Annotated in this window: 57 protein-coding genes and 1 pseudogene (1 of these 58 only partly in view); 14 read left to right on the top strand and 44 right to left on the bottom strand. The window is 68.1% G+C overall.

Features of this window, described 5'->3' with window-relative positions:
- The 6 genes from CFB18_RS13080 to CFB18_RS13105 all read left to right on the top strand — a co-directional run.
- Positions 1–529, top strand: a 529-nt coding sequence (locus CFB18_RS13080; RefSeq protein WP_200808223.1) for a HEAT repeat domain-containing protein, incomplete at its 5' end; no start/stop codon positions are given.
- A gap of 124 nt (positions 530–653) precedes the next feature.
- A complete protein-coding gene (locus tag CFB18_RS13085; protein ID WP_088572246.1) occupies positions 654–1,214 on the top strand; it encodes a transposase in 561 nt (186 codons plus the stop codon).
- A 273-nt stretch (positions 1,215–1,487) separates the two neighbouring features.
- Entirely contained in the window at positions 1,488–2,372 is an 885-nt protein-coding gene (gene panB / locus CFB18_RS13090; RefSeq protein WP_088572247.1) for a 3-methyl-2-oxobutanoate hydroxymethyltransferase, read from the top strand.
- Entirely contained in the window at positions 2,372–3,337 is a 966-nt protein-coding gene (locus tag CFB18_RS13095) for a ketopantoate reductase family protein (protein ID WP_159461758.1), read from the top strand. Before panB ends, CFB18_RS13095 begins: the two co-directional genes overlap by 1 nt.
- Positions 3,338–3,383: 46 nt before the next feature.
- Positions 3,384–4,217: a pantoate--beta-alanine ligase gene (panC, locus tag CFB18_RS13100; protein ID WP_088572249.1), complete on the top strand. Its 834-nt coding sequence runs from the start codon at positions 3,384–3,386 to the stop codon at positions 4,215–4,217.
- Positions 4,218–4,438: 221 nt separating this feature from the next.
- Positions 4,439–5,209, top strand: a complete 771-nt coding sequence (locus CFB18_RS13105; protein ID WP_088572250.1) for a type III pantothenate kinase — start codon at positions 4,439–4,441, stop codon at positions 5,207–5,209.
- A 13-nt stretch (positions 5,210–5,222) separates the two neighbouring features.
- Here CFB18_RS13105 and CFB18_RS13110 read toward each other — a convergent pair whose 3' ends face one another.
- The 20 genes and pseudogenes from CFB18_RS13110 to ftsY all read right to left on the bottom strand — a co-directional run bounded on the left by CFB18_RS13110 (position 5,223) and on the right by ftsY (position 22,725).
- On the bottom strand, positions 5,223–5,699 hold the full coding sequence (locus CFB18_RS13110) for a hypothetical protein (RefSeq protein WP_088572251.1): 477 nt from the start codon (positions 5,697–5,699) through the stop codon (positions 5,223–5,225).
- Between the two features lie 77 nt (positions 5,700–5,776).
- Positions 5,777–6,874 carry a hypothetical protein gene (locus CFB18_RS13115; protein ID WP_088572252.1) on the bottom strand — a complete coding sequence of 366 codons (1,098 nt, stop codon included), beginning with the start codon at positions 6,872–6,874 and terminating at the stop codon, positions 5,777–5,779.
- Complete coding sequence (locus tag CFB18_RS13120) at positions 6,871–8,640, bottom strand: glutamate mutase L (RefSeq protein ID WP_088572253.1); 1,770 nt, start codon at positions 8,638–8,640, stop codon at positions 6,871–6,873. The genes CFB18_RS13115 and CFB18_RS13120 overlap by 4 nt, the downstream gene beginning before the upstream one ends.
- A 37-nt stretch (positions 8,641–8,677) precedes the next feature.
- Entirely contained in the window at positions 8,678–9,301 is a 624-nt protein-coding gene (locus CFB18_RS13125) for a hypothetical protein (RefSeq protein WP_088572254.1), read from the bottom strand.
- Positions 9,298–11,328, bottom strand: coding sequence for a zinc ribbon domain-containing protein (locus tag CFB18_RS16350; protein ID WP_088572255.1), 2,031 nt, complete (start codon positions 11,326–11,328; stop codon positions 9,298–9,300). Before CFB18_RS16350 ends, CFB18_RS13125 begins: the two co-directional genes overlap by 4 nt.
- A 15-nt stretch (positions 11,329–11,343) precedes the next feature.
- Positions 11,344–11,967 (bottom strand): hypothetical protein, encoded by a 624-nt coding sequence (locus CFB18_RS13135; protein WP_088572256.1) that lies wholly within the window; start codon positions 11,965–11,967, stop codon positions 11,344–11,346.
- A 12-nt stretch (positions 11,968–11,979) separates the two neighbouring features.
- Positions 11,980–12,693: a DUF6754 domain-containing protein gene (locus CFB18_RS13140; protein ID WP_088572257.1), complete on the bottom strand. Its 714-nt coding sequence runs from the start codon at positions 12,691–12,693 to the stop codon at positions 11,980–11,982.
- Entirely contained in the window at positions 12,690–12,896 is a 207-nt protein-coding gene (locus CFB18_RS13145; protein ID WP_088572258.1) for a hypothetical protein, read from the bottom strand. Before CFB18_RS13145 ends, CFB18_RS13140 begins: the two co-directional genes overlap by 4 nt.
- A gap of 117 nt (positions 12,897–13,013) precedes the next feature.
- Positions 13,014–13,964, bottom strand: coding sequence for an AAA family ATPase (locus CFB18_RS13150; RefSeq protein WP_088572259.1), 951 nt, complete (start codon positions 13,962–13,964; stop codon positions 13,014–13,016).
- Positions 13,965–14,058: 94 nt separating this feature from the next.
- Entirely contained in the window at positions 14,059–14,820 is a 762-nt protein-coding gene (locus CFB18_RS13155; protein ID WP_088572260.1) for a hypothetical protein, read from the bottom strand.
- On the bottom strand, positions 14,817–15,605 hold the full coding sequence (locus tag CFB18_RS13160) for a nucleotidyltransferase family protein (protein ID WP_088572261.1): 789 nt from the start codon (positions 15,603–15,605) through the stop codon (positions 14,817–14,819). The genes CFB18_RS13155 and CFB18_RS13160 overlap by 4 nt, the downstream gene beginning before the upstream one ends.
- An 89-nt stretch (positions 15,606–15,694) precedes the next feature.
- Positions 15,695–16,873 carry a class I SAM-dependent rRNA methyltransferase gene (locus CFB18_RS13165; protein WP_088572262.1) on the bottom strand — a complete coding sequence of 393 codons (1,179 nt, stop codon included), beginning with the start codon at positions 16,871–16,873 and terminating at the stop codon, positions 15,695–15,697.
- Positions 16,870–17,838: a DNA polymerase III subunit delta gene (holA, locus tag CFB18_RS13170; RefSeq protein WP_088572263.1), complete on the bottom strand. Its 969-nt coding sequence runs from the start codon at positions 17,836–17,838 to the stop codon at positions 16,870–16,872. The genes CFB18_RS13165 and holA overlap by 4 nt, the downstream gene beginning before the upstream one ends.
- A gap of 60 nt (positions 17,839–17,898) precedes the next feature.
- A complete protein-coding gene (locus CFB18_RS13175; RefSeq protein ID WP_088572264.1) occupies positions 17,899–18,402 on the bottom strand; it encodes a DUF6391 domain-containing protein in 504 nt (167 codons plus the stop codon).
- A gap of 58 nt (positions 18,403–18,460) precedes the next feature.
- Positions 18,461–18,583 carry a sortase family protein gene (locus CFB18_RS16355; RefSeq protein ID WP_268808082.1) on the bottom strand — a complete coding sequence of 41 codons (123 nt, stop codon included), beginning with the start codon at positions 18,581–18,583 and terminating at the stop codon, positions 18,461–18,463.
- Positions 18,584–18,636: 53 nt separating this feature from the next.
- Positions 18,637–19,101: pseudogene (locus CFB18_RS16625) on the bottom strand (sortase); the annotation flags it as partial.
- Positions 19,065–19,715 (bottom strand): MerR family transcriptional regulator, encoded by a 651-nt coding sequence (locus tag CFB18_RS13185; protein ID WP_159461759.1) that lies wholly within the window; start codon positions 19,713–19,715, stop codon positions 19,065–19,067. The pseudogene CFB18_RS16625 and the gene CFB18_RS13185, both read right to left, overlap by 37 nt.
- Before the next feature lie 43 nt (positions 19,716–19,758).
- Positions 19,759–20,869 (bottom strand): peptide chain release factor 2 gene (gene prfB, locus CFB18_RS13190; protein ID WP_143597621.1). Its coding sequence is split into 2 segments (ribosomal slippage): positions 19,759–20,799 and positions 20,801–20,869, totalling 1,110 coding nucleotides; the frame shifts between segments, so codons are not numbered across the junction.
- Positions 20,870–20,942: 73 nt separating this feature from the next.
- Entirely contained in the window at positions 20,943–21,818 is an 876-nt protein-coding gene (hepT, locus tag CFB18_RS13195; RefSeq protein WP_088572268.1) for a type VII toxin-antitoxin system HepT family RNase toxin, read from the bottom strand.
- Entirely contained in the window at positions 21,796–22,725 is a 930-nt protein-coding gene (ftsY, locus tag CFB18_RS13200) for a signal recognition particle-docking protein FtsY (RefSeq protein WP_088572269.1), read from the bottom strand. Before ftsY ends, hepT begins: the two co-directional genes overlap by 23 nt.
- A gap of 197 nt (positions 22,726–22,922) precedes the next feature.
- On the opposite strand from ftsY, the gene CFB18_RS13205 reads away from it, so the two are divergent.
- Positions 22,923–23,579, top strand: a complete 657-nt coding sequence (locus CFB18_RS13205) for a LysM peptidoglycan-binding domain-containing protein (RefSeq protein ID WP_159461760.1) — start codon at positions 22,923–22,925, stop codon at positions 23,577–23,579.
- Between the two features lie 27 nt (positions 23,580–23,606).
- Here the strand turns inward: CFB18_RS13205 and CFB18_RS13210 are convergent, their stop codons facing one another.
- The 13 genes from CFB18_RS13210 to CFB18_RS13270 all read right to left on the bottom strand — a co-directional run bounded on the left by CFB18_RS13210 (position 23,607) and on the right by CFB18_RS13270 (position 37,461).
- Positions 23,607–24,629, bottom strand: coding sequence for an ABC transporter ATP-binding protein (locus CFB18_RS13210; RefSeq protein WP_088572271.1), 1,023 nt, complete (start codon positions 24,627–24,629; stop codon positions 23,607–23,609).
- Positions 24,630–24,681: 52 nt separating this feature from the next.
- On the bottom strand, positions 24,682–25,689 hold the full coding sequence (locus CFB18_RS13215) for an ABC transporter ATP-binding protein (RefSeq protein ID WP_088572294.1): 1,008 nt from the start codon (positions 25,687–25,689) through the stop codon (positions 24,682–24,684).
- 103 nt (positions 25,690–25,792) lie between these two features.
- Positions 25,793–26,713: an ABC transporter permease gene (locus CFB18_RS13220; protein WP_088572272.1), complete on the bottom strand. Its 921-nt coding sequence runs from the start codon at positions 26,711–26,713 to the stop codon at positions 25,793–25,795.
- A gap of 9 nt (positions 26,714–26,722) precedes the next feature.
- On the bottom strand, positions 26,723–27,841 hold the full coding sequence (locus CFB18_RS13225) for an ABC transporter permease (RefSeq protein ID WP_088572273.1): 1,119 nt from the start codon (positions 27,839–27,841) through the stop codon (positions 26,723–26,725).
- A gap of 200 nt (positions 27,842–28,041) precedes the next feature.
- The gene (locus tag CFB18_RS13230) at positions 28,042–28,890 is read right to left on the bottom strand and encodes an amino acid ABC transporter permease (RefSeq protein ID WP_088572295.1); all 849 of its coding nucleotides are present in this window, start codon (positions 28,888–28,890) and stop codon (positions 28,042–28,044) included.
- A 180-nt stretch (positions 28,891–29,070) separates the two neighbouring features.
- The gene (locus CFB18_RS13235; RefSeq protein ID WP_088572274.1) at positions 29,071–29,874 is read right to left on the bottom strand and encodes a basic amino acid ABC transporter substrate-binding protein; all 804 of its coding nucleotides are present in this window, start codon (positions 29,872–29,874) and stop codon (positions 29,071–29,073) included.
- A gap of 66 nt (positions 29,875–29,940) precedes the next feature.
- Complete coding sequence (locus CFB18_RS13240; RefSeq protein WP_088572275.1) at positions 29,941–30,654, bottom strand: ABC transporter ATP-binding protein; 714 nt, start codon at positions 30,652–30,654, stop codon at positions 29,941–29,943.
- Between the two features lie 49 nt (positions 30,655–30,703).
- Positions 30,704–31,492, bottom strand: coding sequence for an ABC transporter ATP-binding protein (locus CFB18_RS13245; protein ID WP_088572276.1), 789 nt, complete (start codon positions 31,490–31,492; stop codon positions 30,704–30,706).
- A gap of 79 nt (positions 31,493–31,571) precedes the next feature.
- Positions 31,572–32,888: a branched-chain amino acid ABC transporter permease gene (locus tag CFB18_RS13250; RefSeq protein WP_407084017.1), complete on the bottom strand. Its 1,317-nt coding sequence runs from the start codon at positions 32,886–32,888 to the stop codon at positions 31,572–31,574.
- 132 nt (positions 32,889–33,020) lie between these two features.
- Entirely contained in the window at positions 33,021–34,019 is a 999-nt protein-coding gene (locus CFB18_RS13255; RefSeq protein ID WP_407084018.1) for a branched-chain amino acid ABC transporter permease, read from the bottom strand.
- 249 nt (positions 34,020–34,268) lie between these two features.
- Positions 34,269–35,567, bottom strand: coding sequence for a branched-chain amino acid ABC transporter substrate-binding protein (locus CFB18_RS13260; RefSeq protein WP_088572279.1), 1,299 nt, complete (start codon positions 35,565–35,567; stop codon positions 34,269–34,271).
- Positions 35,568–35,874: 307 nt separating this feature from the next.
- Positions 35,875–36,408 carry a DnaJ family domain-containing protein gene (locus CFB18_RS13265; RefSeq protein WP_088572280.1) on the bottom strand — a complete coding sequence of 178 codons (534 nt, stop codon included), beginning with the start codon at positions 36,406–36,408 and terminating at the stop codon, positions 35,875–35,877.
- A gap of 30 nt (positions 36,409–36,438) precedes the next feature.
- Positions 36,439–37,461 carry an NAD(P)/FAD-dependent oxidoreductase gene (locus tag CFB18_RS13270; RefSeq protein ID WP_088572281.1) on the bottom strand — a complete coding sequence of 341 codons (1,023 nt, stop codon included), beginning with the start codon at positions 37,459–37,461 and terminating at the stop codon, positions 36,439–36,441.
- Between the two features lie 207 nt (positions 37,462–37,668).
- Between CFB18_RS13270 and CFB18_RS13275 the strand changes: the two genes are divergently transcribed.
- From CFB18_RS13275 to CFB18_RS13300, 6 genes are all read left to right on the top strand, one after another.
- Positions 37,669–40,440 carry a glycoside hydrolase family 18 protein gene (locus CFB18_RS13275; RefSeq protein ID WP_088572282.1) on the top strand — a complete coding sequence of 924 codons (2,772 nt, stop codon included), beginning with the start codon at positions 37,669–37,671 and terminating at the stop codon, positions 40,438–40,440.
- 118 nt (positions 40,441–40,558) lie between these two features.
- On the top strand, positions 40,559–41,797 hold the full coding sequence (locus CFB18_RS13280; protein ID WP_088572283.1) for a beta-galactosidase: 1,239 nt from the start codon (positions 40,559–40,561) through the stop codon (positions 41,795–41,797).
- Positions 41,798–42,229: 432 nt separating this feature from the next.
- Complete coding sequence (locus CFB18_RS13285) at positions 42,230–42,742, top strand: cobalamin adenosyltransferase family protein (protein WP_159461761.1); 513 nt, start codon at positions 42,230–42,232, stop codon at positions 42,740–42,742.
- Between the two features lie 253 nt (positions 42,743–42,995).
- Entirely contained in the window at positions 42,996–43,682 is a 687-nt protein-coding gene (npdG, locus tag CFB18_RS13290) for an NADPH-dependent F420 reductase (protein WP_088572296.1), read from the top strand.
- Positions 43,683–43,705: 23 nt separating this feature from the next.
- A complete protein-coding gene (cofE, locus tag CFB18_RS13295) occupies positions 43,706–44,464 on the top strand; it encodes a coenzyme F420-0:L-glutamate ligase (protein ID WP_200808224.1) in 759 nt (252 codons plus the stop codon).
- Between the two features lie 13 nt (positions 44,465–44,477).
- The gene (locus tag CFB18_RS13300; RefSeq protein ID WP_088572285.1) at positions 44,478–45,617 is read left to right on the top strand and encodes a CaiB/BaiF CoA transferase family protein; all 1,140 of its coding nucleotides are present in this window, start codon (positions 44,478–44,480) and stop codon (positions 45,615–45,617) included.
- Here the strand turns inward: CFB18_RS13300 and CFB18_RS13305 are convergent.
- The 11 genes from CFB18_RS13305 to CFB18_RS13355 form a co-directional block, all read right to left on the bottom strand.
- Complete coding sequence (locus tag CFB18_RS13305) at positions 45,614–46,471, bottom strand: response regulator (RefSeq protein WP_088572286.1); 858 nt, start codon at positions 46,469–46,471, stop codon at positions 45,614–45,616. The genes CFB18_RS13300 and CFB18_RS13305 overlap by 4 nt on opposite strands.
- 43 nt (positions 46,472–46,514) lie before the next feature.
- Positions 46,515–47,144, bottom strand: coding sequence for a 4-vinyl reductase (locus CFB18_RS13310; protein ID WP_200808225.1), 630 nt, complete (start codon positions 47,142–47,144; stop codon positions 46,515–46,517).
- A 36-nt stretch (positions 47,145–47,180) separates the two neighbouring features.
- On the bottom strand, positions 47,181–47,558 hold the full coding sequence (locus tag CFB18_RS13315) for a roadblock/LC7 domain-containing protein (RefSeq protein WP_088572287.1): 378 nt from the start codon (positions 47,556–47,558) through the stop codon (positions 47,181–47,183).
- Positions 47,559–47,662: 104 nt separating this feature from the next.
- Positions 47,663–48,487, bottom strand: a complete 825-nt coding sequence (locus CFB18_RS13320) for an undecaprenyl-diphosphate phosphatase (protein WP_088572288.1) — start codon at positions 48,485–48,487, stop codon at positions 47,663–47,665.
- The gene (locus CFB18_RS13325; protein WP_088572289.1) at positions 48,484–49,650 is read right to left on the bottom strand and encodes a glycosyltransferase family 4 protein; all 1,167 of its coding nucleotides are present in this window, start codon (positions 49,648–49,650) and stop codon (positions 48,484–48,486) included. Before CFB18_RS13325 ends, CFB18_RS13320 begins: the two co-directional genes overlap by 4 nt.
- Positions 49,647–50,279, bottom strand: a complete 633-nt coding sequence (udk, locus tag CFB18_RS13330; protein ID WP_088572299.1) for a uridine kinase — start codon at positions 50,277–50,279, stop codon at positions 49,647–49,649. The genes CFB18_RS13325 and udk overlap by 4 nt, the downstream gene beginning before the upstream one ends.
- A 137-nt stretch (positions 50,280–50,416) precedes the next feature.
- Complete coding sequence (locus CFB18_RS13335) at positions 50,417–51,112, bottom strand: nuclease-related domain-containing protein (RefSeq protein ID WP_088572290.1); 696 nt, start codon at positions 51,110–51,112, stop codon at positions 50,417–50,419.
- An 18-nt stretch (positions 51,113–51,130) separates the two neighbouring features.
- On the bottom strand, positions 51,131–51,460 hold the full coding sequence (locus CFB18_RS13340; RefSeq protein WP_200808226.1) for a hypothetical protein: 330 nt from the start codon (positions 51,458–51,460) through the stop codon (positions 51,131–51,133).
- 91 nt (positions 51,461–51,551) lie between these two features.
- Positions 51,552–52,853: a beta-ketoacyl-ACP synthase II gene (gene fabF / locus CFB18_RS13345; RefSeq protein WP_088572291.1), complete on the bottom strand. Its 1,302-nt coding sequence runs from the start codon at positions 52,851–52,853 to the stop codon at positions 51,552–51,554.
- Between the two features lie 16 nt (positions 52,854–52,869).
- Positions 52,870–53,508, bottom strand: a complete 639-nt coding sequence (locus CFB18_RS13350; RefSeq protein ID WP_088572292.1) for a hypothetical protein — start codon at positions 53,506–53,508, stop codon at positions 52,870–52,872.
- Positions 53,509–53,692: 184 nt separating this feature from the next.
- Positions 53,693–53,935 carry a hypothetical protein gene (locus tag CFB18_RS13355; RefSeq protein ID WP_088572293.1) on the bottom strand — a complete coding sequence of 81 codons (243 nt, stop codon included), beginning with the start codon at positions 53,933–53,935 and terminating at the stop codon, positions 53,693–53,695.
- Positions 53,936–54,265: 330 nt separating this feature from the next.
- On the opposite strand from CFB18_RS13355, the gene CFB18_RS13360 reads away from it, so the two are divergent.
- The coding region annotated (locus tag CFB18_RS13360; RefSeq protein WP_159461762.1) for a tetratricopeptide repeat protein crosses the window boundary (this coding region is incomplete at its 3' end): on the top strand, positions 54,266–55,719 show 1,454 of its 2,425 nt. Its footprint extends 971 nt past the window's final position.

A 55,719-nucleotide genomic window follows, 5' to 3' on the forward strand; every position in this document is an offset into this window, starting at 1 on the left:
GGCGCTGGGGAAGATCGGCGACCCCCAGGCCCTCCCCGCCCTCACCCAGGCCCTCCAGGATAAGAATGCGGACGTGCGCTGGGCGGCAGCCGAGGCGTTGTTGAAACTCCTGCCCGCCGCTCCGCCTCAGGACGAGGAGGAGCGCCGTGCCTGGCGAAAGCGACTGGCTTCCATCCGGCGAGCGGCACGGCAGGCCCGCGCATTCGATCTGCTTGCCGCTGTCCTGGAGCGGCAGGCGGCCTGGGCGGCGGCCCTTTCGCCCTGGCAGGACCCCTTGCAACCCCCGCCCGTCCCGGCCTGGCAGGCCTGGGCCCAACGGGTCGGCCGGGGCGCGCTGGCCCTGCTGCTGACGAGCCTGGCGTGGCTGGAGATGGCGGCGCTGACCGGAATGGGAGAACGGCTGGGGGAGGCCGTCCTCCGCTTCATGCAAAGGCAGCCCCTCTGGGCGGCGGCGTTGCTGATCCTCGTTCTGCGCGCGGTAAGGGCGCTGTTGGGCTGGATGGGGGAGGCCTTGTGGAAAAAGAGGTAGGGGCGAAAAATTGGGTTGTGCCCCTTGATCATTGGGCACAACATAGGGTAGGGGCGCAGCGGTGCTGCGCCCCTACATTTTCGTTCGATGCGCAAACGCATCCAAAAGATGACGGAGGTTCCCGATGCCTTACGATCCGCAACGCCATCACCGGCGGTCCATCCGCCTGCCGGGATACGATTACACCCAACCCGGCGCTTATTTCATTACCATCGTCACCTACAACCGGATGCCGCTGTTCGGCGAGATCGTGGATGGAGAGATGCGGTTGAACGAATGCGGAGAGATCGTGCGCGCCGAATGGCTCCAAACCGCCATCGTGCGCCCCTATGTGGTGTTGCACCCTGACGAATTTGTTGTGATGCCCAACCACGTGCATGGGATCATCTGGATCATTGATACGAATGTAGGGGCGACCCGCCGGGTCGCCCCTACAATAACCACTAACCCCCCGCGCGGGCCCGATGCCGGTTCCATCGGCGCCATCATCGGCCAATTCAAATCCATCACTGCCAAACGCATCAACAGCCTGCGGGGCACCCCTGGCGCGCCCGTCTGGCAGCGCAATGATTACGAACACATCATCCGCACTGATAAGGCCCTGGCCCGCATCTGCGCCTACATCCGATCCAACCCCCAGCGTTGGCCCGACGACCCGGAAAACCCGTTCCGGAACCCCTTGTAGGGGCGACCCGGCGGGTCGCCCCTACCCGGATCACCCGGATGCGACAACCCCGAATCGTTGAATCCGTGTTATACTGAAAGCGCCACCGACCCGGATGGGCGGTGAGCCGAAAGGAGATCGACCCCGGATGGATCGCCTGCGACCGCCTGGATTGCCGGCGGGCAACCGGGACGGCGGGGAAGGGAAAGTCCTGTCCCCGATGGCCCCTGTGTCCCCCCACGGCTTCGGGCCGGTCGCCCCTTATTTCCTCACGCGCATCTCCGGGAGGGGACCATGGAGCGCAAAAAGGTCACGGTCCACACGCTGCAGGCCCGCAAGGCCGCCCGCCAGCCGATCACCATGATCACCGCCTACGACTACCCCACCGCCCTGGCGGTGGACCGCGCGGGCGTCGACGTCATCCTCGTCGGCGACTCCCTGGGCATGGTGGTCCTGGGCTACCCCAACACGCTCCCCGTCACGATGGAGGAGATGCTCCACCACGCCAAAGCGGTCGCCCGCGCCCACCCCTCCGCCCTGCTCGTGGGCGACCTCCCCTTCATGGCCTACCAGGCCGACATCGCCGAGGCCGTCCGCAACGCCGGGCGCTTCCTCAAAGAAGCGGGGATGGACGCCGTGAAGCTGGAAGGCGGGCGGGAGATGGCCCCCACGGTGGAGGCCATCGTCCGCGCTGGGATCCCGGTGATGGGCCACATCGGCTTCACCCCCCAGTCCCTCCACCGGCTGGGCGGCTACCGCGTCCAGGGCCGCACGGCCGTCGACGCCCGACGCCTGCTGGAGGACGCCCTGGCCCTGGAGGCCGCCGGATGCTTCGCCATCGTCCTGGAGATGGTGCCCGAGCCGGTGGCCGCCGCCATCACCGAACGCCTGCGCATCCCCACCATCGGCATCGGGGCCGGAGCGGCATGCGATGGCCAGGTGCTGGTCCTGCACGATCTCATCGGGCTCTTCGATCGCTTCACCCCGCGCTTCGCCAAGAAATACGCGGACCTGCACCAGGAGATCGTGCGGGCCGTCCAGGCCTACTGCGAGGACGTGCGGAGCCGGCGGTTCCCGGGCCCGGAGCACACGTTCTCCATGGACCCCGAGGAGCTGGCCGCCTTCCAGGCCATGCTGGAAGCGCTCCCCGCCCCTGCGCCCGTGGCGGAGGCCCGATGATGCGGATCGCGTTGCTGGGCACCGGCGCCCTGGGGACCCTCTTCGGGGTCCGTCTCGCCCGGGTGGCGGAGGTCTGGATGCTGGGCACATGGCGGGAGGCCTTGGAGGCCGCGCGCCATCACGGCCTGCGCCTGATCACCCCCCAGGGGGAGGAAACAGCCTTCGTCACGGTGGCCGAGGATCCGGCGGAGGTCCCTCCGTGCGACGCCGCCCTGATCCTGGTCAAGGCCTACCAGACGGAGCGGGCCGCGCGGTGGGCCCTGCAGGTCCTGAAGCCCGCCGGGATCGCCCTGACCCTCCAGAACGGCTTAGGGCCGTATGAGACGCTCCAGACGGTCCTCGGGCCGGAGCGGGCGTGGCAGGGGGTGACGATGATGGGGGCCACGCTGGAGGCCCCGGGCCGCGCCCGGCTGGGGGGCGAGGGCCCCATCTGGCTCGGCGCCCCTTCCTCGTCCCGGGCGCCGCTGGAGCCCCTCCTCGCGCGCCTGCGGCAAGCCGGGTTCGCCGTGGAGATCCGGGAGGACCTGCGCGGGGTGATCTGGGGGAAGCTGGTGGCCAACACCGCCATCAACCCGGTGACCGCCCTCTTCGATGTCCCGAACGGAGCGTTGCTGGAGCGGCCGACCCTCGGGCGCCTCGCCGGCGCGGTGGCCCGGGAGACGGCCTCCGTGGCCCGGGCCCAGGGGATCCGGCTGCCCTTCGAGGACCCGGCCGCCTTCGTGGCCGAGGTCTGCCGGCGGACGGCGGCCAACTCCTCATCGATGCGGCAGGACCTCCAGCGGGGCCGCCCGACGGAGATCGACGCCCTGAACGGGGCGGTGGCGGCCATCGGACGGGAGCGGGGGATCCCCGTCCCGCTGAACGAAGCCCTCTGGCGGGCCGTGAAAGCCCTGGAGCGGAAACGCGTTCGCGCTCCGGTCTCCCCGCCCCCGAAGGTCCGGGCGGGGGAGATCGTCCCGGGATGAAGAGCGGAATCTGTTTGCGCGCAGATCGCTTGGGGAGGTGATGCGCATGCGCGTGGTTCATACCATTGCGGAAGCCCGCGCCGTCCGCCGGGCGCTCCCTGGCACGTGGGGCTTCGTGCCCACGATGGGCTACCTCCACGAGGGACATCTCTCCCTCGTCCGGCGCGCCCGGGCGGAGAACGACCGCGTCGCCGTGAGCATTTTCGTCAACCCGACCCAGTTCGGTCCCCACGAGGATTACGCCCGCTACCCCCGCGATCTGGAGCGGGACCTCCGGCTTCTGGAGCCCCTGGGGGTGGATCTGGTGTTCGTCCCCTCCGTGGAGGAGATGTATCCCCCGGGCTTCCAGACCTGGGTGATCGTGGAGGAGGTGAGCCGTCCGCTGGAGGGCGCCTCCCGGCCGGGGCACTTCCGGGGTGTGGCCACGGTGGTGGCCAAGCTGTTCAACATCCTCCAGCCGGACCGAGCTTACTTCGGCCAGAAGGACGCCCAGCAGACGGTGGTGATCCGGCGCATGGTGCAGGACCTGAACATCCCGGTGGAGATCGTGATCTGCCCGACGGTGCGGGAGCCGGACGGGCTGGCCATGAGCAGCCGCAACACCTACCTGAACCCGGAGGAGCGGCGGGCGGCTACGGTGCTGTTCCGGGCGCTGCAGGCCGCGAAGGCCCGTTATGAGGCGGGGGAACGGGATGCCGAAGGCCTGCGGGAGGCCATGCGGGAGGTGATCCGGGCGGAGCCCCTCGCCCGCATCGATTACGTCAGCGTGGCGGATCCAGAGACCCTGCAGGAGCTGGAGCGGGTGGAAGGCCCCGCCCTGCTCTCCCTGGCGGTCTACATCGGGACCACCCGGCTGATCGACAACATCATGCTCCCGTAGCCCGGATCCCACTGACCTATGCCCGTAAGAGCGGCTTCAGCCGCGACCCGGCGGGATCGAGAAGACGGGGGCTCGAAATTGGAGGGATGGCTTCCGCTGCCACCCCTTGCGGATCGAAGAGGGAGGTTCGGGGCTAAAGCCCCTCCTACAAAAAACCGATGCGCGGACCACAAAGCCGTTGCCCAGAGGATCCCGCCTGCAGGTATTCAAGGAGTTCCGCAATGTTGCTCTGCCTGGATATCGGTAACACCAACATCAAGGCGGGGGTGTTTGAGGGGGAATCCCTGATCGCCCACTGGCGGTTCTCCACCCAGCGCCACCGCCTGGCCGATGAATACGCCGCCCTCTTCATGCAGCTCTTCGATCTTCATCAAATCCGCCCCCGGGAGATCCGGGGCTGCGCCATCGCCTGCGTGGTCCCGCCCCTGCGCGCGGTGTTCGAGGAGATGGTCCGACACTACCTGGGCCTCGAGCCCCTGATGGTCGGCCCGGGGATCCGCACGGGGATCCGGCTGGCGGTGGAGAACCCGCGGGAGGTAGGGGCGGATCGCGTGGCGAACGCGGTGGCCACCTACCGGCTGTATGGCGGGCCGGCCATCGCCATCGCCTTCGGGACCGCGACAGTGTTCGATGTGATCTCTCGCGACGGGGAATACCTGGGCGGCGCCATCGCCCCAGGGATCCTGGTGGCCGCGGAGGCCCTGGTCACCGCCGCGGCCCAGCTGTATCAGGTGGAGCTGACCCGGCCGCCCCGGGTCATCGGCCGGAACACCATCCAGGCGATGCAATCCGGCCTGATCCTGGGCTTCGCCAGCATGGTCGAGGGGATGATCCAGCGGATCCAGGCGGAGCTGGAGGAGCCGGCCCGAGTGATCGCCACCGGCGGCCTGGCGGACACCATCGCCCACGAGGTCCGCGCCATCCAGGTGGTCGACCCCCACCTCACCCTGCACGGCCTCCGGTTCCTGTTCGAGCTCAACCGCCGGCGGTGAGAACGGCTCCGGTTCAGGAAGCGCCGGGGCGCATCCGCAGGCGCCGGGCCAGGAAGGCCAGCAAGAGCACGCCCATCGCCCCCAGCCCCCAGGCCAGGCCGCTCCCGCCACCGGTCTGAGGCAGCCCGGCCGGCCGCGGGGTGGGTGTGGGGCGGGCCGGGGTTGCCGTCGGCTCCGGAATAGGGGTAGCCGTAGGCTGCCCGGCGAGCTCTACCGTCGGCGTGGGGACCGGGGTGGGGGTCGCCGGCCGGGTCGGGCTGGGGGTCGGGGTGTAGGTCGGCGGCAGCGGACTGGGCGAGGGGATCGGCGTGAAGGTGGGCGCCCCCGCCGGAGCCGCCGGCCCACCCCGAGCCGGGCCGCTCAGGGCCAGATACAGCCCGATGGCAAAGAGCAGGACGACGAACAGCCCCCCCAGGACCAGCAGGGCCAGGATGAACGTTCTGTTCTGCCCCTCCTCCGGGGGCAGCCCCTCCAGATCTACGTCAGCCATCGGAGACGCCTCCTGAACCGGAGGTGGTTGCAGAAAGACCCTTCAGGGCGCGGCGGGCCGGTCCATAACCGCACCTCCTATGAGCGCAGGACCTCCACATTATAAACCGGGACCCGGACGGGACGTTCCTCCCCGTCCAGCCGGATCTCTGCGCACCACATCCGCAGGCCGCTCTCCAGAACCTGCGGGTCCGGGAGGACGCGAAGGACGGTTCCCGTGCGCCCCCGATGCGGCTCCCGCAACAGACGGACATGCAAGCCGGGCTGGAGGACGACCTCCCCCGTCGGCTCCGGCGGCGGGGGGTTCTCCGTCGGGACCGGGATCACGATCTCCGGGCGGCCCGGCGTGCCATCCGGATCCGCGGGAGGATGCAGGATGAAGGCCTCGCGGCCCTGATAAAGGGAGAAGATCCGGAAGATCCCCGGATGCATCGGGAGGCGGCCGAACCCTTCCGTCAGGATCACCGGGAAGGAGAGCTCCCGCAGTCGGGGCAACAGAGAGACCTCCACGCTCCCGGCGATCATCCCTCGCACCTGAAGCCGCTCCGCCTGCTCCAGGGCGCTCGGCTCGATCCACCCACCCCCCACCACGATAGTGCCCTGGACCATGGGATCCAGGACGCGCGCCCGCAACGGCTCCGCCCCGCTGGTGACCACCCGGAGAACTCCGCTGAAATCCGAGCCGCTGGACCAGAAGGCCTGGATCAGGGCGCCCGTGGCTTCGAGGATCGCCCCATATTGAGGGATCACCTCCACAACCACGCCGGGGAACCCGGCCCGGACCTCCAGCGTGCGCGCCCCGGTCCGGATTATCACCCGGCCCCCGCCGGCCGCCACCACCTCCCCGTCCACCGGCGAACGCACCCGCAGGGTGCGCAGTCCCAGGAGGGTCCGTCGGGCAGCCAGCACCTCCTGAGCGCGCACCGATGTGCCGGGCTTGCGCCGCAGATAGGCGAGGGCCCGCTCCGGGGGGACCCGCAGGGGACGGGCGAGATCCACGATCACCACGCCCATCGGCTGCTCGGCGGTGGCAAGCACAGTCGTAGCCTCCACCGTCTCTCCCCGACGCACCCGCACCTTCCCCGGGAGGGGCAGGCGGCGCTCCCGGCGAATGGTCGCCAGGGCCGTAAACGTCACGGACCCGGGATAGAAGCGAGGCGATTCCATCGAGATCACAGGGCACCTCCCAGGGCGCCGACGTCCCAGAGCCAGCGCTGGTTCTGCTCCCGACGGGTTTCCGGATCCTCGGCCAGCCGGAGCGGCCGCCCCCGCCCGTCGACGATCAGGCCCAGCATCCCTCCCGGGATCCGGATCCGCCGGGGCGCCCGCCGGGGTCCCCATCCCAGATCCACCGGGCGTCGCATCCGGAAGCGTCGTAACTCGGTCTCGCCGGCCTCGGGGATGGGCACCACCTCCAGGCGTCCGCCCCGGGCCTCGATCTCATACACCGATTCCGAGCCGTCCGGCCCTCGATGGTGGACCTCGAAGGTGAAGAGCAGCTCATCCGGGGCCACCGGGCTTTCCAGCGCAGGGGCCAGGACCGTGGCCAGGAGGATCCAGGGCCGGCCGGTGATGGCCTCCACCGCGGATCCGGGGTCCAGGGCCGCCAGGGCCCCCAGGCCGGGGAGCAGGCCTACCGGATCCCAGAGCAGGGTGGTGAGCCCGGTCGGCTGGAGGGCGTCGAGAGCGGCCAGCGCCAGGGCCCCGGGTCGGGTATGGGCGGCGAAGGCGCCGCCGCTGAGCAGGATCGGTTCGAAGAAACGGATGGTCCGACCGAGCTCGGGCCAGAGGACGTGGAGGCGTTCCCACGCCTCCGACAGGGCCTCCCGAACGAAGGCCAGCTCGATCCACATCTCCTCCGGGGTTTGAGGGACCGAGAGCGGGTGCAGGGCCTTCGTCCACACCAGCGTCTCCAGGGCTTCCGGAGGGATCTCCTGGGGCAACCACCGGGCAATGCGTTCGTAACCCCGTCGCTGATACAGCGACAGGATCCCCGGGCCGATCCCGCTGTCCGGCTGCACGACCTGAGCCAGCATGCCGCCATAGGCGGCTGCGAGCACCACGTGGCGCCCCCCCACATCGACCACCAGGGCCCCGCGCTCCGGGGTCTCCAGGCTGAGATAGCGGGCCACATGGCTGAGGGCTCGGGCGGTCGGGAGGATCTCGCCACGGGCCCATCCCTGCAACGCCGACAGGCCCGGCAGGCGTATGGCCGCCTGCTCCACGTAGCGTCGATCCAGCTCCTCCACCACCGGGCCGATGCGCTCCACCCCCGGGCGCGGGCGGACGTTCTCCAGCACCCGCAGCGGGATTTGCCGCCCGGCCATGGCCACCGCCTCCTCGCGCAACAACGCGTTCCCGGCGAAAAGGAGCAGCGGGCGCTCCTCCTCCGGGCGCAGCTGGGCCGCCAGGACGGCCGCTTCCAGCAGCGCCTCCACTGGCCGGGTGCCCCCGCCATCCACGCCGCCGGCGATCACCACCACATGGGGCTCCGCCGCGACCAGGGCATACAGCCATTCCTCTTCGGTCCGCCGGGATCCATCGGGCGAGATCACCGAGAGGGCCTCAAGGACCCGCGCGCAGGTCCCCGCCGCCGCGCGATGGAGGCTGGCGAGGCTCCACTCGGGAGCGATGCCCCCCAACACCACTCGCAATGGAGGGGCGGCGCTGAGGGTGATCAAGCAGACGTCCACCCCCGCCCCTGTGGAGAGCTCGGGGGCGATCAAGATCCCCTGGGGATCCAGCAGGGGGCGCCCGGAGATCGCGCTCAGATGCTCCAGGGCGCGGATCGCGCCGAGGAGGACATCCGGATCCGGGCCGCGCAGGGAAGTGGGGGCGCTGGCCGCCGCCACGAAGCGGAAGCGATCCTCCACCCGGGCGAACAGCATCGCCCGGGTCTGCACACTCCCCACATCGATGGTCACCAGGCTCTTCAGGGTCATGCCCTGCTCCCGCCGGTGCGTATCGGAACACGGAATCTCAGGGTCCCCACCGGCTTAGGGCCTGGATCAGGAACTCGGCCCGGCCGATCAGGAGGGAGATCCCGGTGATGAGGGCGCTGCCGAACAGCGCGCCCAGGGTGAAGGCCCACACCGCCCGTCCCAACCCCTGCAGACCCCCCCATGCGGCGCTCAGGGCAGGGGACCGCACCGGCGGGCGGTAGAACTGGGCGGCCAGCAGCGCGAGCAACGTCGCCGCCAGCCCCAGGGTGAACCCCTGGCCCGCCCCCGCGGCCACTTGAGGCCCGATGGTCCCGAACAGCGCCCCCGCCCCTGCGATCCCCAGGCCCACGCCTAGGGCGATGGCGAGACCCAGATCCCCCAGGATCCCCAGCCGCGGCACGCCTTTCGCCAGGACCAGAAGCCCCAACCCAAGCTGTAGGAGAAGAAAAGCCCGTCGGGCCGGATCCGCCGCCACGGGAAGCGCCCGCCACTGCGGGATCAGGACGTTCCACAGCATCACGGCCGTGAAATACCCGATGCTCAGTCCCACCAGCAGGCTGGCGGCCAGCCGATAGACCGCCGTGTCCTCGATCAGATAGCTCAGGATCATCAGAGTGAGAAGGACCGCCAGAGCGGTCCCCACGGCCTCCATCGGGTTCATCCCTCCCTCCGGCGCGCGGCGAACAGGCTGATCCCCAACCCGACGCCGATCAGGGCGGCAACGAGCACTTGAAGCAACGCCTGCGCCTGTAGATCAAAGAAGGCCGGGCTGCCCTCCGCCACCTCGCCCTCCAGCAGCAGCGCGTCCCGCAAGCCGGCGGCCACCGCCCGGAGCTGGCCGCTCTCCTGATACGGGGCCGCATAGGGCGCGATGCCGGCGCTCACCGCCGCGATCACCGGCACTTCCGGGGGGAGGATCCCCCGGGCCTGCTGCAGCCAGCCTCGCAGGGCCTCCGGGGAACCGGTGATCAGCACCACCAGGCTCACCCGGGCCGCCAGCGGCTCCTCCCCCAAATCCCGGGCCATGGGCAGATCCAGCACCGGCCGTCCGGTGTAATCGGCGGGGAACCGGCGCAGCGGCTGGCTCAACAGACGGGCGATCGCCACCTCATGCCCGGGCACATACCCCAGATGCATCACCCGCTCCCCATAGTCCGGCCGCGCCAGGACCACGGAGGCGGCCTGGGCCGCTCCCCAGGGGCTGAGGCTCACCGTCAGGGCCCGCACCCCACGGTCCGACAGCCGCTGCAGCACCCCCCTCAGGAAGCCGTCCAGCTCCGCCGCGCGGTCCGGCCCATACTCCACCGCCACCAGCGCCAGCCCTCCGGATGGGGCCTCATCCAGCGCGGCGACGAAGGCCGTCGGCGGCGTCAGAAGGGCAGGCCGGAAGAAGGGCAGCGGCCAGTAAAGGCCAAGGATCAACGCCACGAGGATCAGGGCGAACAACAACCCGCGCTCCACCGCCTGGGCCAGACCGGCTGAGGCCGGCTCCGCCACCCGCTCGCCGATCAGGAAGGTCAGGCCCTGGGCGAGCAGACTCCCCCAGGCCTCCGCCCGCGTCTGGAGCTCCGGGATCGGCTCGGCCCGAAGACGGGCGGGAGGGCCCTGGACCTCCACCAGCCGGGGATGTCGTGGGAGCACATCCACCAGCCCCGCCAGCGGACCCTGTTCCTCTACCACCACCGGCTCCAGAGGCAGGAGCGCCTCCGCCGGCGCCTCTCCGCCCTCCTCGGCGACCGGCCGGAGGGTCTGCAACCACTCCGGCATCTCCGCCAGCACTGCCTCCAGGTCGGTGAAGGGCGGGACCTCCTCTGGAGGCGGGGGTGGAGGCGCTTCCTCCAGCTGGAAGGGCGCTGTCGCCGGCGGCGCCGTCATGACCTCCTCCGGGAGCTCCTCGGCCAGAAGAGGAGGGGCCTGGGCAGGGACCTCCTCCTCCGATGAACCGGGCGGAGGCGCCTCCGTCAGCCCCAGCTCCTTCCACCATTCCGGCAGCTCCTCCCCCTCCGGCCGTGGAGGAGGAAGAGCCTCCACTGCCTCGCCGCCCAGAGAAGGGGCTTCGATCGCGGGAGGACGCTCCGCCTCTTCCTCCAGCGAGAAGAAGGTGAACGGAGCCGTCTCCGGCGGGGGAGCCTCCTCACCTGAGAAGCCCGCTTCGCTGACCGGAGGGGTTTCCTCGAGCTCTGGGAACGGGGATGCCTCGGTCTCCGGAGGCATCCCCGGCGGAACGGCCATCCCGGTCTCCGCCTCCGGGGGCATGGCCTCCGGCTCCATTCCTTCCGAGAAGGGAAGGATCGGAGCTTCAGGGCCCGAAGGGGGGGCCTCCCCCGGACCCTGCGCTTCTTCCACCGGCGGCGCCCCGAACGGCGGGCGTTCCTCCTCGACGGTTTCCGGGAAAGCGGGAGGCGCTTCCGGGAACAGATCCTCCACCGCAAGCAGCCATTCCGGCATCCCAGGCTCCGGGGGCGCTCCGGCTGCCTCCTCCCGCCTTACTTCCCCTTCCTCCTCCGCTCCCTTCAGCCGGACACCGCACTGCTCACAGAACACGGCCTCGGGCGGGTTCCGGTATCCGCAGACGGCGCAGAGGGTTCCCTCGATCTCCCCGGGGCCAGCCACCAGATCTGCCCCACAACGGGTGCAAATTTGCGCCTCCTCCGGATAAAGCGCCCCACAAACCGGACAGCGTCGCATCGGCTTCCTCCCGGATCAACGGCCCATAGGCCGATCCAGCCCCAGGGCGATCCGCAGCATCATGACCACCACCCCCAACGCCACGCCCAGCAGGATCCCCCGGACCCCTCCGGTGATCAGGGGATCCACTACCGCGTGGGACAGGGGACCCCAAAGCAGCGGGAGGGGGGTGCCGCCGGAGCGGAGGATCAGGACGCTCAGGACGCCGGCGGTGAACAGCAGGGCTTCGACCGAGGGTCGAGCGCGCAGCCGGCGCCAGAGGGCAAGGATCATAAAGAAGGGAAGCAGCGCGCCCAGCGAGGCCTCGAGGGGCAGCACCCCATATTGATAGATCCACATCATCCAGGGGCCGGCGAGCCCGCTGCCCCGGATCCATCCTTCGCCTGCGGCGAGGATCAGGACGGCGAGGGCGCTCAGGACGGTGACCAGGCTATACGGCCATCCCTCCTCCTGGAGGCGGATCCGACGGAGGTGGGCGTCCAGGAAGGCCAGGAAGGCCACCAGCGTGGCATACGCCAGGAGCGTGGAACCCAGCTCGGTCAGGGCCTGGCGGAGCGCCGGCTGGGGCCACAGATACGGCACCAGGGCGAGAAGGATCGCCAGGCTCAGAACCCCGGTGAACACCACCCGCCGGATCATCCCGTCCCTCCTTCACCCACGTCCCATCGCCCCCAGCGCGGCGGCGATGAGGAGCCCGATCAGCAACCAGCGGAGCAGATCGTGAGCCAGCCAGCGCCCCGGGGTATCCTCACGGGGCGCTGCGGTGAGGGCCTCCTCCCCCACTGCGGTGGAAGGGTCCAAAGGCCACAGCGCCGCCGCCCCCAAGGGATCCGGCATGGCGAAGAGAGAGACCGCCCCCTCCCGCTGGCCCGCCTCGCCGGCGAGGATCGCCTCCTCCCGAAAGGACCCGCTTAGGATATTGGCGGCGACCGGCCGGAGGCCCATGGAGAGGGTCAGGCCGGCGATGTAGGCCATCGGGCTGGCGCCAGCCCATTCGATGCGATCCAGGGGAGGAGAGGGCATCGCCGGCAGCCGGGCGGCCTCCTGGAAGAGATGTCGCGCATACAGCAGCGCCACGGGATCGGCCACAGCCACCCAGGGAGGGACCTCCCCCGTTAGCACATCCCCCAGCGCCCGCTCCAGGGACCTGGCCGCGCTCAGGGTGAACGCGGCCTCGCCGCCGAGCAGCCCGCCGGATCCCAGCGCGAACTGGAGGGGCTGGCCGGTCTCCAGCGAGCGCCCGACCTGGAAGGGGATCTGCCGGAAGGATTCGAGGGCACGGGGGGAGAGGCGGATCCGCCGCCCGCCGTAGACCGCCGCCAGCGTCAGCGCCGCAGCGATCAGCAACAGGACGCCTATGGTCATCGGGGATCCTCCCGGCCTGGCCTTCGGGGGGCGGATTCAAGGACGGCGATCCAACGGGCGAGAGGCTCCGCACCGATCCACGGGCGCAGGAGCCAGAGGCCCTGGGCCAGCGGGAACCGCAGGGGCGCGAAGGCCTCCAGGATCCATTCGAGATCCGCAAGCGGAACGCTGCCCACGCGCTGAGGATCTTCCGGCCTGCCCATCCGCCACCTCGCTCCTGGAGCCTTCGGGTGAAACCCGCAGATCCGATGATCGGCTCGAGTATACCCGATTTCCGCCGCTTTCAAAACAGAAGGCATCCTCCCCGACGGGCCGGGCGGCTACGCCAGGGCGGCGCCGGGCACCGGAACCCGGTTCATGATCTCCTCCAGAACCTGCTCCGGGGTAACCTCCCGCATGCGGGCGGTGGGATGAAGGATCAGGCGATGGGCCAGGCAGGGCTGGACCAGGGCCTTGATGTCGTCGGGGATCACGTAATCCCGCCCCCACAGGACGGCCCGGGCTTGCGCGGTGCGGAACAGCGCCAGCGTCCCTCGCGGGCTGGCCCCCAGATAGACGTCCGGATGCTCCCGGGTGCGCTCCACGATCTCCAGGAGATAGCCTCGGATCTCCGCGGAGACGTGGACGCCTCGGATCTCCTCTTGCGCGCGGCGCAGCTCCTCCAGCCGCACCACCTGGTCGAGGGTCTCGATGGGGTGGCGGAACTGCTGGGCCTCCAGGATCGCCAGCTCGTCCTTGCGGGCCGGATAACCCAGACGGATGCGCAACATAAACCGGTCCAGCTCCGCCTCGGGCAGCGGGAAGGTGCCCTCATACTCGATGGGGTTCTGGGTCGCCAGCACCAGGAACGGCTGAGGGAGAGGATAGGTGACGCCGTCGACGCTCACCTGCCGCTCCTCCATCGCCTCCAGCAGGGCAGCCTGGGTCTTCGGCGTGGCCCGGTTGATCTCATCCGCCAGGACGATGTTCGCCATGATCGGCCCGGGGCGGAACTCGAACGTGCGGGTGCCGGGGTTGAAGATCGAGACGCCGGTGATATCGCTGGGCAGCATGTCCGGCGTGAACTGGATCCGCCGGAAGGTTCCCCCGATGGAGCGGGCCATGGCCTTGGCCAGCATGGTCTTGCCCACGCCGGGCACGTCCTCGATGAGCAGGTGGCCCTGGGCCAGGAGCCCGATGACCGCCAGCTCCACCGCCTCCCGCTTCCCGAAAATCACCTGCTCGATGTTCCCCACCAGCCGGCGGGCAACCTCCTGCGCAAACCCGTCCATTTCGGATCCTCCATCACAATCGGATCCCCTGCCCCGGGCGGACGACCTCCTCTCCTCCTTTGATTTTAGAGGCTGCTTATCTGAAGATCCACCTCTATGGGAAGAGGGGGGAAAGCGGGGGCGTGGGCGGAGGGGAGAGCATCGGCGTGGGCGTGGGCACCGACGGAGGCGGCGGCTCCTCGGTCGGAGGGGCAGACGGCTGGGAGCCCCCCCCAAGCTCCTCCGTTGGGGATCCGCTTCGGGAGGGTGGGGCGGGTGTCGGGGATCGCTGCGGCTCCCTCTTAGGCGTCCCGGGTGGGATCGAGGGGGTCTCCAATGAAAGGGTGGGACGCTGGATCTCGATCACCACCCATGGGGTTCGAAGGGCCGGCGATGGACCTTCCTCGGCGACCGCGAGCCCCCGCCCCCCGAACCGCACCGCGGGGAGCCCGAAGGCCAGGGTCATCGCCAGCCCGACTCCACCGGCGGTGGCCAGGGCGCGCTGCCAGGGCTTCCAGGCGTCCGGGAGAGCGGCCCCCGTGAGGACTGCCCCCGCCAGGGTGAACAGCGGCCCCTTCCCGATCTCCCGGGCGGGATCCGCTGCCAAGGCCGCAGCCGTCTGCCAGGCGCTCAGCCAAGCCCCCAGGGCACCCACGGCGGCGAGGAAGGCCAGGACCCCCAGGATCGGCCGAGCCCGGGGCGATCCCCGGATGGCCCAGGGCAGCCAGAGGGCGGGCACGCTGACCATCAGGACCAGCACCCCCCATCCGTCCAGCCCCCGGGCCGCAGGGCCTGCCCCCCAGGGGAGCATCGTCCCTGCCAGCATCAGGGCGGGCCCCAGCATCCGCAAGGCAGGGGAGGGCGTCTCCGCGTTCATGGCTCCCGGCGCCCGGTGAGGGAATCGAGGAACGCCATCAGCGAGGTTCGAAGCTCCCGAAACGTCTCCGCCATCCGCTCCGCCAGCGGCCGACATCGCTCCCACTCCAGCTCGAATCCATAAGTATGGCGGAACAGATGTCGGAAACGAAGGTAATCCGAGAGGCGGGATCCCAGAGCGGGGTCGATCACGGCGGGTCGGGATTCCCCCCACGGGCTCATCATCCGCCACAGCAAATCGGTATGCCAGTGAGGGCCGGCAGGGAGGTCCCCGTCGATCCGCACCGCGATCCGCTCGAAGATCCGTTCGATGCCGGTGTAGAAATCGTGCAGGATGCTCCCGAGGCTGCGCAGGGCGAACTCGTCGGGCTCGCCGGTCCAGCGGCTCATCAGCCGCTCCAGGCTCTGGACCCGCCGCTCCAGCCGGGCGAGCTCCAGCGCGATCTCCCGACGCAGGGCTTCCGTTGGCTCGATGGGCATCTCCTCCTCCCCCAGGATATGGGCGCGCAGCGTGGGAGGGGCGCTCTCCAGGGGGATCAGGTCCAGCTCCATGCCCTCCGGGAGGAGCGCCCAGCACTCCCGCAGGGCGTCGAAGTAACGCTCCGGCGCCAGCCCTTCCACGGCGATATCGATGTCCGAGCGCGCGTGCCAGGGGCTCTGGCCGGCCAGGGAGCCGAAGATAAAGACCCGTCGCGCCCCGAAACGGCGGCGTAACAAGTCCGCGCACGCCCGAGCCGCCTCCCAGGCCGCTGCCCGCCGGCTTTCCAGCTTCTCATCCTTGGCCATCGGACCATCGCTCCTACCCGCGCGAACGGCTTCCCCATGATAACCTGGGTTCTCCGGCCGTGCATCGTGCCTCGGTTCAGGATCCGCGCTCATCCCTGCTTCTCCACGATCAGCGTCTTCAGGTAAAGGGTCTCCGGGATCTGCAGGATCCATGGGTGATCCGGCGGCTGATAGGTGACATCCCGGACGACCAGGCGGCAGCCCACGTCGGCTGCCGCCAGGCGGACGGCCTCGATCAGATCCTCCAGGCGGACCGGATAGGCGCACGAGGAGAAGAACAGCACCCCGCCCTCCTCCAGCAGGCGCAGGGCGAACGCGGCCATCTCCACGAACCGTCGGCGCACTCCCCGCTCCCATTCCGTCCGTCGTTTCACCATTGCGGGCGGATCCAGGACCACGTGGGTGAACCGCCTTCCCTCCGCAAGCAACGCCTCCATCATCTCCAGGGCATCCCCCAGGCGGACGGTGATCCGGGAAGCCAGGCCGTTGCGGGCCGCGTTGCGCTCCGCCTGCTGCAACGCCCATGGGTCCTTGTCGATGACCATCGCCGTCGCCCCCGCGGCGGCCGCGTGGATGGCAAAGGTCCCGATGTAGCCGTAAACGTCCAGCACCCGATCCCCCGGCCGCACCATCCCTCGCAACCGCCGGCGGTTCTCCCGCTGATCCAGATAGAACCCGGTCTTCTGCCCGCGGATCGCGCTGGTCTCGAAGACCAGCCCGTCCTCCTCCACCTCCAGCGGATCCGGGATCTCCCCCCACAGCCGGCCGGCCCGCGGCTCCAGCCCCTCGTCCTCCCGGGCCTCCACATCGCTGCGCTCATAAATCCCGCGGGGGGCGAAGCGCTCACGCAGCGCACCCACCAGGATCTCCCGCCAGCGCTCCATCCCCAGGTTCCGGATCTGCACCACCAGGACATCGCCGTAGCGATCGATGATCAGCCCGGGGAGCCCATCTGCCTCCCCGTGGACCAGGCGGACGGCGTTTGTGTCCCGGATGCTCCTTCGCCGGTCGGCGGCCTCCGCCAGGCGCCTCCGGAGCCACCCCGAATCCACGGGCTCGTCCCCCCGGGTGAGCATCCGAAGGGGGATATGGGCCGCGGGGTTGTAGAACGCCCTCCCCACCAGCGTCCCCGTGGCGTCCCGAACCTCCACGACGGCCCCCGGCTCCGGGTCCCCGTGAACGCGGGCGATGTCATCGTGGAAGGCCCATGGGTAGAAATTGCGGAGCTTGCGCTCCGCGTGGGGCTTGAGAACGATCCACGCCTTCATACGGCTTCCCGTCGGCCCACCGAGACGATGAACGTCTCCAGCGCCACCACATCCGGGACCTGGCCGGTTTTGATGGCCAGGTCCAGCTCCGCCAGGCTCCGGTAGAAGGTTTCCAGCTGGGGGATCGAGAAGGCGACCGCGGACTCGGCGATCTTGCGCGCCGCATACGGATGAAGGCCCAGCAGGTTTCCGGCCTCCGCGGGGGAGAGGCCCCGTTCCAGCTGTTCCTTCATCAGGAGCATCAGACGGAACTGGCGGACGATCATGCCGAACAGCCCGAGGGGGTGCTCTCCTTCCTCCAGGAGCCGGTGGAGGGCGGCCAGGGCCCGGCGCACATCCCGCCGTCCTAAAGCCTCCGTGAGCTCGAAGAGGCTGATCGGCGCCGCGTAGGGGACCAGCCGCTCCACATCCTGCGGGGTGACGGGACGGCCGGCAGCCCATGCGGAGAGCTTGCGGATCTCCTGATCCAGCAGGCGGAGATCCGTGATCAGGGCGGCCAGGGCGGAGGCCGCCTGCGGGGTGAAGGTCCCGCCGTATCGCCGGGCCCGCTCCATCACCCATTCCGGGAGGGCCCGGGGAGGCGGCAGGGGGAAATGCCGGACCTCCGCCTGATCCAGACGCGCCGCCATCCAGCGCAACAGCGGATGATCCTCCGGGAGGGTCTTTCGCTCGATCAGGACCAGGAGGGTGGTGGGCGGGACGGCGGCGAGGGCCTGTCGGAAGGCCTCGTCCTCCTGGGCCCGCCGGCGCTCCCGGGCGAACCATCCCTCCACGACGACCAGGCGCCGCGAGGCCAGGAAGGGCATCGCCGCGCATGCCGCCTGCAGCTCCGCCGGGGAGATCCGCCGGCCGTCCAGAACGATTACGTTCATGGACTGGGCGGCCGCATCCCCCACCTCGCCGCGCAGCTCCCGCAGGGCCTCCTCGATCTCTAGCTCGTTTTCACCGTGGAAGAGGAAGATCATCGGCAGTATTCCACGAATGATTCACGCAGTTCCCTGGCTACGACCTCGGGTTCCGGACGCTCATCCGCCCCGGGTCTCCACGAAGTGGACCCGGACGAAGCCGCCGGGGAGGGCCCGCACCCCCACGATCTCCAGATCCCCCGGGTCAGCCCGGGTGGTGACGTGGGCCTGCAGCCATGGGCCCAGGGGTTGCACAGCGATCAACGTGAGCACGGTGGCGAAGATCACCAGGGGGAGAACGTCGCGACGCCGGCGATGGGGCACCAGGCCCAGGGTGAGAAAGGCCGCCAGGCCGGCGGAGGTGCCAGAGGCCACGTAGTTGGTCCCGCAACCCGGATGGATCGCCCAGTGATGCTCGCCTCGACGCAATCGCTCCAGGGCCTCACGGGCCGCAGCGATCACCGCCTCCATCGGCACGTTCCCGTAAACGTAGAACCCGAAAGGGGTGGAGCGACCGGCCATGGGCAGGCCGGGGAACCGCTGGCTGAGCAGATGGATCGTGGCGTGCTCCAGCGCATGGTTGCGCCGGATCCGCCGCAACGGCGTCCAATCCAGGATCGACATCCCGACCTCCAGTCCGGAAAGTTCGCATGAGCGCTCGCGCGCGCCGCGCCCGGCGCCCTCACGGGGCTGGGCGGGCCACCACGATCAGGCGATGGGTGTTGTTCTCTGGCGGCCAGCACGGGACCAGGGTGAGGCCCTCCTCCGGGGTGAGCAGGATCCACGCCAGATTCCGCTGCCGCACCTTCGGAGGCTGACCTTCCCCCGGCAGGATGTGGATCCCCTCCATCTGAACCCGTAGGCCTGGCGGGAGGTCTCCACCCGGATCCGCTGACCCGGGCGCAGGCGATGGAGGGCGCGGAAGGCCTTCCCCTTGATGTTGTGGTGGCCGATCAGGACCACATTGCCCCCCTGGCCGGGCGCCGCCGGGGTGAGAAGCCAGCCGGCGGCGAACCCGCGGGGAGGCTCCCAGGTGATGAAGACCTGGCTCCCCTCCGTCATCGTGGTCAGGCGCGCCGGGACCACCGGGGCCTCCAGCCCGATGTCCGAGATGATCGAGCGGATGGGGGGATCCGCCATCGCCCTGGAGGACGGCGAGCGGGTCGCTGGGGCTGCGGAAGGCCCCCGGGGTGGAAGTGGAAGGGGTTCAGGATCCCGGGGGGTGGACCAGGCCGTCGCGAGCCCGGCGGCCCCGAGGAGCAGCCCCGCTCCGATCAGGAGGCTGCTCAGCCGGTTGCCGGACGGACGACGGCCTGATCCCATGGCGCGCGCTCCAGATATCCCCCCACCATCGCCAGCAACGTTTCGTTGTAAAAAGCGAGGATGTCCCGATAGACCTCGCGCCAGCGCTCCGGCGCCCCGCCCAGCTCCACCATCCGGAACACGCTCTCCAGGAGGTGGCCGCCGAAGTGGAGGAACGCCCGCAACAGGTCTTCCAGCCCCAGCCCGGCCGCGTGCGCCTGCTCGGCGTAACGTTGCCCGATCCGGCGGGGGCGGTGCGGGTCGTGATCCCGGATGTAAGCCTGGAGCTCCTCCAGGAGCTGGTAGCACGTGGCCTGGAACTCTTGAGCGATAGGGCCGCGCATCCGTTCGAACCAGGGGGCCTGAGGGCCGACTCCCCGGGCGAGCTCCAGACGGAGCTGGCCCAGGGTGTAAGTGATCAGCATGCGCACCCCGGGCTCCGCGCCGTGGGCCTGCAGCCAGGCTTCCAGATCCTTGCGGGCGAACCGCCGATGCCCCCCGGCGGTCCGCTGGGAGGGGATGCGCCCGGCATCCGCCCACGCCCGCAGCGTGGCCGGGTGCACCCCCAGCATCGCCGCCGCCTCTTTCAGAGAAAGCCACTCCCCGGTGGGATTCCTCGTTTTTCGCTTCCCCATCATCTCCCCCCTGGATCCCCCGCCTGGCAGGCTGCTTCCCCCATCACGAGCGGGGAGCCGCGACAGCTTGGCGCAGATAGGCCTCCATGAAATCGTCCAGCTCCCCGTCCAGGACCCGCTCCACCTGGCTGGTCTCGTAGTCGGTGCGATGGTCCTTGACCAACTGATAGGGATGCAACACGTAGGAGCGGATCTGGTTGCCCCACTCGGCGCTGACGTGTTCGCCCTTGAGGGCGGCGATCTCCGCCCGGCGCTTCTGCTCCTCCAGCTCCGCCAGCCGGGCCTTCAGGATCTTGAGGGCGGTCTCTTTGTTCTGGGTCTGGCTGCGCTCGTTCTGGCAGGAGACCACGATCCCCGTCGGGATGTGCCGGATGCGGACGGCCGTCTCGTTCTTCTGCATATGCTGGCCGCCCGCCGTGGAGGCCCGGAAGGTCTCGATGATGATGTCCTCCGGCCGGATGACGATCTCCGGGCTCTCCCCGATGTCCGGCCAGACCTCGACCAGGGCGAAGGACGTGTGGCGGCGGCGGGCGGCGTCGAAGGGGGAGATGCGCACCAGGCGGTGCACCCCTTTCTCCGCCTTCAGGTAGCCGTAGGCGTAGGGGCCTTTCACCAGCACCGTGGCGCTCTTGATCCCCGCCTCCTCGCCGTCCACCTTGTCCAGTAACTCGGCCTCCCAGCCCCGGCGCTCCGCCCAACGCAGATACATGCGCAACAGCATCTCCGCCCAGTCCTGGGCGTCGGTGCCGCCAGCCCCCGCGTGGATGGCCAGGATGGCATCGTGGCGGTCGTAGGGGCCGGACATCCAGACCTCGAACTGGCGGCGGCGCACCGTCTCCTCCAGGGCTTCGATCTCGCGGGCCAGCTCAGCCATCAGCGCCTCATCGCCCTCGCCCTCCGCCAGCTCCAGCAGCTCCCGGACCTCCTGAGCCCGTTGGTGTAGATGGAGCCAGTTGCGGACCTCCTCCTTCAGGCGGCCTAATCGCCTCAGCACCTCCTGCGCCTGGGCCGGCTGTTCCCAAAAATCCGGCCGGGCGGCCTCCTCCTCCAAACGCTGGATCTCCGCCTGCTTCTCCGGGATGTCAAAGACGGTCCAGAAGATCTTCCAGGGTCAGCGTCAACCCTTCCAGTCGCTCTCGCAGCTCCGTCGACATCGTCTCCCTCCCTTTCTGTGGATCTCCACCCGGCCGCCTGGCAAGGGCGGCCTTCCCCTGCTTGCTGACAAGGTTAGGGGGCGGATTTCCCCTCGATGAAGCGCGCGATGGCCTGCATGAAGGCCTTCAGGTCCCGGATCGCCGGGAGAAGCAGCGCGCGAACCTGGGCGTGATCGATGTCCCAATACAGGTGGACCAGCCGGTTCCGCCACCGGGCCATCTGCGCCATGGCTTCCGCCAGCGCCTCCGGCAGGAAACCCGCCTGCCCCAGGACCCGAAAGACCTCCGCATCGCTCTGAGGGCGCCCCAATCCCATGTAGGCGACAATGTGATGCCCGATGTCCAGCGCCGCTTCGATGGCCAACTGGAGAAAGCGCTCCGCGCTGCCGTAGCGATACGGATCCCCGCAGAAGCCCGAGCGATCCAAGGCGGCCAGCGGCTCCAGCAGCGCGAGGAACTCTTCCAGCCGAGCCATGCGATCTATCAACAAATCTCGATCGATCACCGGGCTTTCCCCCTTCCAGCGCTTCAGGGAGGTCCGGTTCAGGAGCTCCCGAAAGGGGCCCTCGTCCAGATAGGCTCGCATCGCCCGGGCTTCCCAATCCGCGCAGCGGCCGGGGTCCCGGCAGAACAGGAGCTCCCGCTCCTTTAGAAGGGCGAACCGGCGGGCCGGCGGCAGCCTGTTCAGCAAGATCAGGTCGATCTCATGGCCCGGAAGGGCCTCCTCCAACCGGGCCTGGAGATGATCCAGGAGCTCCGGGAACCGCGCGGGGGGCACATCCGGATCCACCCAGAGGGCGATGTCCACGTCGCTCAGGGCATCCGCCCGGCCGGCGGCCCAGGAGCCAACCCAATAAGCCCCGATCACCTCCGGGATGTCCACCGCCCGGATCATGGCATCCCGGGAGGGTGCCGGGATCTCGATTTCAGGCAGGCGACCCCGTCGCATCCTCAAACAGCTCCTCTACAAAGGCGTCCGCATCGAAGGGCAGCAGATCCTCCAGCCCCTCTCCCACCCCCACAAACCGCACCGGCAGGCCCAGCTCTCGGGCAATGGCGAAGACCGCGCCCCCCTTCGCCGTGCCGTCCAGCTTGGTGAGGATCAGACCGGTGACGCCCACGGCTTGATGGAACTCCCGGGCCTGCGGGAGGGCGTTCTGCCCGGTGGTGGCATCCAGCACCAGCCAGACCTCGTGGGGTGCGCCCGGGACCGCTTTCGCGGCGACCCGGCGGACCTTCTGGAGCTCCTGCATCAGGTTGTATTTGGTGTGCAGCCGGCCGGCGGTGTCCGCCAGGACCAGGTCGTAGCCCCGGGCGCGGGCGGCCTGCAGGGCGTCGAAGAGCACCGCGCCGGGATCAGCGCCGGGCTGCCCCCCGATGCAGGGCACGCCGGCCCGATCCGCCCAGATCTCCAGCTGTTCTCCCGCCGCAGCCCGGAAGGTGTCTGCTGCTGCCAGCAGCACCCGTCGGCCCTGCTGCCGGAAGCGGTGGGCCAGCTTCGCCACGGTGGTGGTCTTCCCCGAGCCATTCACCCCGACCACCAGCACCACCTCCAGGGGATCCCGCCCCAGGTTCAACGGCGGGGGATCTTTGAGCAGGGCGCGCAGCTCCGCTTTCAACATCGCCCGCAGGTCCTCCGCCCGGGTGACCCCCTCCCGGCGGACCCGCTCTCGCAGGCGATCCAGGAGCTCTTGAGCGACCCGGACGCCCACATCGGCCTGGATGAGGGCCGCCTCCAGCTCCTCCCAGAGCGCCGGCGTGATCTCGGTCGCCCCCAACAGCTGCGCGATCCGTCCGAAGGCGGCCTGGCGGGTTCGCGCCAGGCCTTCCCGCAGGGCTTGCAGCATGCTCCGCATCGATGCGTCCGCTCCTCCTGCCTGTACGATCCTCCTTCTCGAATTATATCGAAGGCCCGCCGATCCATCTATGCGGTCTCCGAAGGCGAACGGCAATATAAAATGGGAATCCCTGATGATCTTCCGGATCACGATGGGGAACGCCCGGGATGAGCGCCATGCGACGAGGGATTTCACGTGATTCTTGGGCCCGATGGATGATCTGGAACCTCGTAGCAGCCTGCGGGGTGGGGATCCTGGCCCTGTGGGGGATCGAGCGGATCTGGCCGCTGCCGCCCCTGCCCACCCCTCTCCCCACGGCCACCCCGATCCCCACCGCGACGCCCCGCCCCCCGCTGATGTATACCGTCCAGCCTGGGGATACCCTGATCGGGATCGCGGCGCGCTATGGGGTGTCCCTGGAGAGCCTGTTGCGGGCCAACGGCCTGAGCCCGGAGGCGGTCATCTATCCGGGGCAGGTGCTGCGGATCCCGGGGGAGCTCCCGGCGGCGCCGCCCCCCATCCCTTCTCCGACTCCGCTGCCATCCCCAGCGTCGGCCGCTGATGGGATCCGCCTGCGGGTTCTGGAGATCCGCGGGGTCGGGGATGTGGAGCAGGAGACCCTCGTGCTGGCGAACGAGGGAGCGACCCTCAGCCTGGCTGGCTGGCGGCTGCGGGATACGGATGGGAACCTCTTCGTCTTCCCGGCCCTCACCCTATGGACCGGCAGCCGGGTGGCGGTGCACACCCGCGCCGGGGAGAACACGGCCACGGATCTTTACTGGGGACGCGACGGGGCGGTGTGGCAACCCAGCGAACGAGGCGTTCTGGAGGACCCGGAGGGGACCGTGGTGCTGGAGTTCCGGGTCCCATAACCTCGCCCTCGGGATCGACAGCCGAGCTTACATCACCCGCCAGCACGCCACCCAGTGCTCCTGCTGCGGCGTTCCCACGTTGATCAAGGGCGGCTCCTCCCGGGCGCAGTGCGCCATCGCGACCGGGCAACGGGGATGGAAGCGGCATCCGGCGGGCGGGTTGAGCGGGCTGGGGACATCCCCCTTCAGCAGGATGCGCTCCCGCTTGAGGGTGGGATCTGGAATAGGAACGGCGGAGAGCAAAGCTTGCGTGTAAGGATGGAGCGGATTGCGATACAGCTCCTCCCGAGAGGTCAGCTCCACGATCTTCCCCAGATACATCACTGCGACGCGATCGCTGACGTGCTCAATGACGCTCAGGTTGTGGGCGATGAACAGATAGGTGAGATGGAACTCCTCCTGGAGCTCTTTCAGGAGGTTAATGATCTGGGCCTGGATGGAGACGTCCAGGGCGGAGATCGGCTCATCGCAGACGATGAACTTGGGGCGCAGGGCCAGAGCCCGGGCGATGACGATGCGCTGGCGTTGGCCTCCTGAGAACTCGTGAGGATAGCGGCGGGCGTGGTAATCCTCTAGGCCCACCTTGCGGAGGAGATCGATCACCATCTCCATGCGCTCTTTCGGTGTTCCGATCCCGTGGACGGCGAGCCCCTCGGCGATGCTCGCCCCCACCGGCATACGGGGATCCAGGGAGGAGTAAGGATCTTGGAAGATGATCTGCATGTCCCGTCGCAGGGCTTTCAGTTCGGATTTGGTGAGAGCGAAGATGTTCCTTCCCTCGAAATAGACTTCCCCGGCCGTGGGCTCGATCAGACGGAGGATCGTGCGTCCGACGGTGGTTTTCCCGCAACCGGATTCCCCGACCAGCCCCAGGGTTTCGCCGCGGCGGATGTTGAAGCTCACCCCATCCACGGCTTTCACCCAGGCCACTACGCGTTGCAGCAATCCCCGACGCACCGGGAAATATTTCTTAAGATCCCGAACCACCACCAGATCCTGATCCGCCGAGATTGTCGTGCGAGGCTGAACTTGCGTCTGCGCGATGGTCATCCGTCATCCTCCCTGTTCCGGAGATCCTTTTCGAACGTGCCGGCCGGGGGTGCTATCCGTAAAGCCAGCAACGGACCTGATGTCCGGGCTCCGTATGAAAGAGCGGGGGGATCTGCTCCAGGCAGACGTTCCCGAGCTGGGCCTGGTTCTCCACGCGGGCGCGGCAACGGGGCGCGAAACGGCAGCCCGGCGGGAGATCGATCAGGTTGGGCACCGTCCCGGGGATGGTGTCCAGGCGGGGTTTCACCACCCCCATCACCGGGATGGATCCCAGGAGCCCCCGGGTATAGGGATGCTGCGGGTTGGAGAAGATGGTGTGCACATCGGCTTCCTCGATGATCTGGCCCGCATACATCACCGCGACCCGATCGCACATCTCCGCCACGATGCCCATATCGTGCGTGATGAGGATGATGGCGGTGTGCATGCGGCGCTGGAGCTCCCGCATCAGATCCAGGATCTGGGCCTGGATGGTCACATCCAGAGCGGTGGTGGGCTCGTCGGCGATCAGCAGCTCCGGGCCCAGGGCCAGGGCCATGGCGATCATCACCCGCTGGGCCATGCCCCCGGAGAGCTCGTGAGGATAGGAGTGGGCGCGTCGCTCCGGATCCGGGATGCCCACCATCTGCAGGAGCTCAATGGCGCGGCGCCAGCCCTCCGCCCGGCTCAATCCCTCGTGGACCTGAAAAACCTCCGCGATCTGGTCACCGATTTTAAAGACCGGGTTCAGACAGCTCACCGGCTGCTGGAAAATCATGGAGATCCGGCTGCCTCGCAGGCGGACCATCTCTGACTCGGGCAGCTTCAATAGGTCCATCCCATCAAAAAGCACCTCCCCGCCCAGGATGCGCCCGGGCGGGGTGATCAAACGCATGATCGAGAGGGAGGTCACGCTTTTCCCGCATCCAGATTCCCCGACCAGTCCCAGGATCTCCCCCCGCCGCACGTGGAAGCTCACCCCGTCCACCGCCTTCACCACGCCTTCTTCCGTGAAGAAATAGGTGCGCAGATCCCGAACCTCGAGCAACACCTCGCGGCTGTCACGGGAAACCAAAGCCATCTCCTCCTTCAGAGGATATCCTCCCCTCAACCGATCGCGAGCAGACATCCGGCCTTCCTCCCCGCAAGATCCTTATGCAGCCCTCCTATGAACCTCGACGAGCCTAACGCTTCAGACGCGGATCCAGGGCGTCCCGCAGGCCATCACCTACGAAGTTGAACGAAAGGGAGGTCAGGAAAATACAGAACCCGGGGACGATGGCCTTGAAGGGCTGGGTCCACATATCCGCCTGGGCGTTGTTGAGCATGTTGCCCCAGGTGGGCACCGGAGGCTGCACCCCAAAGCCCAGGAAGCTCAGGGCGGCCTCCAGGATGATCACGGTGCCCAGGCTGAGGGTGGCGCTGACGATGATGGGGGCCATGGCGTTGGGGATCATATGGCGCACCACAATCTGCAGGTCGGACATCCCGAGGGCGCGCGCGGCCTCCGTGAACATCTGCTCCCGCAGCGAGAGCACCACCCCTCGCACCAGACGCGCGGACCCCATCCAGCCGAAGACGCTGAGGACGATGATGATGATCACCACGCTGCTCCACTCCCGACTCAAGCCCGGGATGGTGATGTCGCTAAGGAGAGCGGAGACGGTCAGCAGGAGCGGGAGCAGCGGAAGGGTGAGCATGAAATCCACGATCCGCTGGATGAGGTTGTCAACCCAGCCCCCGAAATACCCGGAGATCGCCCCGATGAGGGCACCGGTGGTCTGGCTGATCAACGTGACCACAAATGCCACCGTCAGGGAGATACGGGCCGCGTGCATCAGCCGGGAAAGGACATCGCGGCCCAGCTCATCCGTCCCCAGCCAGTGGGCGGGGGACGGCCCCGCGTTCTTCAGGTTCAGGTTCTGCGCGTAGGGATCGTAAGGGGCGATCCACGGCGCCAACGCCGCGATGAGGATGAAACCCATCAGGATCGCGGCTCCGAAAAGGGCGACCCGGTGACGCCGGAACCGACGCCACACGATCTGGAGGTAACTTTCCTCCCGAACCGTCAGAAGGGCTTCCGCCCGCAGCTCTGCCGTCGCCATCTGTCCCCCTCACTCCAGCCGGATCCGCGGATCAACGATCGTATACAGGATGTCCGCCAACAGGTTGGCGAACACCACCAGCAGCGAGGTGATGAAGAGCAACGCCATCACCACCGGCCAGTCGTCCGCCTGAAGGGCGTCGTAATAGAGCCGCCCCATGCCCTTATAGTTGAATATCGTCTCCGTGATCACCGCCCCGCTGAAAATACCCGGGATCTCCAAAGTCAGGATGGTCACGATGGGGATGAGGGCGTTGCGCAACGCATGCTTCATGATCACCACCCGCTCGATCAACCCCTTCGCCCGAGCCGTGCGCACATAATCCTGACGGAGCACCTCCAGCATGGAAGAGCGGGTGTAGCGGCTCCAGCCGGCCATGTAGAGGAGGCTCAGGACCAGGGTGGGCAGGATCAGGTGCACGGCCCGATCCAGGGGGGAGCCGGGGGTCGCGCCCAGCACGTGGAGAAGACTCCCCGGCGGAGGCGGACGCAGGCTGAAGGTGTTCCCCGTGGGGAGATACGGCAGGCCCAGGACCTGATACCAGGGGGAGCGCGGGCCGCTGAAGAGGAAGATCATCATCAATCCGAACCAGAACACCGGCATCGCGGTCCCGAAGAAGGCGAAGGTCGTCGCCGCATAATCCAAGAGGGAATATTGCCGCACCGCTGAGTAAATGCCGATGGGGATGGCCACCAGAAGGGAGAGCAGCGTCGCGGAGGTCATCAGGAGGAGGGTGTTGGGAAGACGGAACCAGATCAGATCGATCACCCTCTGCCCTGCGGCCAGCCGCCAGGAGTCGCCGAAGTCGAAGCGGATCACCCCCCGGGTGCACTCTGTTGGGATCTGCCGGCAGCTGGTTCGCTGAAGATGGGAAAGCCCTACGTCATCCAGCCAGTCCTCCCCCAGAAGCCAGACGATATATCGCCAGTGCAACGGTCGGTGTAATCCCAGGAACTCCTCGATCCTCCGGATCTCCTCCGGGCTCAGACGGCTTTTCCGATCCGCTCCCAGATTGATCCCGCTCAACGGCCCTCCCGGGGCCAAGTTCATGATCGCGTAGATCGCCATCGATGAAAGGAGAATGACGATCATCATTTGGAACAGACGACGGATCAAATAGTTGACCATCGCCATCTCCCCTCGCCCAGCTTGGTGAAAACCGCACAACGCCCACCGACCCCATAGGCTGCACCTGAAGCCGGATCACCCTTGTTCTTCCGGGCTGCGAGGCCGAATCGAACAGCCCCTGTTATTGTAACAAGCCATGTTTTTCTAACACAAGTTTACAAGTGGCTCCCTGCTCGATCGGACGACGAGGAGCTCCCGGATCAGCGGGGGACCGCGGTCCGTCGCTCCAGAAGGCGAACGAGCATAGAGAGCAGCAGGGTCATCGCCAGGTAGAGCAGGGCCACCGTGTTGTATACCTCGAAATACCGGAAGGTCCCCGCCGCCCGCTGGCGTCCCACATACATCAGCTCCGGCACGGCGATCACGGAGGCCAGGGCCGTGTCTTTCAGCATGGCGATGAAGTCGTTGCCCAGGGGAGGTAACACGTTCCGGATCGCCTGGGGGAGGATGACCAGGCGCATGGCCTGCCAGTAGGTCATCCCCAGGCTGCGGGCCGCCTCCATCTGGCCCCGGGGGATGGACTCGATGCCCGCCCGATACACCTCCGCCAGGTAGGCCCCGTAGCCGATGGCCAGGCCGGTCACCGCCCGGCCCATCTCGCTGCGGATCAGGCGGCCGAGCTCAGCCAGCGGGGCCAGCCCCCACGCTTGGCCGGCCTGGATCAGGGCATCCCCCATCGGTGGGGCGGCCACAAAGGCTACATAAAACAGCACCACCAGGAGCGGAACCCCGCGGATGAACTCCACGTAGAGCGTGGACAGGTTATAGAACACCACGTTCCGGGAGACCCGGCCCAGGCCGGCGATCAGCCCGAGGATCAGGGCGATGGCATAGGCGATCACCGTCAGCTGAAGGGTGACCGGGATGCCCCGGACCAGGAAGCGGACCGTCGCCTGATAATCCGGGGAGTTCAGGATCGCCACCCCGGTCCACAACCCGAACGTCCCCAGCATCACCGCCCACCAGGGCCACGTCCGCCAGTCCAGGCCGGATCGCCGCGGCGGCCGCGGGGAGGGAAGCGGAGCCTGTCGTTCGATGGAAACCGCCATCGCCGTCACTCCTTCCACCATCCGGGATGCCGGAGTTCATCCTCACCCATCTCGCAACGATTCCGCGCGATACCAATGGAGAGCCTTCGATGGGCACTGCCGATCTCTGAAAAAGGATGGGCCGCGAGAAGTTCCCGCGACCCATCCGAACGAAAGCTTCCATCTTCTTCGAAGATCATCCTACTGGCCCGGCTTGTATTCCTTGAACCACTTTTGATACAGCCGGTCCAGCGTGCCGTTCTCCTTCAGGACCTTCAGGGCGGCGTTGAAGGGAGCGACCAGATCGCTGCCCTTGGGGAAGCAGAGCCCGAGGTCCTCGCTGGTGAAGGGCTCCCCGGCGATCTTCAGCTTGCCCGGGTTCTGGGCCATGAAGCCATCGGCCGCCGGGCTGTCGATCACCACCGCGTCCACATCCTTGGCCAGGAGCGCCCGCACCGCCAGGTCGAAGGTGTCGTAGCGCTTGAGCTGCTTGGCCTCGTCGGCCACCAGAGTCTTGGCCGTCTCCTCGTTGGTGGTCCCGATCTGGACCCCCACGATCTTATCCTTGAGGTCGTCCTTGCTCTTGATCCGCTCCTCATCGGCCCGGACCAGCACCACCTGGCCGTAACGGAGGTAGGAATCGGAGAAGTCGAACTTCTGCTTGCGCTCCTCGGTGATAGTGATGCCGGAGGCGGCCAGGTCGAACTGCTTCTGCTCCAGGCCGGCGAAGATCCCCTCCCAGGCGGTGGAGATGATCTTCGGCTTGCAGTTGAGCAGCTTGCAGATCTCGTTGACCAGATCGACGTCGAAGCCCACGATCTCGTTGGTCTTGGGGTCGACGAACTCAAAAGGCGGGTAAGTGGTGTCGCTAGCGATCTTCAGCTCCCGCCCCCCCAGGTCGGGCAATTGCCCTCCGGCCCCGGGGGCCGGGGTCGGCGTGGCGGCTGGCTGACACGCAACCGCCAGCAACGCAGCGATCAGGATCCCCCACAGCAGGCGCCTCATGGTCTCCTCCTTCAGGATTTGGGCTTTCCGGGCAGCCGCCGCGGAAGCTGGGGCGAGGATCCGACCTCAGTGCATCCCCAGGTAAGCAGCCTGGACCAGTGGGTTCTCCGCCAGCTCCCGGGCCGTCCCCTCCAGGACGATCCGTCCGGTCTCCAGCACATAGCCACGGTGGGCCACCTGCAGGGCCATGTGGGCATTCTGCTCCACCAAGAGGATCGTTGTGCCCTGCCAGTTCAGTTGCCGGATGACCTCGAAGATGCTCTCCACCAGCACCGGCGCCAAGCCCATAGAGGGCTCATCCAGGAGCAGGATGCGGGGGCTCATCATCAGCGCCCGGGCGATAGCCAGCATCTGCTGCTCACCCCCAGAGAGGGTCCCCCCTTTTTGATGAAGCCGCTCCTTCAGACGGGGAAAGATGCTGAACACGAACTCCATCCGCCGGGCGATTTCCTGGCGGTCCTTCACCGTGTAGGCGCCCATCTCCAGGTTCTCCCACACCGTGAGCTGGGGGAAGATCCGCCGCCCCTCGGGGACGTGGCCGACGCCCCGGGCGACGATCTCGTGGGGAGGTAGATGGGTGATGTCCTCCCCGTTGAGGAGCACCTGGCCGTGACGCGCCCGGACCAGGCCGGAGATGGTGCGCAGCGTGGTGCTTTTTCCGGCGCCGTTGGCTCCGATAAGGGTGACGATCTCCCCCGGCTCCACCTTAAACGAAATGCCCTTGAGGGCATGGATATGTCCATAATAGGTATGGACATCCCTCAGCTCCAGAACGGCCATCGCTCCGCTCCCGAACCACCCGAGTTTTTCCTCCGAAGGCCCTCCCCTTTCATCCGGCGACCGCTCCCATCGCCACACCCCGCCCCAGGTAGGCCTCGATCACCCGCGGGTTCCGGCGGACCTCCTCCGGGGCTCCCTCGGCGATCTTCTCCCCGTAGTCCAGGACGGTAACCCGTTCGGAGATCCCCATCACCACCCGCATCTGGTGCTCGATCAGGATGACCGTGATGCCCAGCTCATCCCGGAGGCGCCGGATCAGGCGCGTGGTCTCCGCCGTCTCCTGGGGGTTCATCCCGGCCGTCGGCTCATCCAGGAGGATCAGCTTGGGACGGGCGGCCAGGGCTCGGGCCAGCTCCACTTTGCGCTGCTCCCCATACGGCAGGTTCTTGGCCAGCTCATCGGGGGAGGCCCGAAGCCCGACGAACCGGATCAGCCGCAACGCTTCCTCCCGCAGCTGCCGCTCCTCCTCCCGAAAGCGAGGCGTCTGAAAGAGGATATCCACAGGGTTCGCCCGGAAACGCGTGTGCATCCCGACCAGGATGTTCTCCATCACCGTCATGTTGCCGAAGAGACGGATGTTCTGGAAGGTCCGGGCGATGCCCCTTGCGGTGATCTGATCCGGCCGGAGCCCCACGAGGGAGCGGCCTTCGAAGAGGATCTCCCCTTCATCCGGCTTGTAGATCCCGGTGATGAGGTTGAAGAGCGTCGTCTTCCCGGCCCCGTTGGGCCCGATGATGCTGACGATGCGACCGGGCTCCAGGGTGAAATCGACCCGGTTCACGGCCACCAGGCCCCCGAAGCGCTTGGTGACTTTCTTCAATTCCAGCAGGTAGGCCATCCGGATGCCTCCCGGAACTCGTGTTCCATCACCGTGAGCCGTTCCGACACCGCCCTTCCCGGCCCCGTTTGGCCGGAGGTCAATCCCGTGCGGGCTTGACCTCCGGCGCGGGCACCACCGGCGGGAGCTCCTCCTCCACAGGCAGGCGCTCCAGCTCCTCCTCCCGTCCCATGGCTTCGGCCAGCTCCAGTCGATGGCGCCGCTCGGGGATCAAGCCCTGGGGGCGCAGGATCATCATCAGGATGAGCAGGATCCCGAAGACCAGGCGCTCATACTTGGCCGGCTCCAGCTGGGTCGGCCACTGGCTGAGGGGGAAATTGATCAGCGGGATCACCACCCCAGCCTGGCGCAGCTTGTTCAGCATCAACGAGAGGCCCTTCAGGATCTGGAGGTTGAGGATGGTCACCACCGTGGCCCCCACAATGGCGCCGGGGATGCTCCCCATGCCGCCCACGATCACCATCACCAGCACCCCGATGGATTCCATAAACGTGAAACTCTCGGGGTTGATGAAATACTGCTTAGCGGCGAAGATCATCCCCATGGCGCCGGCGAAGGAAGCCCCGGTGGCGAAAGCGGCCAGCTTCATCCGCACGAGAGGGATCCCCATGGCCTGGGCGGCCAGCTCATCCTCCCGGATCGCCGTCCACGCCCGCCCCACCCAGGAGTTCTCCAGACGCCGGGCCATCCAGATCGCAAACCCGATCACCAGCAGGACCAGGAAGTAGAAATAAAGCGCATAAAGGGTGGGGTCCTCCAGGCGGATCCCCAGGGCGTGCAACCACGGCTTGAAGAACAGGGGCGGCCGTTGCACCGGGCGGATCCCCTGCGGGCCGTTGGTCAGGTTGATCGGCTTGTCCAGGTTGTTCACGATGACGCGGATCACCTCGCCGAAGGCGAGCGTGACGATGGCGAGGTAGTCTCCTCGCAGCCGCAGCACCGGCAGTCCCAGGAGGATCCCGGTGAGGGCCGCCACCCCCACCGCCAGGAAGAGGAAGAGGAAGAACCATTCCGGCTCCAGGGGAAAGCGGTTGGTCCCGAAGGCGATGTTGGCCTGCGGGGAGCCGAAGATGGCCCACAGATACGCGCCAACAGCATAAAAGGCCACATACCCCAGGTCCAGCAGCCCGGCGAAGCCCACCACGATGTTCAGCCCCAGGGCCATCGCCGCGAAGATCCCCACCTGGGTGGCGACCTCCAGCAGGAACGTGTTCCGGATCCCCAGAAGAGGGAGGAGGACCAGCAGGATGGCCAAACCCAGGAAGGCCCTCAGCGCTCCGGACAGGGGAGCGTAGTAGATCACCAGTAAGGAGCCCAGGAAGGCCGCGAAGGCCAGGGCGGAGACCAGAGGAAACCAGACCGCATCCCGCAGCCCCGGCTGGCTCAACCAGTTCATCAACAGAATGGCGGCGACGATGTAGCCCAGCACTCCAACGAGATAGATCGAACGCCCGTTTCGGATCTGGGCGATCCACTCCACGGCCTTGGTGCGGATCATCCTGCACCTCTTCGCCTCAGGAATGCCTCGCTACGCCTTCTGACCCACTTGCTCGCCGAGCAGGCCCGTCGGGCGGAACATCAGGATCAGGATCAGGATCAGGAAGGCGAAGATGTCCTTATATTCCGCCCCGAAGGCCCCGCCGGTAAACTGAGAGAGATAGGCCCCTGCGAAGCCCTCCAGGACCCCCAGGACGATCCCGCCGAGCATGGCCCCGGTGATGTTGCCGATGCCGCCCAGGACCGCCGCGGTGAAGGCCTTGATCCCCGGGATGAAGCCCACGTAGGGGTCGATGCGGCCCACCCGGATCCCATACAGCACGCCGGTGGCCCCGCCCAAGGCACCACCGATCAGGAAGGTCAGCATGATAATCCGATCGACGTCCACCCCCATCAGCGCCGCCGTGGGTCGATCTTGGGCCACCGCCCGGATCGCCCGGCCCAGCCGGGTCGCGTTCACCACGAAGTTCAAACCGGTGAGCATCAATAAAGAGGCGATGATAATAAAGACCACCTTCGCCTGGATCTGCATCTGGACCGGCTGGCCGGCCACCGTGAAGGCGGCGATGGGGATCTGCTGATTCAGGACGGGGAAGGAGGGATAATTTCGATAGAAAGCGTTGTTCAAGAGGCCCTCAAGGGCCCGGACGGCGTCCTGGAGGAAGAACGAGACCCCGATCGCGGAGATCAGGGGCACCAGGCGAGGCGCCCCCCGCAGCGGCCGGTAGGCGATCCGCTCGATGGCCACCGCCAGCAGCCCGCTGCCGACCATCCCGGCGGCCACCGCCAGCAGGATCCCGGCCATGATCAGCATCAAGGGGGCCGTGGAGGGGATGGCCAGGGCGAGCATGAGCTCCACGCCGATGAACGCCCCGACCATGAAGATCTCACTGTGAGCGAAGTTGATGAACTGCAGCACCCCGTAGACCATCGTGTAGCCCAGGGCGATCATCGCGTAAAGGAAGCCGATGACCAGGCCGTCGATGGCCACCTGGGGCAATGTGCGGACGACAAACTGGAGAAGCGTCATCCCCCCGGTCACCGGGCGGTTGAAGAGGGCGGCGAGGAGGAGGATGATCGAGCCGATCACCAGAAGGCTGATCGCCACAAAGACGAAGAGCTGGATCAGCGGGACTACCAGGGCCTGATAAAGAAGGGATTCCGAGAGCTTCCCGCGCATTCCTCACAGATCCGCCATGGGATTTTGCTCCGCCCACCCCCTAACCGGGTGGGGAGGAAGGAGGCCCCTCCCCACCCGGCTCGGTTCCGCTTCGGCTTTTCACTGCACGCCGCACTTCGCCTTCAGCTCCGGCGTGAAGGGCGGCGGCGCCAGCTCCAGGGTCTTCACCAGCTCGTTCTTGCCCCAGTCCTCCGGATTGCCGGAGACCACCTTGATCACGAAGTATTTCGCCTTGACCGGGTCGCCCCGCTCGTCGAAGGTGATCACACCGGTGATCCCCTGGAAATCCTTGGTCGCCCGCACCTTCTCCGCCACCGCCTTGCGGCTCGGCTTCTGCCCACCGGCCTCCTGAATGGCCGCCTCGATGGCCTTCAGCACGATCGCCGTAGCATCGTAGGCCTGGGCCGAGAAGGGCTCGGGATCCTTGCCGAACTTCGCCTTGTAGTCCTCGATGAACTTCTTGGCCCCCTCGTAGACCGTCGGAGGCGCGGCCACGCTCGTGTAATACATCCCCACCACCGCTTCTCCGGCGATCTTCGCCAGCTCCGAGGAGTCCATCCCGTCCGGCCCCAGGAAAATGGCCTTCACGCCCTTCTCCCGGGCCTGCTTGAAGAAGACCCCCGCCTGATCGTAGATGCCGCCGAAGTAGATCAGCTCGGGGTTCACCGCCTGGATGGCTGTGATCAGCGGATCGAAGTTCGCCTTCTCCTCCGTCCCCTCGAAGCCCAGGACCTGGCCGCCCAGCTCCTCAAAGCGCTTCTTGAAGAACTCGGCCACGCCCTGGCCATAGGTCGTCTTGTCGTGGATCACGAAGGCGGTCTTGACCTTGAGCTCGTTGAAGGCGAACTCTGCACCCACCGCCCCCTGCACGTCGTCGCGGCCGCAGACCCGGTTCACCACCAGATACCCGCGGTCGGTGATGCAGGGGTTGGTGTTGGCCGGGGAGACCATGACCAGGTCGTAATCTTTATAGGTCTCCGAGGAGGGGATGGCCACGCCGGAGTTGAGGTGCCCGATCACCGCCAGGATGTCGGGGTCGTTGACCAGCTGCTTGGCGTTGGCCACGCCCACGTCGGGCTTGGCCTGGTCGTCGAAGGGCACCAGCTCCACCTTGAAGCCCAGGGCCTCAATGGGGCCTTTGAGCTGCTCGATGGCCAGCTGGGCCCCGTTCTTGATCCCCTCCCCCAGGGCCGCCTGGCCGCCCGAGAGCGGGCTCTGGGTGGCGATCTTGATGGTGCCCTTCACCGCTGGCGTCGGCGTCGCCGCCGGAGCAGCGGGTGTCGGGCTCGCCGCCGGAGCGACAGGGGCCTGGGTTGGGGTGGGCGTCGCCGCGGGAGCGCAGGCGGCGAGCAGCAGGCTGAACACCGTCAGCGCCATCAGGATCCTGGAAAACTTCATGGCCTCCTCCTTTTAGCGGGATTCACGGAAGGGAAAACTTTACAGGCAGAAAACACCCGGGACGACCGGGCTCCGCCCGACCGGAAAAAGGAGGATCCATCGCGGTCTCGCGCCGCCGCTGGCACCTCCTTTCCGCAAAGGACGGCTTGTTTGCAATTTTAGAAGCCCCCGTGCGATCTGTCAAGGCCACCCCGGACCCCCCTCGTTCTCCTACCCATCCGCAAAGTGGAACCTCCAAGTATCTTTTTGAGGCACAAAAGTTTGAGAAAACTCACAAGATCGCCCGAAGGAATGATCATCGTAGGGATCACCGAGTGGAGGGCGCTGTCGAGGAGGGGGATGGCTCCTCTAAGGCTTGGATCTCCTCCTCCGGGATGCCCAGGGCGCGCAGCTCCTCCTGCAGGTCAAATTTAAACCGCTGGAGCCAGTAGATAGGGACCTTCAGGTTGTAAAGAAAGATTTGCTCGTTGAGCTCGGCGATGCGTCGGGCGAAGGCCCGCAGGGCCCGTTCCCACTCCGCCTCAATCCACTCCCGCTCCCGTCGGCTCCGCGGGTCGGATTTCCCCGCCAGGGCCTGCAGGGCCTCCTGACGCCACTGGAGGGTCCGCCGCAGATCCTGCCGGGCCTGTTCGATCCCCCGCCGGATGGCCAAATCCGCCTCGATCCACTCCGGCCGGGCATCGTTCTGCCGGAGAAGATGATAGGCGATGGCAAGCCCAGGCTCCAGGTAGGGGTTCTCCTCCAGCTGCAGCGGCCGCCCCTTGCCCGGGAGGTGATCGAACTCCCCCCGGCGCATCGCCTCCAGGATCTTCTGCTCCACCCACTCGCCCCAGTTCACCATCACGGGCCTCGCCGGTTGAGCTGCTTCCTTTCACCGGAGCCGCATTTCACTGGAGTGCCCGGGGAACACCTTGGCCTGCGGGTTAATGTAGGTGGCTGCGTAGTTCACCGCCGTGGCCGCCTGGGCGAAGCCGATCACGATGAGGTTCAGCGGCTCCACCCCTTCCGGCGCCGTGATGTCCCCCGCGGCGTAGACGCCGGGCAGGTTGGTCTCCATGCGGGCGTTCACTTTGATGTAGCGGCTCCCCACCGTCTCCAGCCCCCAGCCCTTGATCGGCCCCAGGTCCGCCTTGAACCCCAGGCTCATGATCACCGCGTCCACCGGGATCACCGTCTCCTCCCCGGTGCGGTTATCAAAGATCACCGCCTCCCGGATCCAGCCGTCCGGCCCGGGATGGAGGGCTTTCAACTCATGGAAGAGCCGGACCTCCACGCCGGAGCGCATAAGCTCGGCCACGCTGCCCGGGTGAGCACGGAACTGGTCACGGCGATGGATCAGGGTGATGTGGGCGGCGAAGTCCTTGAGGTTGAGGGCCCAGTCCACCGCTGTGTCGCCACCTCCCACGATCAGCAGCCGCTTGTTGCGGAAGGGCCGGCGCTCGGTCACCACGTAATATAGCCCCCGCCCCTCATACTGGTCGATCTCGGGCTTGCCGATCCGATTGGGCTGGAAGGCCCCGATGCCCGCGGCGATCAGCACCGTCCGGGCCCGATGGATGCCCCGATCGGTCTCCACGGCCCAGAGGGCATCCTCCCGTCGCAACCCCACGGCGCGCTCCCCCAGGCAGAAGATGGGATTGAACATGGAAGCCTGTTCCACCAGCAAGCGCACCAGATCCTTGGCCAGGATCTTGGGATGGCCCGGCACATCATAGATGAATTTTTCGGGATACAGCACGGCCAGCTGGCCCCCGGGCTGGGGCAGGGCGTCGATGACCTTGACGCTGAGGCCGCGAAGCCCGGCGTAGAAAGCCCCGAACAGACCGGTCGGCCCCGCGCCGATGATGACCAAATCCACCGGGCCCGCGTCTTCACGCACTGGAGCCTCCGACATCTCCGCCTCCTTCGGTCCGGATGTTTCGTCGCCTCCCATTATAATTTGGGAGAAAGGAGAAATCCCTTCCCGAAGCAGCGTCCCGCCGAGGCCCAGGCGAAGCCCTCCATCCACCCTGCCCGGGGCCCGGCAGGAGCCCCACGCCCCGGGTATAATCGAGGTATCTTAAGCCGGGGAGTCCCGGCGATCTCAGGGAGGTCCGTTCCGATGGCGATCGCACGTCCCAGAACGCGCGTCCCCCTGTGGGGATGGATCGTCGGGCTGGTCGGCCTGGCCCTGCTGGCCCTAGCCGGCGTCGGCCTGGCGGCCCGCTCCGCCGGCGCGGCTTGCCAAACGGCCACCGCCGCTCAGCCCCTCCAGCTGCCTACCTTCCGGATGGCCCCGGTCGATCCATCGCAGACCCTCCGGGCCGCCGTCCAGCCTTTCGCGGAGCCGGATCACGCGCTCCGGGAGGCCCTGACCCGCCTGCCTCCGACGCTGAAACCCACAGGCCCCTATTACGCGGTGCGTTTCTGCGGCGAGCCCCCGCTTCCCCTTCGGGTCACCGTTTACATCCCGGAGGGAGTGGAGCCCTGGACGACGGCCGACGTATGGGGCTGGACCGGGGCGGAGTGGCTCTGGATCGGGGGCGAGCTGGAGGAGGCCTACGGCCTTCTGACCGGGGAGGCTCCCCGCCCGCCGCGCTATGTGATCGTCACCACCGCTCAGGTCCCGGTGCCGGCCTTCGGCGCCCTTCAGGAACCCGGGGTCTCCCCGGATCCCCGGGCGCTGGAGGTAGTGAGCGAGGTGAGCGTGGCGGGGATGACCCTGGGGCTGGGCGGCCGGCTGATGGGAGACGTCCAGGCCCTCCCGCCGCCAGACCCCCAGGGGCGCTTCGTCACCTGGCTGCTGGTCCGGAACTACCTTCCCGGCGGCGCGCCGAACGCCGCAGCCCTCTCCGCCCTGCTCGCCAGCCCCGCGGTCTATCAAGCCCATGCCCAAGAGATCGCCGGCGTGGTCCGGTCCCGTAATTACAACGGCGTCCTGATGGATTACCGGGGGCTCACTGCGGACCAGCAAGCGGCGTTCCTGGATTTCCTCGCCCATCTCCGAGAGGCCCTGCATGAACAGGGGAAGATCCTCGCGGTGATGGCTCCGCTCCCGCTGCCGGGGGAGAACGGCCGCTTCCACACCGGTGGTTACGACTGGAACCGGCTGGGCCGCCTGGCGGACGTCCTCTATGTGGAGGCCCCGGATGATCCCCACGCGTTCGTCCCCGGCGGGCTGGTGGAGCAGGGTCTGCGCTGGCTGATCGGCCGGGTGAACCGCTACCAGCTGCAGCTGGTAGGGCCCAGCCGGGGGATCGACCTGGGGCCTTCCGGGGCCCGATCCGTGGCTTTCGAGGAGGCCCTCGCCCATCTCGCCCGTCTGGAGAACACCGGTCCGCTGACCGTCACCCCGGGGATCACCCTCACCCTGGAGCCCGGGGCCACCGCCCGGGAGCTGGAGTTCCTGGCCGAAGCCGGGGTCTATCGCTACCTCTATGTGGACCCGGAGGGCCAGCCGCACACCGTCTGGATGCCCACCATCGGCCTGCTGGACCGCCAGCTGGCCCTGGTCCGGACTTATCGGCTGCGCGGGCTGACGTTGCGGGGCCTGCTGGAGGGCGGGACAGCGCCCGGGACGGTGGAGGCGATGCAGGCCTACCGCCAGCGCGGGGAGGTGCCGCCTCCGCCGACCCTGGAGTGGGTGTGGCGGATCACCGGGCCGGATGGTCGGATTGTGGCGGAGATCCCGCGCCCTCTGGCTGACGGTCAGGCGCAATGGGCAGCGCCGGAATCCGCCGAGGGACCCTTCCATATCGCCTTGCTCCTGCGCACGAACGTCGGGGAGCAACCGCAGGGGGAGACCACGGGTGTCCTGGCCCGCGCCACCCCGACGCCCTCCCCGACGCCGACGCGCACCCCCGGGCCCACACGCACGCCTGGCCCCACGCCCACGCCGGGCCCCAGCCCGACACCGCGCCCCACGGCCACTCCGCGCCCGCGGCCCATCGGCGGAGGCTTTGAGCTGGGCGGCCACGTGGACAGCTTCGCCCGGCCGGATCTGATGCGCTACGCCGGCATGACCTGGGTCAAGCGGCAGGTCCGCTGGTCCCCGGGCCAGGATCCCTCCAGCGTCGCCGGGCTGATCCAGCAGGCCCACGCCTACGGCTTCAAGATCCTCCTGGGCATCGTGGGCCATCCCCAGGAGATGGGCGCGCCCAACCCCGGCTACTTCGACGCCTTCGCCCAGTTCCTGGGCGGAGTCGCCGCCCTGGGGGCGGACGGAATCGAGGTATGGAACGAGCAGAACATCGATCGGGAGTGGCCCACCGGCCATATCGATCCGGTCAGCTACACGGACATGTTGCGGCGGGCTTACAACGCCATCAAGAGCCGCAACCCCGGCACCCTGGTGATCAGCGGGGCGCCGGCTCCCACCGGTGCGGAAGGGGCCTTCGGCTCCCATCGGGTCTGGAACGACGATCGCTACGTGGCCGGGATGGCGGCGGCCGGCGCGGCGAGCTACGCCGATTGCATCGGCATCCACTACAACGAGGGGATCGTCCCGCCAGACTGGACCAGCGGGGATCCGCGGGACAACTACTACACCCGCTACTTCTGGGGCATGGTGAACACCTACTGGAACGCCTTCGGGGGCGCCCGCAAGCTGTGCTTCACCGAGCTGGGCTACCTCTCCGACGACGGCTATCCGCCGCTGGAGGCCGTGGCCCCGTCCTTCGCCTGGGCGAAGGACGTGACGGTCCAGCAGCAGGCGGAGTGGCTGGCCCGCGCCGCGCAGCTCTCGGCCCAGAGCGGCAAGGTGCGCCTGATGATCATCTGGAACGTGGACTTCAGGAACTACGGGGCGGATCCCATGGCCGGCTACGCCATCATCCGGCCGGATGGCTCCTGCCCGGCCTGCGAGACACTCCATCGGGTGATGGGGAGCCGGTAGGGCTGCTCATGGGGAAGGCCTCCCCGGTGCGGACGTGCATCCTTTGGATCGCGTGAGCCCGGCTCGACCTGGGCCGGGCTCACGAATTCCATCCTGGCTGAGGAGGTTCGAGACACCCTTGCGCGCTTCCACCCGTCGCAGGATCATCGGCCTTGCGGCCTTTCTGGTGGCCCTGGAGATGAGCATTCTAGGCTTCGCTCTCTGGAAGTCCTCCACCCCCCAAGGAGAGAGGGCCTCTCTTCCGTCCCCCTCCCCCTCTCCCACGAGCCCGAGTCCGGTCACGCCTTCGCCGCCCGCGCGCTCCCCCTTCCACATCGGCGTGCAGGTGCACGGCTACGTGGGGGATCCACGGGACACCCTGCGCGTGGTCCGTCAGGTGGGCTTCCCGTGGGTCAAGCAGCAGGTCCTCTGGTCGATGCACGAGCCGGAGCCCGGGCGTTACGATTGGGGCATCCTGGAGGGCTTCCTCATCGTGGCGGAGCGGGACGGGTTGAAGGTGGTCCTCAGCGTGGTGACCGCTCCGGAGTGGAGCCGACAGGAGGGTGGCATCCACGGTCCGCCGGATCGCCCGGAGGACCTGGCCCGCTTCCTGCAGACGCTCATCCGACGCCATCGAGGCCGGATCCACGCCATCGAGGTCTGGAACGAGCAGAACCTGCGTCGGGAGTGGCAGACCTCGCGGGGCCTGCGCCCGGAGGACTACGTGCGGCTGTTGCGGGTCGCCTACACAGCGGTCAAGGCGGAGGATCCCCGGATCCTGGTGATCAGTGGGGCCCTCTCGCCCACCGGGATCGACGATGGGGTCAACGCGGTCGACGATTTCCGCTACCTGAAGGGGATGGTGGACGCGGGTTTCCTGCCTTACGCAGACTGCGTGGGCGTTCACCACAACGGCTACAACATCGGGCCGGACGTCTGGGCGGAGGAAGCGCCTTCCCTGCCGGAGGCCCGCACCGCCCGCTTCCGGGGACCCTTCGACAACCCTCACCATAGCTGGAGCTTCAAGTCCACTCTGTGGGGGTATCGGGAGATCATCGGCAGCATGAAGCCGCTGTGCGTGACGGAGTTCGGATGGGCCTCCGCGGAGGAATATGGGGTTGTCCCCCCAGGCTTCGAGTTCGCCCTGGACAACTCCCTGGAGGAGCAGGCTCACTGGATCGTGGAGGCTTATGAGCACATGCGGGAATGGGGTTTCATCGAGATGGCGATCCTGTGGAACCTGGACTTCGCCCCCAAGGGGTTCGGGCCGGAGAAGGACGATAACGTCCTCTACAGCATCGTGGACACCCGGGGAGTCCCCCGCCCGGCCTTCAGCGCCCTGCAGGCCTACCTGGCAGCCCTCCGGCCCGAGCCGTGACGCCATCCTGAGAAGCCGTTTCAATCCCCCAAACCCCATCTTTGTAGGAGCGGCTTCAGCCGCCAACCTGCGGGATCGAAGAAGACGGGGTCGCGGGTGGAAGATCCCCCTTCGGAAATGATCACCGTTGCCATCCGGGACGTCCGTTCGGGACTAAAGCCTCTTTTACCGACCTGGAGGAACGGCTTCAGCCGCGACTCTGCAGGGTCGAGGAGACAGAAGTTCGGGGCGGAAGCTCCTCCTCCTCGCGCGTCCATTCAAGGGCAACCCTCCCATTCTCCCCAATCCTTCCCACAGGCGGATCAACGTTCCATCCCATTTTTTGTCCATTTGGGTTGGGAGTGTTAATATGCTCCCAGAGCCTGATGGTTCAAGATGATCCCTGGGGTTAGGATACAAGAGACCCCCTTATCTGAAAGGAGCATCCTCATCATGTCCGAGCAACAGTGGGACGAAATCCCCTCGGATCTGAACCCCCATCTCCCGATGGGAGCCCCTTCCGGCGGATCGACCTCCTCCGTGGATCCTTTGATTGAGCTGAACGCCTGGTTGGGCTTCGCTCGGGCCTGCGCCCATAGCGCTCGGGTCCAGGCCATCCTCCTCACCCTTCAAACCGATCTGCGCCTCCTGCTCGCCCATCGGAAGGACCCCGAGCGTTTCCCAGCCCTTTCAGAGGAGCGAGTCCATTGGCTGGAGGAGACCCGCGAGCAGATGGAGCAGGCGCTCCCTCCCGGATTTCAATCCCCGGAGCTCCCCGGTGAGACGGTGAGCGGTTCGATCCTGGACCTGGCCTCCGCCGTCGCCGGGCGGGCGCGGGACCATCAGAGGGTCGAGGGGATGGATGAAACGAAGACGGCCGCTCAGGGTTACCTGGACCGGCTTCCCGGGATGCTGTCGGCCCTGGCGCGGTATGAGGAGTTCCTCGCCGGCGCACCCCCCGCCTGAAGGCCTCTCGCACGCGCCGGAGCCCGGAAGCCGGTTCGCGAGCGACCGCATCGGCGAGCAGGGCGCCTCTCCGCTTCGGACGCCGCAGGGATCCGCCGTCTCGAACCTGTGAAGACAGGGCTCTGTTTCCGCGAGGGAAAACCTTCCCCTTCCATCGCTTTCGCCCTCCTGTTTCTTCAAAGCCGGAGCCGGCACGGACCCTTCCCCGAGTAAAATGGATCCCTGGATCCATGCCTTCAAGGAGGAAGCGCCGATGGAACCCCGTCCTCGCATCGCTGTTCTGGGCGGGACCGGCAAGGAGGGCTCGGGGCTCGCCCTCCGCTGGGCCCGCGCGGGCTTCCCGGTGGCCATCGGCTCCCGGGATCCCGAGCGGGCGCGTCAGGCGGTCGAGCGCCTGCGCGCCCATGTCCCTGACGCCGAGCTCTTCGGCCTCCCCAACGCCGAGGCCGCGGCGTGGGGAGAAGTAGTGGTCCTGGCCGTCCCTTACGCTGGGCACGCCGCCCTCCTGCAATCTCTTCGGGAAACCCTGCAAGGCAAGTTGGTTGTCGATGTGGTGGTCCCCCTCGACCCAGACAACCCCCGGCGCTACTTGCCCCCTCCGGACGGCTCGGCGACGGCGGAGGCCCAGCGCATCCTGGGTCCGGGCACGCCGGTGGTCGGCGCCTTCCACAACATTTCTCATCTGCATCTGCACGACCTGGAGGACACCCCGGATTGCGATGTGCTGGTGGTTGGGGAGGACCGGGCCGCGAAGGCCCGGGTGATCCAGCTGGCGGAGGCCATCGGGTTCGCAGCCTACGACGCCGGCCCCCTGCACAACGCGCCCATCGTGGAGGGCCTCACCGCCCTGCTCATCGGCCTGAACATCCGCTACAAAACCCGGGGAGCCGGGATCCGGATCACCGGCATCCCCCGCCGGGCGGGTAAGCAAGTCCCCTGAACTGCCGGAGGAGCGCGCAGACCGTGAAACCGATCACCCTCTTCCCTCTGGAAGGCATCCCCCTGGTCCGGCCCGGGGATGATCTGGTCGCCCTGCTGGCTGAAGCCCTGGCGCGACGGGGCGGACCCCGAACCGGGGATGTTCTGGTGGTGGCGCAGAAGATCGTGTCCAAGGCGGAGGGCCGCTTCGTCCGCCTCTCGGAGGTGACCCCTTCCCCCCGGGCGCTGGAGCTGGCGCAGATCACCGGCAAGGACCCGCGGCTGATCGAGGTCATCCTCTGGGACACCGCGGAGGTGCTGCGGGTGCGCCCCGGCCTGATCATCGTGGAGCACCGGCTGGGCTTCGTCTGCGCCAACGCCGGCGTGGATCGTTCCAACGTGGCTCCCGAGGGGGAGGAGATCGTGCTCCGCCTCCCGGAGGATCCGGATCGATCCGCCCGGCAGATCCGGGAAGGGCTGGCGCGGCGGTTTGGGGTGGAGGTCGGCGTGGTGATCGCCGACAGCCACGGACGGGCCCACCGCAAAGGCGTGATCGGCGTGGCCATCGGGGTGAGCGGCCTGCCGGCCCTGGAGGACTGGCGGGGCCGTCGGGACCTGTTCGGGTATGTGCTGCAGCACACGGAGGTGGCCCTGGGGGACTTGGTGGCCTCGGCGGCCACGCTGCTCCTGGGCCAGGCCGCCGAGGGCATCCCCGCCGTGCTGATCCGCGGGCTTTCCTTCCTCCCGCGGGAAAGCACCGCGCGGGAGCTGGTCCGGGCGCGCGCTTACGACCTGTTCCGCTGACCGGGAGGTCTGGATGCTGCTCTCCGGGATCCGGGTGCTGGATCTGACCCGTCTGCTGCCGGGGCCCTTCGCCACCCAGTGGCTGGTGGCCATGGGCGCGGAGGTCATCCGGGTGGAGCCTCCGGCCGGGGGGGACTGGCTCCGGGAGATGCCGCCGGTGGTGGAGGGCTTCGGGGCCTGGTTCGCCGCCGTCAATCGGGGCAAGAAGAGCGTGGCTCTCCAGCTGAAGCACCCCAAGGGGCGGGAGATCTTCCTCCGCCTCGTCGAATCGGCGGACGTCGTGGTGGAGGGATTCCGACCGGGGGTGATGGCCCGGCTGGGCCTGGCATCGGAGACCCTCCTCGAACGCCAGCCCCGCTTGATCTACGCCGCCCTCACGGGTTACGGGGCTGGCAGCCGCTGGCGGGAGCGGGCCGGTCACGATCTCAACTACCTGGCGCTGGCCGGCTTTCTGGGCCTGAACGGCCCCCGGGAAGGCCCGCTCATCCCTCCCCCGGCGCCGGTGGCGGACCTCGGGGGGGCGATGGCGCTGGTCATCGCCGTGCTGGCCGGGTTGCTGCATCGGGAGCGGACCGGCCAGGGCCTCATCCTGGACGCCTCGATGCTCGAGGTCGTTGTCTCCTGGATGCAACCCTTCTGGCGCGCGCATCAGGCCGGCGTCCGGGCAACCCGCGAGGGGATGCCGCTCAACGGGGCCTTTCCGTGCTATCGGGTTTACCCCACGGCGGATGGAGGGGCGATGGCCCTGGCAGCGCTGGAGCCGACGTTCTGGCGCGCCTTCTGCGAGGCCGTCGGCCGCCCGGAATGGATCCCCCGCGCCTTCGATCCAGCCCTCATCCCGGAGGTGGCGGCCCTCTTCCGGAGCCGGACCCGCGCGGAGTGGGAGGCGCTGCGGGCGGGGATCGAGGCCTGCTTAGAGCCGGTGCTGGAGCCGGATGAGGCGATCGAAGGGCTGTCAACGATCGCGCCCGCCTTCGCGACAGGCCTTCCTACGCTGCCGTTCGCTGTGAACGGGGAGCGCCTCTTCGCCGCAGGCCCGCCTCCCCGCCAGGGAGAGCACACCCGGGAGATCCTTCAGCGCCTCGGATACGAAGCGGCGGAGCTGGAGGAGCTGGCCCGTCAGGGGATCGTGGGGATCCCTGGCATGGATTAGGGGACCGCTCGCTTCCGCGCCTGAAGCCGGCCCAGGATCTCCTCCGGATGGTGGAAGGGTCCTTCGGCCCCGTGGACCTGGGCCGTCACCACCTGCAGGGGCGGGAGATTCTCCGGGTGCTCCTCCACATCCTGAAGGGGATAGAAATAAGGCAGAGCGTTCTTCAGGCGGGCAACCATGCGCTCGGCGGCGGGGCCGAGCAGATGACGCTCCCCCACGATGACGAACCATCCTTCCCCCAGATGGCCCAGGAAGAACGGGTCGCCGCTTTCGTGGTTCACCCCTGCCAGCACGAGCCCCACGGCCCGGATGGCATCGTCCCGGGCGATGAATCCATAGCGCTCCCCGAAGGCCTCCAGGCCGTCCAGACCGATCAGTATAGCCGCCCAGTCGGCGCGCCCCAGCTGCTCCCGCAGATGCTCCAGGATGAGGGGCCGGCCGGGCAGTCCGGTCAGGCCGTCGAAGGCAGGCTCCACCTGGGATCGGCGCAGGATGTTCTGGACCCGGGCCCGCAGCTCCTGCAGGCTGAACGGCTTGGGGATGTAATCGTAGGCTCCCAGCTCCAGGCCGGCTAACCGATCCTCGCGCTCCCGCTTCTCGGTGAGGAAGATCACCGGGATCTCCCGGGTTCTCCGGTGGGCCCGCAGCTGACGGAACACCTCAAAGCCGTCGATGTCCGGCAGGCGGATGTCCAGCACCACGAGATCGGGGAGGCGCTCCCGGGCCAGGGCGAGGGCCTCCTCTCCCGAGGCGGCGGTCAGGACCTCGTAGCCCTGCGCCTGAAAGTAGTTCCCCAGCAGGCCGGCGGTCTCCGGCTCGTCCTCCACGATCAGGAGCGTCGCCACCCGGGCCATTCCCTCCCTCCGGCGAAGCCACAGGCATCCGATTCTTTTCCCATCAACCGATGGGCTCCTTATAGATCGCGAAGGAGCAGGTGGGATCTCCCATGGCGATGCAGGAGATCTCCTCCACGCGAAACTCCTTGCCGCCGCTGACCCAGCGCAGCCCTTCCTGGAGCAGGCCGATGGCCGCGTAGCAGACCGGCCGGTCGGTTTTGCGGCCCCAGCACACCGGGCAGCGCTCGATCACGTAAATGAAGCGATCGGCCTCTTCGTAGACGTAGCTCTTCTGATCGCTGAACTGGGTGAAGATGCCGGCCATCGCCGGGAGGCCGATCTTCAGCTTCGCCTGGAGGGGGAGGACGCGGAAAGCGAGGTCGCTGACCCCAGCCAGGGCGCCGAAGCCCTGCAGGCCCCGGGCGAAGGAGGCGCGACCGCCCCGCAGGGCCAGCCCTCTGCCTCCCCGAGGCCCATACATCTCCTCCAGGGCCTGGTTGATGGCGGCGAAGTCGGCGAAGTCGAAGCCTCGCTCCAGGTTATCCGGCGGGTAGTTGTCGATCAGGTGGGGGAGACGGGCCAGGTGAAGAACGGCGTTCAGCCCGTTCTTCCCCATCACCTCCTCCAGCGCCTCCAGGAAAATGCGGGCGATCTTATTGGGGTAATAGAGGCCGCTTTTCTGCTGGCTCAAGGCGTCGCCTCCGTTCCCGAGGGATCAGTAGCGGGTTCAGGAAGCCAGGATGCGGGCCAGGTCCTCCGCAGCCCGCCGCATGTCCAGGAAGAGCAATCCCAGCTTGGCCTGGGGTCTGGCCAGCACGGTCAGCACCGCCTCCTCCCCCACCGCCATCAGCACCACATACCCCCGCTCCCCCCGGATGTAGACCTGATCCAGGGTCCCCCGGCCCAGCTCGCTGGCGATCCGCTCCCCGAGGGAGAGCATCGCCGCCGACATGGCCGACACCCGGTCCTCCTCCACGTCGGCCGGCAGGGCCGAGGCCATGATCAGCCCGTCGATGCTGACCACCGCCGAGGCCTCGATGTCGGGCGTGCTCGCCTGAAGCTCCTTCAACCGCTCGATCATTCGTTCCGTGCGCGTGCGGGCCATGCGCGAACCCCTTTCGACAGCATATCAGGCTCTATCCTAATTGCGATGGGCCCGGGTTGTCAAAGGGACCTGACCGGGACGCACGGCTTTCCGGCCGGGTGCGATCAGGATCGGAACGCCGCGAGGATCAGCATGGAAAGGCTGACCAGAAGGCAATATAGGGCGAAGGGCATGAGGGAGCGCCGGCGCACCAGCCGCATCAACCCCCAGATGGCCAGGTAGCCGGAGAGGGCCGCGGCGAGGGCGCCCGTCAGGATCGGCCCCACGGCCTGAGGGGGCAAGCCGATCTCGAAGAGGTCCTTCAAGGCCACCAGGCCTGCCCCCACGAGGGCGGGGACGCTGAGCAGGAAGCTGAACCGGGCGGCCTCGGATCGTTGCAGGCCCCGGCCGAGGCCGGCGGCGATGGTGGCCCCTGAGCGCGAGATGCCCGGCAACAGCGACAGGGCCTGAGCCAGGCCGATGGCCAGGGCATCCCCCAGGGTCAACCCCTCCAGATCGCGCTCCCGCCGTCCGAAGCGCTCCCCCAGCCACAGCAACGCGGCGGTCCCTGAAAGCAGGGCCGCGGTCAGCGTCGGTTGCAGAAAGACCGCCTCCACCGGCTTCTTGAAGAGCAATCCGGCGACGACGGCCGGGAGGGTGGCGACGATCACCCAGCCGCCCAGCCGGCCGCCCGGCGTCCCGAAGGGAGAACCGTTCCGCGCGCCCTCCCACCAGCCCTGGAGGATCTCCCGGAGCTCTCGGCGGAAATACGCGAGGACGGGGATCAGGGTGCCCCACTGGACCAGCACGTCGAAGGGGAAGGCGATGTGTTCGTCGATCCGCCAGCCCAGAAGCCACGGCACCAGCACCAGGTGCGCCGAGCTGCTGATCGGCAGATACTCGGTGAGCCCCTGGACGATCCCCAGCACCACCGCCTGGAGCCAGGTCATCGATGCGCCTCTCCATCCCGTAGGATGCGACCCTGCACCTGTCGGATCACCTGCTCATAGGCCGCCAGGGTGCGGGCGGCGGTCTCCGCCCACCGGAACCGGGCGGCCCGGCGGAGGCCGGCCTCGCGCAGCCGGGTCCGCAGCTCCTCCCGGGACAGCGCCGCCGCCAGCGCCTCCACCCAGGCCTCCGGTTGGTCCGGGGGAACCCGGAGGCCGGCCTCCCCCACCACTTCCGGCAGCGAGGAAGTGTCCGCCACCACCACCGGTGTCCCGCATGCCATCGCCTCCAGGGGAGGAAGCCCAAAGCCTTCATACCGCGAGGGGAAGGCGAACACGGCGGCCGCGCTGTAGAGGGCGGGGAGATCCGCATCCGGCACATAGCCCAGCAAGCGCACCCGGCCCTCCAGCCCCAGATCCCGGAGGGCGCGGAAGATGCCTTCGGTCAACCAGCCCGGCCGCCCGGCCACCACCAGGCCCAGCTCCGGCCAGCGCCCAAGCAGGCTCCGGTAAGCGGCGAAGAGGGTGGGAAGATTCTTGCGCGGCTCCAGGGTCCCCACGTAGAGGATGAATCGCTCCGGCAGGCCGTAGCGGGCGCGGATCGCCGCCACCGCCTCCGGAGGCGCGGGGCGGAATCGCTCGTCCACCCCCTCGTAGGTCACCACGATGCGCTCCTCAGGGATCTGATACCATCGGATGGCGTCCTGCCGGGTGCACTCGGAGACCGCGAGGATGAGATCCGCCCGGCGCAGGAAGCGAGGCATCATCAAGGTCAGGAACCAGCGATTGAGGGGCATATGGGTTTCCGGGTAAAGGCGGAAGATCAGATCATGCAATGTGAAGACCGAAGGGATAGTCCGAAAGGGAGGGAGGAGGTGATCCGTGGCGTGGAAGAGCGCGGCGGGCGCCATGATGGCGTCCATCGGGCGTCGGAAGAAGTGGGCCAGCATCACCTGCAGGCGCCACGGCTTCGCGGGCAGCGGGCTCCGGCGGGCCGGCAGCGCGTCGAGCGGAGAGAAAACATCAGCTCGGCCGGCGTGATGGTAGAAGACCGCCAGGCGGCCCGGCAAAAGGGGGATCAGGGCTTTCACCAGCTCCGCGGCGTAACGCCCCAGCCCGGCCCGGTGGTGGACTGCGGGCGAGACATCGACGACGATGAAGGTCATCCCTCGTTTTCCTCCAGCAGCGCCCGGATGCGGGCGATGATCATATCCAGGGCCACCGTGTTGAAGCCCCCCTCCGGGATGATGATGTCGGCGTAGCGCTTGCTGGGCTCCACGAACTCCAGGTGCATCGGGCGCACGGTGGAGAGATACTGCTGGATGACCGACTCCAGGGTCCGCCCCCGCTCGGCCAGGTCCCGCCGCAGGCGCCGGATGAACCGGATGTCGGGATCGGCGTCCACGTAGATCTTGATGTCGAAGAGATCCCGCAGCGCCTTCTCGACGAAGACCAGGATGCCCTCCACCAGGATCACCGGGCGCGGCTCCACGCGGCGGGTGTGGGGCGTGCGGGTGTAGGTGGTGAAATCGTAGATGGGAACCTCCACCGGGCGCCCGGCGATCAGCTCCTGCAGGTGCCGGATCAGCAGCGCTGTGTCGATGCTTTCGGGGTGGTCGTAGTTGATCCGGACCCGCTCCTCTATGGGGAGGTGGCTCTGGTCTTTGTAGTAGCTGTCCTGCTGGATGAGGGCGATCCGCTCCGGGCCGATGCGCCGCACGATGGCCTCGGCCACCGTGGTCTTGCCGGAGCCGGTCCCTCCGGCGATCCCGATCACCACCGGCCGTTTCCGCATCGCCATCCCCGTGAGCAATGGATCGCGGCGGAAGGCGCTCCTACGACATCGTCTTCACACCGGCGAACGCGGTGGGATCCCTGATGCGAGCGGATGTAGGCCGAAATGAATTTCGGCCTCCAAGCGTCACCGCGCCTCTACGCTTCCCCACGGGGGAGGATCTGCTCCAAAGCGGCCTGGAGCTCCCGGGGGAGAGAGCTTCCCCGCCCCTCTTTACGTAGCCACTCCTTCAGCTTGCGGGCATGGACCACCGGGACGCTGCTCCCTTCGATGTCCAGACGGGCCTCCGGATGGGTGAAGACGATCACCGGCCGGACGGGGATCTCCTTTCCATCCAGGCGCCGCGCCAGATAGCGGCGCAACGCCTCCGCCTCCTGCTGCGCCTCGCGGGTAGGGTTCCCCAGCGTGTCCTGGGCCATCCAGCGCAAGAACCACCGCAACAGCCCGATGGGCTGGGACCAGCGATCGTTCCGGCAACGGATCTCCCCGCGCTGCCATTTGACGGTGAAGGTCCGCACGCCGTCGGGACCCACCAGCACATGGTCGGCGGGCAGCATGTAGTGATAGAGAACGTAACGGTCGTCCAGGCCTTTGAGGGCCTGGGTAAGGGCCGCCTCCGGGCGATCCGGCCGCACGAAGCGATGGATGTAATAGATCCCGATCTGAGTGAGGCCGAAGCCGACGAAGAAAGCGATCACCGGGATGAGGGCCAGCTGCGGATAGAGCAAAGAGGTGACCAATCCGAGGATCAGGGTGATGTAGCCGATGGGGAACGCCCAGTTGCCGATCGTCGCCCGACGCCGGATATAGGCTTCGTTGCGCACCACCTTCATCGTGGACGAATCCCTCCCTCAGGGTTGCGGCCGCTCGGCAGCGGATCGCAGCCGCTGGTATTCCTCCGCGCTCAGGAACCGTCCGCCCTCGATGGCTCGCTCCACCACGCGGTAGCCGGAGTCCAGGCGGACCTCGGCCCGCATCAGCTGGAAGCAGCGATCGTCCATGATCTCCTTCACCAAGATGTAGCCGGTCCCGCTTTCATCCGGGTTCAGGTCGTAACGGCGGTCGGCCCGCACGGCCACCGGCGCCCCGCACCGGGCGCACTGCACATACAACCAGATGGCGTCCGGGTCGCCGGCCGCCTCGCCCCCCCGCCACAGCTCCCGAATCCGCCGCCAGATCAATCCGAAACCCCCATCGGAGATGCGTCCTGTGGGAATTATACCCGGAGCCTGGCCCCGGGGGCGCGGCGGATCCGATCTGCTTCGGCCGGACTCAGGGATCCGGTGGCTCCCACCGGCCCAGGACGAGGGAGATGTTGTGGCCGCCGAAGCCGAAGGCGTTGACCAGGGCATGGCGCACCCGGGCGGCTCGCGTCACGTTGGGGACGTAATCCAGGTCGCACTCGGGATCGGGGGTTTCGTAGTTGATGGTGGGGTGGATCACCCCGTGGACCAGGGTGAGGGCCGTGGCGATGGCTCCTAAGGCGCCCGCCGCGCCCATGGTGTGGCCGATCATCGATTTGGTGGCGCTGATCGGGATGTGATAGGCATGCTCCCCGAAGACCTGCTTGATGGCCGCCGTCTCGATCGGATCGTTGAGCCGCGTGGAGGTCCCGTGGGCGTTGATGTAATCGATGTCCTCGGGGCCCAGGCCGGCGTCCTGCAGGGCCCAGCGCATCGCCCGGGCGGCCCCCGCGCCGTCCGGCTCCGGGGCGGCCACGTGATGGGCGTCGGCGGCGTTGCCGTAGCCCAGGACCTCGGCGTAGATCCGGGCGCCCCGGGAACGGGCGTGGGAGAGGCGCTCCAGCACCACGATGCCGGCCCCCTCGGCGTAGACGAAGCCGTCGCGGTGGGCGTCGAAGGGGCGGCTGGCCCGCTCGGGCTCCTCGTTGCGGGTGGAGAGGGCGCGCATAGCGGCGAAGCCGGCGATGGCGAAGTCAGTGATCAGGGCTTCCACCCCCCCGCAGATCACGACATCGGCGATCCCCCGGCGGATCCACTCAGCGGCCTCGCCGATGGCCTGGGCCCCGGTGGCGCAGGCGGCGGCCACGGTGGCGATGGGGCCCCTCGCCCCGAAATACACGCTGACGTGGTGGCTGGGCATGTTGGGGATGGAGGCCACCAGGGCGAAGGGGCTCACCCGGGACAGCCCATGGGTGCGGAAGATCTGGATCTGGCGGTCGGCCACCTCGTAGCCCCCCATCCCCACCCCGATCAGCGTCCCCACCCGCTCCGGATCCGGGAAGCCATCGAACCCCGCATCCCGCACCGCCTCCCAGGCGGCCACCACCGCGAACTGGGAGCAACGCGCCATGCGGCGGGCCTCCTTCGGGGAGAGGACGACCGTGGGGTCGAAGCCCTTCACCTCCCCCGCGATGCGGACCGGGAGGCCGGAGGCGTCGAACTGGGTGATGGGGCCGATGCCGGAGCGGCCGGCGATCAGGCCCTCCCAGAACGAGCGGACGTCCAGGCCCAGGGGGGAAAGAGCCCCCATCCCGGTGATCACCACCCGCCGGTCCTCCGGGCGGGCGACGGACACGCTTCGCGGCGCTGGGTTCCGATACGGGTCGCTCATCGGAGGGGATCCGAGTTCATGGAGATTTTCCCGGAAGCCTTCGGATCTCCCGCTGCAGGAAATCATAGCCCACCTGGGCCATCAGATAAGAGGCCATGTAGAGCGCGCGCTCCTTTCCTTCGAAGCGTTCCCGAAGCCGGGTCAGATAGCCCTCGATCTCCTCAGGGGAATGCAAAAGGGACGCATGGCCGTAAAGCCGCACCCGCTCCTCCAGGAGCTCCACCGGCAACTGCATCGCCTGCTCCAGCAAGCGGATGCGCTCGGAGACCAGGTGCTGATCGATCTGATCCCGACAGAACCGCTGGAAGCGGCCGTAGAGATCGGCCAGGGAGAGCGAAACGGCCTGGCCCACGTTCGGATCTAAGGGCTGCAGCAGGTTGACCTGGGCGCGCAACAGCACAGGCCCTCCGATGCCGACCGCCACCGCCAGCAGCCACGGATCCTCCGGGGGGAGCCGGAGCCGACGCCCGAGGACGTAGAGGGCCAGGACGAAGAGGACGTGCGCGCCGATGAACAAACCGCTCCATCCGCTCCGCAAAGCCCGGCGGATATCGCTCCGGAAGGTCTGCAGGATCTCGCCCAGCGCCCACAGGGCAGCCAGGCCGATGACCGTCAGATAAGGCCCGGCCTGGAGAACCGTCTCCCATCTACCCATCCGGATCGCGCTCCGTCAGAAGTTCCATGGCGGATCAACCCGGGAGGCAGAGGGCCGCGCAGGAACATCGCCGGACTCCCGGATCTCCCCGTCGGATGCGCTCGGGCCCCAGGGGCGCGGAGGGCCGAGCCCCCGGCCAGCCACGCGGGCGCCCGGGGCAGCCCAGGCGGGTCCGTGGAGATCTCTATGAGAGGTGTCGAAGCTGCTCCCGCCCCCGGGCGGTGAGGGCGACCAGCGGCCCGCCCCGGACGTTCCGGAGCTCGATCAGCCCCTCCGCTTCCAGCTCCTCCAGGACCGGGCGGATCTCATCGACGAACGATAGGGTGAGGGCGGCCAGCTCGATGGGCAGGGCCGCTCCCCGGCGCTGCAGGGCCTGTAGGATCTCCCGACGCAAACGGTTGTGCAGGGCAGAGGCCTGGGCGGACATGGCATCCACGCATCCTCGGTGTGGGCAACGCTCGCGGTTGCCCCACACCCCCATTGTAACGAAGGACGAGAGGCCCGGCAATCCGGATGGCGTGGAGGGATGTCTCCCAAAATCGTCGGAAGCCCAGCCCGATGTAGTAGGGGCGACCGGCCGGTCGCCCCTGCCCCATCCCCCCACGGCCCTGAAAAACCGGAACGCCCCGGACGTGGAGCGGGACCGCCGGCGATGTTTCCTTCCGCTGGAGCCCCGCGCAGCCCGCGCTCTGCAACCTTCCCAACGCCTTCATTCCGTTATAATCGAGGCGAAAGGACCCCGCCCCGGAGACCCTGAATGTCCCACGAGACCGTCGCCCAAATCGTGGATCTCCTCCTGGAGGTCCTGGGCGAGGCAGGCGTTCCCGGCACGCTGCTCGCCCGCCGCGCCGTCCAGGCCATAGAAGGGCTGCGGCGCGATCAGGCGGCCCGTCAGCGCCTGCAGGCGCTCCTGCAGCAGGCCGAGGACGCCTTCATCCAGGAGGCCCGCCGACAAGGGCTGGAGGCCGTGGCGCAGTGGGTGACCATGCTCCCCCAGCAGAACCGTCCCCTTTTCCAGCAAGCCCTGCAGACCCTGCTGCAAAGATGGGATGAAACGGACCTCCAGCGCGTGCTGGAGCAAGCGCTCCGCCAGATCCCAGGCTTGGAACAGGACCAGCTCCGTCGCGCCCTTTCCCTTTATCTGCGCCTTCTCCGCGCCCATCTCATCCAAGATGAGGCCTTCCACCAGGTGATCGTTGGCCTGAGCATCCTGCGCACCGAAGCCAGAGTGGATGCCCTCTACGAGGCCATCAGCGCCCTGCGCGGCCTGCCCGAAGATCTGGTCGCCTGGCCGGTCCAAAGCCTGGATGCATCGCGCATCTCCGAGCTCCGCGCCGACCTCCTGCTCGCCCGCTACCGTCTGGTCCCCTACACCGGGAAGGCCTTCCGGGAAACCCTGAAGGACCTCCTGGCCTGGGCCCAGGGGCTGGAGGCGGCCCAGCCGCCGGTGGGGCTGCGCACCTACATCGGCCCCGGCGGCGCCGGCAAGACCCGCCTGCTGATCGAGGCCGGCGAGGCCCTGCGCCGGGAGGGCTGGTGGGCCGGCTTCCTGCGGGCCGGGCGACTTACCCCGGAGAACGCCCGCCTCCTGACCGCCGACCCCCGCCCCACCCTGCTCATCGTGGACTACATCGCCAACCGGGCGGAGGAGGTGCGGACCCTGCTGCGCGAGGCCGCCCGCGCCCGGGAGGAGCGGGCCGCCCCCCTGGCCCTCGTCCTCCTGGAGCGGACCTTCCCGGACTGGCTGGAAAAGGACCTTCAGGACTACACCGACCCCGAATATGTGGGCTGGCCGGCCTTCCTCAGCCTCCCCACGGTGGAGAGGGAGCCCCGATCGCTGCCGGACCTGGACCCGGAGGACCGTCGGGAGCTCTTCCGGGAGGCCCGGGCGCGGTTCGCGGCGCTCCTCGGGATGAGCGGCCGCCCCCTCCCCGATTACGAAGAGCTGCCCGAGTCCCCCCTCCACGTCCTCTTGCTGGCCCTGGTAACGGCGGCGGGGGAGCGGGTGGACCGCCCCGCCGACCCGGAGCGGGTGTTCGAGTGCGCCTGGAGCCGGGAGCGGGCGGCCTGGGAGCGGCATCTGATGCCGCTGTTGCAGGGCCAGCCGGAGCCGCGGCGGCGCCGCGCCCTGGAGGTCGTGGAAGACCTGAGCGTCCTGGCCACCCTGGGCCGGCCCTTCCCGGACGCTGAGGCGGCGGCAGCCTTCCTCAA

The sequence above is a fragment of the Thermoflexus hugenholtzii JAD2 genome (genome assembly GCF_900187885.1).
Taxonomy (GTDB): domain Bacteria; phylum Chloroflexota; class Anaerolineae; order Thermoflexales; family Thermoflexaceae; genus Thermoflexus; species Thermoflexus hugenholtzii.

Excerpts from the sequence above, each read along its gene's own strand:
- CFB18_RS13125 (WP_088572254.1), bottom strand. The coding sequence starts at position 9,301 with ATGAACCCGATGGAGGCCGTGGGGACCGCTCTGGCGGTCCTTCTCACT.
- CFB18_RS13225 (WP_088572273.1), bottom strand. The coding sequence starts at position 27,841 with ATGGTCAACTATTTGATCCGTCGTCTGTTCCAAATGATGATCGTCATT.
- CFB18_RS13220 (WP_088572272.1), bottom strand. The coding sequence starts at position 26,713 with ATGGCGACGGCAGAGCTGCGGGCGGAAGCCCTTCTGACGGTTCGGGAG.
- fabF (WP_088572291.1), bottom strand. The coding sequence starts at position 52,853 with ATGAGCGACCCGTATCGGAACCCAGCGCCGCGAAGCGTGTCCGTCGCC.
- CFB18_RS13205 (WP_159461760.1), top strand. The coding sequence starts at position 22,923 with ATGATCTGGAACCTCGTAGCAGCCTGCGGGGTGGGGATCCTGGCCCTG.
- CFB18_RS13235 (WP_088572274.1), bottom strand. The coding sequence starts at position 29,874 with ATGAGGCGCCTGCTGTGGGGGATCCTGATCGCTGCGTTGCTGGCGGTT.
- CFB18_RS13140 (WP_088572257.1), bottom strand. The coding sequence starts at position 12,693 with ATGACCATAGGCGTCCTGTTGCTGATCGCTGCGGCGCTGACGCTGGCG.
- hepT (WP_088572268.1), bottom strand. The coding sequence starts at position 21,818 with ATGCGACGGGGTCGCCTGCCTGAAATCGAGATCCCGGCACCCTCCCGG.
- CFB18_RS13155 (WP_088572260.1), bottom strand. The coding sequence starts at position 14,820 with ATGAACGCGGAGACGCCCTCCCCTGCCTTGCGGATGCTGGGGCCCGCC.
- CFB18_RS13135 (WP_088572256.1), bottom strand. The coding sequence starts at position 11,967 with ATGATCCGGCGGGTGGTGTTCACCGGGGTTCTGAGCCTGGCGATCCTT.
- CFB18_RS13120 (WP_088572253.1), bottom strand. The coding sequence starts at position 8,640 with ATGACCCTGAAGAGCCTGGTGACCATCGATGTGGGGAGTGTGCAGACC.
- CFB18_RS13355 (WP_088572293.1), bottom strand. The coding sequence starts at position 53,935 with ATGTCCGCCCAGGCCTCTGCCCTGCACAACCGTTTGCGTCGGGAGATC.
- ftsY (WP_088572269.1), bottom strand. The coding sequence starts at position 22,725 with ATGCGGAGCATGCTGCAAGCCCTGCGGGAAGGCCTGGCGCGAACCCGC.
- CFB18_RS13260 (WP_088572279.1), bottom strand. The coding sequence starts at position 35,567 with ATGAAGTTTTCCAGGATCCTGATGGCGCTGACGGTGTTCAGCCTGCTG.
- CFB18_RS13105 (WP_088572250.1), top strand. The coding sequence starts at position 4,439 with ATGTTGCTCTGCCTGGATATCGGTAACACCAACATCAAGGCGGGGGTG.
- CFB18_RS13320 (WP_088572288.1), bottom strand. The coding sequence starts at position 48,487 with ATGACCTGGCTCCAGGCGGTGGTGCTGGGGATCGTCCAGGGGCTCACC.
- CFB18_RS13325 (WP_088572289.1), bottom strand. The coding sequence starts at position 49,650 with ATGACCTTCATCGTCGTCGATGTCTCGCCCGCAGTCCACCACCGGGCC.
- CFB18_RS13110 (WP_088572251.1), bottom strand. The coding sequence starts at position 5,699 with ATGGCTGACGTAGATCTGGAGGGGCTGCCCCCGGAGGAGGGGCAGAAC.
- CFB18_RS13315 (WP_088572287.1), bottom strand. The coding sequence starts at position 47,558 with ATGGCCCGCACGCGCACGGAACGAATGATCGAGCGGTTGAAGGAGCTT.
- CFB18_RS13255 (WP_407084018.1), bottom strand. The coding sequence starts at position 34,019 with ATGACGCTTCTCCAGTTTGTCGTCCGCACATTGCCCCAGGTGGCCATC.
- panB (WP_088572247.1), top strand. The coding sequence starts at position 1,488 with ATGGAGCGCAAAAAGGTCACGGTCCACACGCTGCAGGCCCGCAAGGCC.
- CFB18_RS13175 (WP_088572264.1), bottom strand. The coding sequence starts at position 18,402 with ATGTCGATCCTGGATTGGACGCCGTTGCGGCGGATCCGGCGCAACCAT.
- npdG (WP_088572296.1), top strand. The coding sequence starts at position 42,996 with ATGGAACCCCGTCCTCGCATCGCTGTTCTGGGCGGGACCGGCAAGGAG.
- CFB18_RS13230 (WP_088572295.1), bottom strand. The coding sequence starts at position 28,890 with ATGGCGGTTTCCATCGAACGACAGGCTCCGCTTCCCTCCCCGCGGCCG.
- CFB18_RS13160 (WP_088572261.1), bottom strand. The coding sequence starts at position 15,605 with ATGGCCAAGGATGAGAAGCTGGAAAGCCGGCGGGCAGCGGCCTGGGAG.
- CFB18_RS16350 (WP_088572255.1), bottom strand. The coding sequence starts at position 11,328 with ATGCGACGCTGTCCGGTTTGTGGGGCGCTTTATCCGGAGGAGGCGCAA.
- CFB18_RS13335 (WP_088572290.1), bottom strand. The coding sequence starts at position 51,112 with ATGAAGGTGGTGCGCAACGAAGCCTATATCCGGCGTCGGGCGACGATC.
- CFB18_RS13185 (WP_159461759.1), bottom strand. The coding sequence starts at position 19,715 with ATGGGGAAGCGAAAAACGAGGAATCCCACCGGGGAGTGGCTTTCTCTG.
- CFB18_RS13305 (WP_088572286.1), bottom strand. The coding sequence starts at position 46,471 with ATGGCCCGGGTGGCGACGCTCCTGATCGTGGAGGACGAGCCGGAGACC.
- CFB18_RS13095 (WP_159461758.1), top strand. The coding sequence starts at position 2,372 with ATGCGGATCGCGTTGCTGGGCACCGGCGCCCTGGGGACCCTCTTCGGG.
- CFB18_RS13250 (WP_407084017.1), bottom strand. The coding sequence starts at position 32,888 with ATGAACTGGTTGAGCCAGCCGGGGCTGCGGGATGCGGTCTGGTTTCCT.
- CFB18_RS13270 (WP_088572281.1), bottom strand. The coding sequence starts at position 37,461 with ATGTCGGAGGCTCCAGTGCGTGAAGACGCGGGCCCGGTGGATTTGGTC.
- CFB18_RS13165 (WP_088572262.1), bottom strand. The coding sequence starts at position 16,873 with ATGAAGGCGTGGATCGTTCTCAAGCCCCACGCGGAGCGCAAGCTCCGC.
- CFB18_RS13150 (WP_088572259.1), bottom strand. The coding sequence starts at position 13,964 with ATGGACGGGTTTGCGCAGGAGGTTGCCCGCCGGCTGGTGGGGAACATC.
- CFB18_RS13245 (WP_088572276.1), bottom strand. The coding sequence starts at position 31,492 with ATGGCCTACCTGCTGGAATTGAAGAAAGTCACCAAGCGCTTCGGGGGC.
- CFB18_RS13265 (WP_088572280.1), bottom strand. The coding sequence starts at position 36,408 with ATGGTGAACTGGGGCGAGTGGGTGGAGCAGAAGATCCTGGAGGCGATG.
- panC (WP_088572249.1), top strand. The coding sequence starts at position 3,384 with ATGCGCGTGGTTCATACCATTGCGGAAGCCCGCGCCGTCCGCCGGGCG.
- CFB18_RS13145 (WP_088572258.1), bottom strand. The coding sequence starts at position 12,896 with ATGGGCAGGCCGGAAGATCCTCAGCGCGTGGGCAGCGTTCCGCTTGCG.
- CFB18_RS13275 (WP_088572282.1), top strand. The coding sequence starts at position 37,669 with ATGGCGATCGCACGTCCCAGAACGCGCGTCCCCCTGTGGGGATGGATC.
- CFB18_RS13215 (WP_088572294.1), bottom strand. The coding sequence starts at position 25,689 with ATGGCTTTGGTTTCCCGTGACAGCCGCGAGGTGTTGCTCGAGGTTCGG.
- CFB18_RS13350 (WP_088572292.1), bottom strand. The coding sequence starts at position 53,508 with ATGGGTAGATGGGAGACGGTTCTCCAGGCCGGGCCTTATCTGACGGTC.
- CFB18_RS13285 (WP_159461761.1), top strand. The coding sequence starts at position 42,230 with ATGTCCGAGCAACAGTGGGACGAAATCCCCTCGGATCTGAACCCCCAT.
- CFB18_RS13085 (WP_088572246.1), top strand. The coding sequence starts at position 654 with ATGCCTTACGATCCGCAACGCCATCACCGGCGGTCCATCCGCCTGCCG.
- CFB18_RS13300 (WP_088572285.1), top strand. The coding sequence starts at position 44,478 with ATGCTGCTCTCCGGGATCCGGGTGCTGGATCTGACCCGTCTGCTGCCG.
- udk (WP_088572299.1), bottom strand. The coding sequence starts at position 50,279 with ATGCGGAAACGGCCGGTGGTGATCGGGATCGCCGGAGGGACCGGCTCC.
- CFB18_RS13210 (WP_088572271.1), bottom strand. The coding sequence starts at position 24,629 with ATGACCATCGCGCAGACGCAAGTTCAGCCTCGCACGACAATCTCGGCG.
- CFB18_RS13240 (WP_088572275.1), bottom strand. The coding sequence starts at position 30,654 with ATGGCCGTTCTGGAGCTGAGGGATGTCCATACCTATTATGGACATATC.
- holA (WP_088572263.1), bottom strand. The coding sequence starts at position 17,838 with ATGATCTTCCTCTTCCACGGTGAAAACGAGCTAGAGATCGAGGAGGCC.